Below are 56,483 nucleotides of genomic sequence, written 5' to 3'. Positions count from 1 at the left end.
AGGTCCGTGACCGGTCGACCGACGAGGGCGTTGGCCAACGGGCGGGCCAGGGCGAGGTATTCGGTGTCCCCGTAGGTCTCCCCCAGGCCGGTGGCGCCGCCTTCGGTGACCACCTCGATGATCAGGCGCGGGGTGTACGGCTGGTGCACGCCTTGGGTGTTGAGCAGCGGGGGGTCGGCGATCAGGACCGGGGTGAGGCGGACCTCGGCGACGAGCAGGTCCGCGGGGCAGGGGGCGACCATCGGCGTTCGTCTCCATATGTAGACAACATCCATGGATCGGGATGGAGGCTAAGGAGCGGCCGCGTCCACCGTCAAGAGGCTTGCCGGACAACCCAGTTGGGTACCAGCTTGGACGCTGGACCCCCCACCTCCGATTTATCCGTTAATCTGCGCGCGTAGATGGCCGCGTACCGCCTGCCTCTGCCCCCCTCGCCGGGACCACCCCCGCTTCCTGAAGGAGCCGCGCATGCCCCGCCCCGTCCTCTCCCGCCGCGTCCGCCTGGGCGGCGCGGTGGCCGCCGCCCTCGTCGCCGGGACCGCGGTGTTCGGCGCCGGCCAGGCCACCGCCGAACACTCGGTGCCGCGCACCGACAAGGAGATCCCCAACCTCACGCAGGTCGAGGACAAGATCAAGGCGTACTACGGCGACACGGTGACGGCCGACGGCGAGCACTACGCCTCCCCCACCAGCAACTACGCCCGCCAGATCCGCGGCATCGAGGCCAAGGCGCGCACCTACCTGGCGCACGCGCTGGCCAAGAAGGACACCGGGAAGGCCAAGCCGGCGATCGTCCTGGACATGGACGACACCACGCTGCTGACCTACAACTACGAGCTGAAGGTCGGCTTCAACTTCACGCCCAAGTCCCAGGACGAGTACCTCGAACACACCGACATGGCCGCGGTGTTCGGCATGAACGACCTGGTCACCTGGGCGCACAAGAAGGGCGCCGAGGTCTTCTTCGTCACCGGCCGCAAGGAGGCCCAGCGCGACTGGAGCGTGCGCAACCTCAAGAACGTCGGCTACGACGTCCCGCTGGACCGCGCCCACGTCTACCTGCGGGACAAGGAGCACCCGCCGCCCTACCTGCCGTGCGGCACGACCTGCTCGACCATCGGCTTCAAGTCGGGCACCCGCAAGCACATCGAGTCCCTCGGCTACCGCATCGTCGCCAACTTCGGCGACCAGTACAGCGACCTGCAGGGCGGCGCCGCGCGGCGCACCTTCAAGCTGCCGAACCCGATGTACTACCTGCCGTGAGGTGGGCGGCCCCGGCGCCCGCCCAGGGGCGCCGGGGTCCCGCTCTACGGGCCGCGGGTCAGCGCCTCTTGGGCAGTGGGACCCGCAACAGGTCCCTGGCGACGGTGAGTTCGCCGGCGAAGCCCGCCGCCCGCGCCTGCCGCTCGAAGTCCGCGGGGTCGGCGTAGCGCTGCGAGAAGTGCGTCAGCACCAGGTGCCGCACCCCGGCGTCGACGGCCACCTTCGCCGCCTGCCCGGCCGTCAAGTGTCCGTGGTCCTTGGCCAGTTGGACGTCCTCGTCGAGGAACGTGGACTCGATCACCAGCATGTCCACGCCGTCCGCGAGGGCGTGCACGCCGTCGCACAGGCGGGTGTCCATGACGAAGGCGAAGCTCTGGCCGGGCCGCACCTCGCTGACCTCGTCGAGGGTCACGCCGCCCAGTTCGCCGTCCCGTTGGAGCCGCCCGACGTCCGGTCCGGCGATGCCGTGGGCGGCCAGCCGCTCCGGCAGCATCCGCCGGCCGTCCGGCTCGGTGAGCCGGTAGCCGTACGACTCGACCGGGTGCGAGAGCTTGCGCGCGGTCAGGACGTAGCCCTTGTCGCGGCCCAGTTCACCGTCGGCGGAGACCGGCCGCTGGGCGATCTTGACGGTCTCGCGGTAGGCGGTGGCGTACCGCAGCCGCTCGAAGAACCGCTCGCCGCTGGCCGGGTAGTGGGCCGTCACCGGATGTGGCACCCGGTCGAGGTTGATCCGCTGGATCACCCCGGCCAGGCCCAGCGAGTGGTCGCCGTGGAAGTGGGTGATGCAGATCCGGTTGAGGTCGTGGGCGGCGACGCCGGCCCGCAACATCTGACGCTGGGTGCCCTCGCCCGGGTCGAAGAGCAGCCCCTGGCCGTCCCACCGCAGCAGATAGCCGTTGTGGTTGCGGTGCCGGGTGGGGACCTGGCTGGCGGTCCCGAGGACGACCAGTTCGCGTACCGACATGGCTCGTTATCCGGGAGGCCACTGGAGGCCGCGGCCCCCGAGGACGTGCAGGTGCGCGTGGAAGACGGTCTGGCCGGCGCCGGCGCCGGTGTTGAAGACGACCCGGTAGCCGGTCTCCTCGATCTGGTCCGCGGCAGCGACCTCGCGGGACTCGCGCAGTATGTCGGCGATCACCTCGGGCTCGGCGCCGGCGAGCGACGCCGCGTCCGGGTAGTGCACCTTCGGGATCACCAGGACGTGCGTGGGCGCCTGGGGGTTGATGTCGCGGAAGGCGACGGTGGTCTCCGTCTCACGGACGATCGTCGCCGGTACCTCTCCCGCCACGATCTTGCAGAACAGGCAGTCGGCCTGCGGTTTTCCCGCCACCGGTGGGCTCCTCCCGGGTCGCGCGGCTTGCGCCGTACGCACCGTGCGTACGCCCTCCGGATGCTAGCCGATCACCCCCGGCGGCCCCGCGGGCCGGTCCAGGCGGCCCCGGAGTCGATCCCGCGGATCGTGACCGGTCTGACCCTAAGCTGACCTCTCAGACCGCATTGGCCCCACAAACGGGAGTTATGCACCATGGCAACCACGCGCACCGCCAAGACCCACTGGGAAGGCAACCTCCTCCAGGGCAAGGGCACCGTCGCCCTGGAGTCCTCCAAGGTCGGCACCTACGACGTGAACTGGCCCGCCCGCGCGGAGCAGCCGAACGGCGTCACCAGCCCCGAGGAGCTGATCGCGGCGGCCCACTCCTCCTGCTACTCGATGGCCCTCTCGCACGGCCTGGCCGGCAAGGGCCACACCGTCGAAAGCCTCGACACCCAGGCCGACGTCACCTTCCAGCCCGGCGAGGGCATCACCGCGATCGCCCTCACCGTCAAGGCCCGCGTCCCCGGCCTCTCCGCCCCCGACTTCCAGTCCGCGGCCCAGGACGCCAAGCAGAACTGCCCCGTCAGTCAGGCCCTGGCCGGCGTCAAGAACATCACCCTGACCGCCGAGCTCCTCCCCTGACCAACCCGGGCCCCCAGCCTGGCCATTGGCCTCCGGAGCACCACAACGCCCAACCCCCACCGCCCTTTTCCCCACCCACAACGGGAGGGGACGGGTCGGAGGGGGTGGTGTGTCGGACGTAAAGCGAAGCAGTCCGACACACCACCCCGGAGGCCCGTCACCGCACCCCGACAGCCCCGCGCAGCGGCCCCGCCCCGCGCAGCGGCCCGCGCCGCAGGCGTAAACAGCGAGCCCCACGACGGGGCAGCCGACAACGTGGGGACCAGCCGGCCGCAGGCCCACGGCGGGGCAGCCGACAAGGTGGGCCGAACCTAGCCCCAGCGCCCCGTGCGCCCCAACAACAACGCCACCGCCGCCGTCCCGGCCGTAGACGTCCGCAGCACGCTCGCCCCCAGCCGATACGGCTTGGCCCCCGCCTCGGCGAAGAGCGCCAACTCCTCCGGCGAGACGCCCCCTTCCGGGCCGACGACCAGCACGATCGAGCCCTGGGTGGGGAGTTCGGCGGAGGCGAGCGGGCTGCTGCCCTCCTCGTGGAGGACGGCGGCGAAGTCGGCGTCGGCGAGCAGCTCGGCGACCTTCTTGGTCGACAGCGGGTCGGTGACCTGCGGGAAGGTCAGCCGGCGGGACTGCTTGCCGGCCTCCCGCGCGGTGGCCCGCCACTTGGCGAGCGACTTGGCGGCCCGTTCGCCCTTCCACTGGGTGACGCAACGGGACGCGGGCCACGGCACGATGGCGTCCACCCCGGCCTCCGTCATGGTCTCCACGGCCAGCTCCCCGCGGTCGCCCTTGGGCAGCGCCTGCACGACGGTGAGGGTGGGCGCCGGCGGTTCCTCGGTGCGCAGCGCGGTGACGGCGACGGTGAGCCGGTCCTTGCCCTCGACGGCGGCGACGGTGCCCTCGGCGCCGGTGCCGGCGCCGTCCGTCAGGACGATCTCCTCGCCGACCCGGAGCCGCCGCACCGACACCGCGTGCCGGCCCTCGGGGCCGTCCAGGGTGAGCGTGCCGCCGGCCCGTACACCGGCGAGCGCATCGACGTCGACGAGGAAGACGGGGGCGGTCATGCCGCACCTCCGCTCGTGCCGCAACCGGCGTCGGACGGGCGGCCGTTGGCCAACGCGGCGCGGGCGGCGTCGAGTTCGGCCATTAGGACCTCCACCAACCGCCCGGCGGGTAGCTCCCGCGCCAGCCGATGGCCCTGCCCTGCCCAGAGGTTCATCCCCTGGGCGTCGCCCGCCTTGGCGGCGGCCTTGCGGACCGGGGAGGTGAGGTAGTGCACGGCCGGGTAGGCGGCCGGGGCGTACGGGCCGTGCTCGCGAAGGAAGCGGTTCACCAGTGCGCGGGCCGGCCGCCCGGAGAACGCCCTGGTCAACTCGGTATGCGTGAACAGGGGGTTGATCAGTGCCTGCTTGTGCAGCGGGTGGGCGCCGGACTCGGGGGTGATCAGGAAGGCGGTGCCCAACTGCGCCATCGTGGCACCGGCGGCCAGCACCGCGGCGATCTGGGCGCCGCGCATCAGCCCGCCGGCGGCGATCAGCGGGATCTGCACCGTCTCCCGCACCTGCGCCAGCAGCGCCACCAACCCCAGCCCGGCGCCGGTGCCGTCGGCGTGCGGGTCGTCCCGGTGGGTGCCCTGGTGGCCGCCCGCCTCCACGCCCTGCACGCACACCGCGTCGGCCCCCGACCACTGCGCGGCCTGTGCCTCGGCGGCCGTGGTGACCGTGACGATGGTGTACGTACCGACCTTGGCGAACGCGTCGAGCACCGCCCGCGAGGGGCAGCCGAAGGTGAAGGAGACCACCGGCACCGGGTCGTCGCGGAGGATCGCCAGCTTGGCCTCGTAGCCGTCGTCGGCGGGGGCGTCCGCGTCGCCGAGCTCGGTCTCGTACCAGGTGGCCTCGCCGGCGAGTTGCTCGCGGTAGACCTCGACGGCGGAGGCGTCGGCCAACGGGGGTTGCGGCATGAAGAGGTTGACGCCGAAGGGCCGGCCGGTCAGCCCGCGCAGCTGCTTGATCTCCTGGTACATGCCGTCGGCGGTCTTGTAGCCGGCCGCCAGGAAGCCGAGGCCGCCGGCCTCGCAGACGGCGGCGGCCAACTCGGGTCCGGAGCCACCACCCGCCATCGGGGCCTGCACGATGGGGTGGCGGCAGAGATCGGTGAGCGCGGTGGGCATGCCCACATCGTGTCACGCCCGTCGCCCCGCCCAGAACCGGGGCGACGGCCGCGGGAAACCCCCTGACCGCCGCCCCGACCGGTGCGACTACCGCCCGTTGAACGCGTCCTTCAGGCGCGAGAACAGCCCCTGCTGCCCCGGCTGGAACTGCCCCAGCGGGCGCTCCTCGCCGCGCAGCTTGGCCAGCCGGCGCAGCAGTTCCTCCTGCTCGGGCTCCAGCTTGCTCGGGGTCTGCACCTCGACGTGGACGATCAGATCGCCGCGGCCGTTGCCGCGCAGGTGCGTCACGCCGCGGCCGTGCAGCGGGATCGACTGGCCGGACTGGGTGCCGGGCCGGACGTCGACCTCCTCCATGCCGTCGAGCGTCTCCAGGGGGCACTTGGTGCCCAGCGCCGCCGCGGTCATCGGGATGGTGACCGTGCAGTGCAGATCGTCGCCGCGGCGCTGGAACACCGGGTGGGGCAGCTCGTGGATCTCGACGTAGAGGTCGCCGGCGGGGCCGCCGCCGGGGCCGACCTCGCCCTCGCCGGCCAACTGGATCCGGGTGCCGTTGTCGACACCGGCCGGGATCTTGACCGTGAGGGTGCGGCGGGAGCGGATCCGGCCGTCGCCCGCGCACTCCGGGCACGGGGTCGGGACGACCGTGCCGAAGCCCTGGCACTGGGGGCAGGGGCGGGACGTCATGACCTGGCCCAGGAAGGACCGGGTGACCTGCGAGACCTCGCCGCGGCCGCGGCACATGTCACAGGTCTGCGCCGAGGTGCCCGGCGCCGCGCCCTCGCCGCTGCACGTGGTGCAGACGACGGCGGTGTCGACCTGGATGTCCTTGGTGGTGCCGAACGCGGCCTCGCTCAGCTCGATGTCGAGGCGGATCATCGCGTCCTGGCCGCGGCGGGTCCGCGAGCGCGGGCCGCGCTGCGAGGCCGTGCCGAAGAACGCGTCCATGATGTCGGAGAAGTTCCCGAAGCCCGCGCCGAAGCCGCCCGCGCCACCGGCGCCGCCGGCCTGCGAGAGGGGGTCGCCGCCGAGGTCGTAGACCTGCTTCTTCTGCGGGTCCGACAGGACCTCGTAGGCGGCGTTGATCTCCTTGAACCGCTCCTGGGTCTTGGGATCCGGGTTCACATCCGGGTGGAGCTCGCGCGCCAGCCGCCGGAAAGCCTTCTTGATCTGGTCCTGCGAGGCGTCACGGCTGACGCCGAGGACCGAGTAGTAATCCGTGGCCACTTACGACTCCGCGAGGATCTGTCCGACGTAACGTGCCACTGCGCGTACCGCTCCCATCGTTCCGGGGTAGTCCATGCGGGTCGGTCCGACCACGCCCAATTTCGCGACGGCCTCGTCGCCCGAACCGTATCCGACGGTGACGACCGAGGTGGACGTCAGGCCCTCGTGAGCATTCTCATGCCCGATGCGTACGGTCACGCCCGAGTCGTTGGCCTCCCCGAGCAGCTTGAGCAGCACCACGTGCTCCTCAAGGGCTTCCAGCACCGGCCGGATGGTCAGGGGGAAATCATGCCCGAAGCGCGTCAGATTGGCGGTGCCGCCGATCATCAACCGCTCTTCGGTCTCCTCCACCAGAGTCTCCAGCAACACCGACAGTACTGTCGATACCGTGGCCCGGTCCTCCTGTTCGAAGGATTCCGGGAGATCCTGCACGAGCTGCGGGACGTCGGTGAAACGGCGGCCGACGATCCGGCTGTTGAGCCGGGCGCGCAGGTCCGCCAGGGACGTCTCGCCGAACGGCGTCTGGCAGTCGATGAGCCGCTGCTCGACGCGGCCGGTGTCGGTGATCAGCACCAGCATCAGCCGGGCCGGGGCCAGCGCCAGCAGCTCGACGTGCCGGACGGTGGACCGCGTCAGGGACGGGTACTGCACCACCGCGACCTGTCGGGTGAGCTGCGCCAGCAGCCGCACCGTGCGGCCCACCACGTCGTCGAGGTCGACGGCGCCGTCCAGGAAGTTCTGGATCGCCCGTCGCTCGGGGACGGACAGCGGCTTGACGCCGGCCATCTTGTCGACGAAGAGGCGGTAGCCCTTGTCGGTCGGGATCCGGCCGGCGCTGGTGTGCGGCTGGGCGATGAAGCCCTCGTCCTCCAGGGCCGCCATGTCGTTGCGGACGGTGGCCGGGGAGACGCCCAGCTTGTGGCGCTCGGTGAGGGCCTTGGAGCCGACCGGCTCCTCCGTCCCGACATAGTCCTGGACGATGGCGCGCAGCACTTCAAGCCTGCGTTCACTGAGCATGTCCGCCACCTCCAGTCGGCCGTCCCGCCGGTCGTCTCTCCACTGGCACTCACCTGGCCCGAGTGCCAGACCCGCAGCCAGTGTACGGCCGGGCGGAGCGGATACAGCAAGGGCGGGCGCACTGAGGGCTTACCCACCACCGCCTGATCCGACCCCGGGCCGCCCCGGAGAGTTCCCCGAGCGATCCCCTGGAAATCCCTTGCACGACGCCTCGTTGGCGCCCCGGGACCGCACCGCGGCGCGCCCCACGAGGTGCGCGCGCCCGCCGGCTTTCCGCCGGGTTTCCACCGGGTGCGGGGCAACGCTATCGCGGGGGCGCTAGCGTCCTGCCATGCGCACCACTTGGGAAGAGGCCGGCTGGGAGCGGCTCGGCACCGACGTCGTCCGGCGCCGGATGCCCGGCTGGGACGAGACGATCGGCGTGATCGCCGGCGCCGACGGGGTGTTGCTCGTCGACACCGGTCCGACCCTCGCCGCCGGGGCGGAGCTGCGCCGCACGATCCGCGGCGTGCTGGGCCGCGATGTGACGCATGTCGCGCTCACCCACCCGCACTTCGACCACGTACTGGGCACCGCGGCCTTCGCCGGCGTCGAGGTGTACGGCGCGGCGGGGGTGGCCGGACTGCTCCGGGACGGCGGGGAGACGCTGCGGCAGGACGCGGTCCGGCACGGCGTGGCCCCGCGGGCCGCCGCCGAGGCCGCGGACCACCTGGTCGTCCCCCGCCACCAGGTGGACGACCGAACGACCCTCGACCTCGGGGGCCGGGAGGTGCTGTTGGCCGACGTCGGCCCCGGTCACACCGCCCACGACCTGGCCGTCCTGGTACCGGGCCGGCCCGGCGAACGGGACGTCGTCTTCTGCGGCGATCTGGTGGAGGAGTCCGGCGAGCCCCAGGCGGGTCCGGACGCGCTGCCCCGGCGGTGGCCCGCCGCGCTCGACCGGCTGCTGGCCCTGGGCGGCGAGGACGCCCACTACGTGCCGGGGCACGGCGCGGTGGTGGACGCGGCCTTCGTCCGCGCGCAACGGGACGCCCTGGCCGCCCGCTTCGGCACCGCCAACGCGCCCTGACGCGACCGCGGTTGGCCCGCCCTCCCCGGCGTGCACACCGGTCCGCCGCCCGTAGCACCACTCCTCCCCACCCGACCCACCGACTGTCCGCCCCCGACCCGTAGGGAACCGACCTCCATGCACAGCAGGCACTACAGCCCCGACCTCACTCCCCCCTGGAAGAAGCCGAAGCCGGTGCCCGAGGTGCCGGCCGATCCCGGGCTGGTCGTGGAGGAGGTGGCCACGGGCTACTGCGGCGCGGTCATCCGGTGCGAGAAGACCGCCGAGGGCACGACGGTGACCCTGGAGGACCGCTTCGGCAAGCAGCGGGTGTTCCCGATGGCGCCGCGCGGCTTCCTCCTGGAGGGCAGGACCGTCACCCTCGTCCGGCCGTCGGCCCGCCCGGCGGCGAGCGGGCCGGCGCGCACCGCCTCCGGTTCGCTCGCGGTCCCCGGGGCCCGCGCCCGGGTCGCCCGCGCCGGTCGCATCTACGTGGAGGGCCGGCACGACGCCGAGTTGGTGGAGCGCGTCTGGGGCGACGACCTGCGGATCGAGGGCGTCGTCGTGGAGTACCTGGAGGGCATCGACGGCCTTCCGGCCATCGTGGAGGCGTTCTCCCCCGGCCCGGACGCCCGCCTCGGCGTCCTGGTGGACCACCTCGTCCCCGGTTCCAAGGAGTCCCGGATCGCGGCGTCGGTGACGGACGGGAACGTGCTGGTCGTCGGCCACCCGTACATCGACGTGTGGCAGGCGGTGAAGCCGTCGTCGGTGGGCATCGCGGGCTGGCCGCAGGTCCCCCGGGGTCAGGACTGGAAGACCGGGGTGTGCCGGGCGCTGGGCTGGCCGGAGAACACCGGCGCGGCCTGGCAGCGGATCCTGTCCCGGGTGCGGTCGTACAAGGACCTGGAGCCGGCGCTGCTGGGTCGGGTGGAGGAACTGATCGACTTCGTGACGGCGCCGGAGAGCGCGTGACGGGGCGAAGGGCCTGGTGACCGCGGGCGGAGATCCGTCAGAAGCGCCCTGGGGAGGGCGCGGCGCCGCCCCGGTGCACGTCGTGCGCGGGGGCGGTGGCGAGCGCACGCTGGTAGCAGCGATTCCGGAGGTGACCGCCATGTTGAAGACCGCTGTCGGATGGCATGTCGAGATGGAGTTCGAGGAGGACGTCCACCGCACCCGGGCCGCCGCGATGGTACGGCTGCCGGACGGGACCGAGGTGCGGTCCCATGGTTATGCCAGCCGCCATCCCGCCGACGGGAACCAGCCCCGGGTCGGCGAGGAGGTCGCGGGGGCCAGGGCCCTCAACGACCTGGCGATGCAACTGCTGACCAAGGCCCATGACGAGATCGACTCGGCGTCGGGCCGGTCGTCCCGCCCGTTGACGCATTGATCGAGGAATCGAGAGATCAAGGAATCGAGGGGTTGACGCGCCGGTCGTCGAAGCGTCGACGCCCTAGGTGTGGTGAAGTCCCCGGCTCCTTGGGGGCGTTGGGGACGGGGCGGGGGATTCGAGCGCGAGCGAGGCGGCGACCCGGGTGTCAGTCCACCAGGTCGCGGACGACCGCGTCCGCGAGGAGTCGGCCGCGGAGCGTCAGCACCGCCCGCCCGGCCTCGTACGGGCCGGGCGCCAGGAGGCCGTCGGCCAACGCGCGGGCGGCGGCGCGGGCGCCCGCGGGGGCGAGGAGGTCGAGCGGGCAGCCGGCGGCGAGCCGGAGCTCCAGGAGGATCCGCTCGACGCGGCGGTCCTCGTCGGCCAGCACCTCGCGGCCGGCGCCCGGTGAGCGGCCCTCGGCGAGGGCCTGGGCGTAGGCGGCGGGGTGCTTGACGTTCCACCAGCGGACGCCGCCGACGTGGCTGTGCGCGCCGGGTCCGGCGCCCCACCAGTCGGCGCCGGTCCAGTACAGCTCGTTGTGACGGCAGCGGGCGGCCTCGGTGGTGGCCCAGTTGGAGACCTCGTACCAGGAGAAGCCGGCGGCGGTCAGGCGCTCCTCGGCGATCAGGTAGCGGTCGGCGTGCACGTCGTCGTCGGTCATCGGGACCTCGCCGCGGCGGATCCGGCGGGCGAGTTGGGTGCCCTCCTCGACGATCAGGGCGTAGGCGGAGATGTGGTCCGGGCCGGCGGCGGTGGCGGCGTCCAGGGAGGCGCGCCAGTCGTCGTCGGACTCCCCGGGGGTGCCGTAGATCAGGTCGAGGTTGACGTGCGCGAAGCCGGCCGCGCGGGCCTCGGCGACGCAGGCTTCGGGGCGGCCCGGGGTGTGCGTGCGGTCGAGGATCTTCAGGACGTGCTGGCGGGCGCTCTGCATGCCGAAGGAGACGCGGTTGAAGCCGCCCGCGCGCAGCTCGGCGAGGTAGCGCGGATCGACGGACTCCGGATTGGCCTCGGTGGTGATCTCGGCGTCGGGCGCCAGGCCGAACTCGTCGCGCAGCGCGGCCAGCATCCGGCCGAGGTCGGCGGCGGGCAGCAGGGTCGGGGTGCCACCGCCGACGAAGACCGTCTGTACGGGACGGGGGTCGTCGCCCAGTACCTTGCGGGCCAGCCGGACCTCCTCGACGAGGGTGTCGGCGTAGTTGTCGCGGGAGGCCAGGGCGCCGCCGCGGCCGCGCAGTTCGCTCGCGGTGTAGGTGTTGAAGTCGCAGTAGCCGCAGCGGGTGGCGCAGTACGGCACGTGCAGATAGAAGCCGAGGGGGCGCTCGGCGGCGCCGGTCAGCGCATGGCGGGGCAGCGCCCCGTCCTCGGGCATCGGCTCACCATCTGGCAGTGCGGAAGGCATGGGGTCCATTGTCCGTCATGCCGGAGCCTTCCGGTTCAGGGTCCGGAATACCTCCCCCGCCCGCCCGGTTGTGGCCCCGCAGGGGGCCCTCGCACCCCCTACGGGACCCGTTCGACCGCCCCCTACGGGCGCCCGCCCCCACCCGCCGCCTGGAGCACCATCAAGGCCAGGTCGTCGTCGGGCGGGGTCGGCCCGAAGGCGTGGACGGTGCGGCGGATGTGTTCGGCAATGCCCTCGGCGCTGCGGCCGGCGGTCGCGGCGAGCGCGCCGGCCAGGCCGTCCTCGTCGTCGAAGAGCCGCCGGCCGCAGCGCCGCTCGGTCACCCCGTCGGTGACGCACAGCAGCGTCTCCCCGGGGCACAGGTCGAAGGACTCGCTGACGTAGACCGCCTCCTCGACGACGCCCAGCAGCATCTGCGGCGCCGCGACGACCCGGACCGCGCCGTCGGTGCCGAGCACCAACGGGAGCGGGTGGCCGGCGCTGGCCAGGGTGCAGCGCGCGCCGCCGGTGCCGCCGCCGTACGGGACGATCTCGCCGTAGAGGAGCGAGAGGAAGCGGGCCTGTTCGCCCTCCTCGCGGATCTCCACGGGGGACTCCGCGCCCGCGCCGGCCGCCGCCACCGCCGCCGCGACCGCCGCGACGGAGTCCGAGGCTTCCCGGGCCATGGTCTTGTTGAGCCGGTCGAGGACCTCGGAGACGCCGAAGCCGTCGCGGGCCAGCAGCCGCAGCACGGGGCGGGCGAGCCCGGTGACCGCGGCCGCCTCCGGGCCGCTGCCGCAGACGTCGCCGAGGGCGAAGCACCAGCGGCCGTCGCCGGCGTCGAAGAGGTCCCAGAAGTCCCCGCCGGCCCAGGCGCCTTCGCGCGGCTCGTAGACCACCGCCGACGCCACCCCGGGGACCCGGGCCCGGCCCTGCGGCAGCAGCCGGCGCTGGAGGACCCGGCTGATGCGTTCCTGGCGGCTGTAGGCGCGGGCGGTGGCGACCGCGCGGGCGGCCCGGCGGCACAGGTCCTCGATCAGCGCCACCGCCTCGCCGGGGAACCGCCGCAGCCCGGCCCGGCCGAGCAGTACGGTACCCAGCCGCCGGCCGCCGGTGACCAGCGGGCAGGCCAGCGCCGCGCCGTCGAACTCCCCCTCGCCGACCGGTCCGTCCGACCACGGCCAGGGCACCGGCACCGGCCGGTTGCCGGCGGCGTCGGTCCTCAGGCCGGGCGGCTCCTTCTCCAGCGCGGTGCGCAGCGCGTCGATCCGGCCCTCGTACATGTGCCAGACGCGGGCGAGCCGTGGCGCCTCGCCGGCCTCGGTGAGGCCGCGGCCGGGGGCGCCGCCGTCGCCGTCGTGCAGCCACACCGCGCACCAGTCGGCGAGCCGCGGGACGATCAACTGGGCGGCCAGCGAGGCGACCTGGTCGGCGTCGAGCTGCCCGGAGAGCAGGTCGGACGCCTCCGCGAGGAAGGAGAGCGCGCCGCTGTCGACGCCCCCGCGGCCGGGTGCCGGCCGGTCCTCGGGCGGGGCGGGGCGGCGGGGCACCGGGGCGAGGAGTTCGGAGGTCCGCAGGGCGCGCCGGAACGCCTGGTCGTCGTGGGCGTCCGCGGTGGCGTAGGCGTCGCAGGCGTCGTCGACGGTGTCCGGTTCCGGCCAGCTCGCGTCGGGGCCGCCGACCGGCAGTCGGAACCACACCGTCTTCATCGCCCGCCGGTAGGTGACGCCCCAGGCTTCGGCGACCGCGCTGATCAACCGGAGCCCGTGGCCGCCGCCTTCGAGCGCGCCGGTGTCCTCGCGGGCCCGTACGGGCTGGGTGGGGTGCCGGTCGGAGACCTCGATGACCAGGCCGGGGCGGGGTGGCTCCTCGGAGGCGACGTCCGGAAGGTCGTCGCCCGGGAGGTCGTCGGGGTGCGGCAGCGGCTCCTCGGCGGGGTCGAGCCGGCAGAGGAGTTCGACGGTGGTGCCCGCGTGCACCACCGCGTTGGTCACCAACTCGCTGACCAGCAGCACCGTTTCGTCCGCCAGCCGTTCGGTGAGGCGGTCGGCGCCGGGCAGGCCCCGCGCGCGCCAGTCCGCGAAGGCGGCCCGGACGAACTTCCGCGCGGCCGCCGCGGCCCGCGGGTCCCCGGGCAGCGTGGCACGCAGGGAGCGGGCGGCGGCCCCTGCGATGTCGTTCCGTCCGGCCGTAGTTGTCATCCTCATTGAGCAACTCCCGAGCGGTTCCCCAGCGGCGCCGGATGCGCCTCCCGTCAGGGTGACAGAACGAGCGCGCTCATAAGCGGTGAGTCACGGAAGTGCGTGGTCAGAGGCGGTGACGCGGCTGACGCATGACGTGATCGGCCGCCCGGGACCCCCCTGAGGGCGACGGCGGACGGGGCACGGTGCGGGGCGGCGCGGGCCCGCCGGGGCGTGCGCCCGCACGGCGCCCTCCCGCTCACGCCTCCCGCGCGCCGGCGTACATCTCGTCGAGCAGGTCCTTGAACGCCCGCTCCACGACCGGTCGTTTGATCTTGAGGCTGGGGGTGATCTCCCCGTGCTCGATGTCCAGATCGCGCGGCAGCAGCCGGAACTTGCGGATCTGCTGCCACCTCTGGAGCCCCTCGTTGACGCGCTCCACGTAGCCGTCGATCAGCGCGCGGACCTGGTCGGTGGCGACGACCTCGGCGTAGCTCCTGCCACCCAGGCCGTGCTCCTTGGCCCAGGTGAGGATGGTCGGCTCGTCCAGGGCGATCAGCGCGGTGCAGAAGTTCCGGTTGGCGCCGTGCACCACCACGTTGGAGACGAACGGGCAGACGGCCTTGAACTGGCCCTCCACCTCGGCGGGGGCGATGTACTTGCCGCCGGAGGTCTTGATGAGGTCCTTCTTGCGGTCGGTGATCCGCAGGTAGCCGTCGGCGGACAGCTCGCCGATGTCGCCGGTGTGGAACCAGCCGTCCTCCTCCAGCACTTCGGCGGTCTTGTCGGCCAGGCCGTGGTAGCCCTGCATGATGCCGGGGCCGCGCAGCAGGATCTCGCCGTCCTCGGCGATCCGCACCTCGGTGCCGGGCAGCGGCTTGCCGACGGTGCCGGTGCGGTACGCCTCGCCGGGGTTGACGAAGCTGGCGGCGCTGGACTCCGTCAGGCCGTAGCCCTCCAGGATGTGGATGCCGGCGCCGGCGAAGAAGTAGCCGATGTCCGGGGCGAGGGCGGCGGAGCCGGAGATCGCGGCGCGCAGCCGGCCGCCGAACGCCTCGCGCAGCTTGGTGTAGACGAGGGCGTCGGCGACCTTGTGCTTGGCGGCGAGCGCGAACGGCACCGAGGCGTTGCCGGTGTGCCGGAAGTTCTCCTGGGAGGTCTTGGCGTACTCCCGGGCCACCTCGGCCGCCCACTGGAAGATCTTGTACTTGGCGGCGCCGCCCTCCCGGGCCCTGGCCGCGACGCCGTTGTAGACCTTCTCGAAGATCCGCGGGACGGCGGCCATGTAGGTGGGCCGGACCACCGGCAGGTTCTCGATGATCTTGTCGACTCGGCCGTCCACCGCGATCACGTGGCCGACGGAGATCTGCCCGGCGGTCAGCACCTTCCCGAAGACGTGCGCAAGCGGCAGCCAGAGGTACTGCTCGTCGTCCGCGGTGACCATCCCGGTCGCCTGGATGGCGCGGGCCATGTACGCCCAGCAGTCGTGCACCAGCCGGACGCCCTTGGGGCGGCCGGTGGTGCCGGAGGTGTAGATCAGGGTGGCCAGTTGGTCGGCGCGGAGTGCGGCGACCCGTTCCTTGACGCACTCCGGGTGCTGCTCCAGATAGACGGTGCCGCGCTTCTCCAGTTCGGCGAGGGAGAGCACCCACCCCTCGGGGTCGTCCTCGGCGGGCCGGGCGTCGGCCCCGTCGATGACCACGACGTGGGCCAGCTCGGGGAGTTCGGCGCGTTTCTCGCGGGCCTTGGCGAGCTGCGCGGCGTTCTCCGCGATCAGCACCCGGCTGCCGGAGTCGGCCAGGATGAAGGCGGTCTCGTCGGCGTTGGTGGAGGGGTAGACGGTGGTGGTGGCGGCGCCGGAGCAGAGCACTCCGAGGTCGGCGAGGATCCACTCGACGCGGGTGTTGGCGGCCAGTGCCACCCGCTCCTCGGGGCGGACGCCGAGCGAGATCAGCCCGGCGCTCGTGGCGAGGACCCGCTCGGCGGCCTGGCCCCAGGTCAGCGTCTTCCAGGCGTCCGGACCGGTGCCCGAGGCCGGCGGGACGGGATAGCGGTAGGCCTCGGTATCCGGGGTGGCCGCGACCCGCTCCAGGAAGAGGGTCGCCACCGAAGGCGGCCGGTTGTCGATCAGCGTGTGAGTGTCGGTCACGGCGTCCTCCGGGGCCCGCTTCGTTGCTGGTGACTCGCGAGTAACCTTTGAGCAGTGATCAGAGTAGAGCGCGTGACGCCGCCACGTAAGGGGCTGCACCCGACTGGTTCACGATGTGACCCGCGCGAAAGGTGCACATGACACGCGCTTGACCGGCGGGCTGACCGGGAACGACAACGGGGCGCCGGCTCCCGTCAAGGAACCGACGCCCCGCGAGCGGGCGCAATGGCCACGCACCCAACTACGCCCCGCTTCTTGCCACTTCGTCTTCCCGCTACTCCGCTACTTCTTCTTCGCGTCGCCGTCGGAGTCCGAGGACAGCACCGCGATGAAGGCCTCCTGCGGGACCTCCACGCTGCCGACCATCTTCATCCGCTTCTTGCCTTCCTTCTGCTTCTCCAGCAGCTTCCGCTTACGGGAGATGTCACCGCCGTAGCACTTGGCGAGGACGTCCTTGCGGATGGCGCGGACCGTCTCACGGGCGATGACCCGGCTGCCGATGGCGGCCTGGATCGGCACCTCGAAGCTCTGCCGCGGGATCAGCTCGCGCAGCTTGGCCACCAGCCGCACGCCGTACGCGTACGCCTTGTCCTTGTGCGTGATCGCGGAGAACGCGTCGACCTTGTCGCCGTGCAGCAGGATGTCGACCTTGACCAGGTCGGCGGACTGCTCGCCGGTGGGCTCGTAGTCCAGCGAGGCATAGCCGCGGGTCTTGGACTTGAGCTGGTCGAAGAAGTCGAAGACGACCTCGGCGAGCGGCAGGGTGTAGCGGATCTCGACCCGGTCCTCGGAGAGGTAGTCCATGCCCAGCAACGAGCCGCGGCGGTTCTGGCACAGCTCCATGATCGAGCCGATGAACTCGCTGGGCGCCAGGATCGTGGCCCGGACCACCGGCTCGTGCACCGTGTCGATCTTGCCGACCGGGAACTCGCTGGGGTTGGTGACGGTGTGCTCCGCCCCGTCCTCCATCTGCACCCGGTAGACCACGTTGGGCGCGGTGGCGATCAGGTCGAGCCCGAACTCCCGCTCCAGGCGCTCCCGGATGACCTCCAGGTGCAGCAGGCCCAGGAAGCCGACGCGGAAACCGAAGCCCAGGGCCGCCGACGTCTCCGGCTCGTAGACCAGCGCGGCGTCGTTGAGCTGGAGCTTGTCCAGGGCGTCGCGCAGCTCGGGGTAGTCCGAGCCGTCGAGCGGGTACAGCCCGGAGAACACCATCGGCTTGGGGTCCTTGTAGCCGCCCAGCGGCTCCTGGGCACCCTTGGTGAGCTGGGTGATCGTGTCGCCGACCTTGGACTGCCGGACGTCCTTCACGCCGGTGATCAGGTAGCCGACCTCGCCGACGGACAGGCCGTCGGCCGACTTCATCTCCGGCGAGTTCGTCCCGATCTCCAGCAGCTCGTGCGCGGCGCCGGTGGACATCATCTTGATCCGCTCGCGCTTGCTGAGCGTGCCGTCGACGACCTTCACGTACGTCACGACGCCGCGGTACGCGTCGTAGACCGAGTCGAAGATCATCGCGCGGGCGGGGGCGTCCTTGACGCCGACCGGGGCCGGCACCTCGCGGACGACCCGGTCCAGCAGCTCGGGCACGCCGACGCCGGTCTTGGCGGAGACCTTCAGCACGTCCTCGGGCTCACAGCCGACGAGGTTCGCCAGCTCGGCGGCGAACTTCTCGGGCTGCGCGGCCGGCAGGTCGATCTTGTTGAGGACGGGGATGATCGTGAGGTCGTGCTCCATCGCCAGGTAGAGGTTGGCGAGGGTCTGGGCCTCGATGCCCTGGGCGGCGTCGACGAGGAGGATGCAGCCCTCGCACGCGGCGAGCGACCGGGAGACCTCGTAGGTGAAGTCGACGTGGCCCGGGGTGTCGATCATGTTCAGGATGTGGGTCGCGCCACTTCCCTCTTGGCCCTCGGAGGGCTCCCAGGGCAGCCGGACCGCCTGGGACTTGATCGTGATGCCGCGCTCGCGCTCGATGTCCATGCGGTCGAGGTACTGCGCGCGCATCTGCCGCTGGTCGACGACACCGGTGAGCTGGAGCATCCGGTCGGCGAGCGTCGACTTGCCGTGGTCGATGTGCGCGATGATGCAGAAGTTACGGAGGAGCGCCGGGTCGGTACGGCTCGGCTCCGGCACGTTCGTAGGGGTCGCGGGCACGCAGGGTCCATTCAGTGAACGCGGGTAGGCGGGACTCGGTCTTGTGAGGTCTCCCCCATCGTCCCATGAGCGCCGGGGGTGGGGCGGTTCGGGCATCCGGGACGGGCGGGGCGGGGGCCGTCCCGTAGCCCGGTTTGGGCGCGCGTAAACCCTGCTGGTAGCCTGGTCCACTGCGCTTCGTGCCCTCTCTCGTGCGAGGCGCAACTCGAAACTCCAACGAACCTGAAAAGGCTCTTTCGTGGCGAACATCAAGTCCCAGATGAAGCGGATCAAGACCAACGAGAAGGCTCGTCAGCGCAACAAGGCTGTCAAGTCCTCGCTGAAGACCGCGATCCGTCGCACCCGCGAGGCCATCGAGGCCGGTGACCTGGAGAAGGCCACCGCCGCGCAGGCCCTGGCGGCCCAGAAGCTCGACAAGGCCGTCAGCAAGGGTGTGCTGCACAAGAACAACGCCGCCAACAAGAAGTCGGCGCTGGCCAAGAAGGTCGCCGCCCTCAAGGGCTGACCTCCACCCGACCGCGCCCGTCGCGGTCACCCTGCCGTTCAGGGACCCAGCGGCCCCTCTCACCGCTCCCTGCCGGTGCACCACCGCGCCGCACGCGGCCTGCGTTCGCCACGCGGGTGCGGCGCCCAGGCTCTCCGCGGAATCCAATCCGCAGAGCAGCCGCCCATAACTAGATCCACATGACGCGGAGATCCACGGAGATCCACGTCACGTGGAGGGAAAGACCCCGCCAGTGCCTTCGGGCCGGCGGGGTTTTTCGTTGGGGTGGGCGGGGGTTGAGGGCTGGTGGAGGCCGGGGGGCTGGTTGGTTGTGGGGCTTTCGTTGCTTCGTGGGTTGGTCGCTGCGTAGTGGGATGCTCGTCGTGCGCGGGGGTGCGGGGGCGCGTGGAGGATCCCGGGGCGCTGAGCTGGTGACCGTAGGGCGGGTGGACCGCAACGGGCCGGGTCCGGTGCCGGAGTTGTCCGCTACGCTGCCGCCATGTCCAATACGGGGGACCAGAACGATCCCTTCCCGGCGCCGCAGCCTCCCGCCTACGGCCCGCCGCCCGCACCCCAACCGCCGGTGCCCGCCCAGCAGAATCCCTACGCCCAACCGTTCCCGCAGGGCCTCCAAGGTCCGCGGAATCCACCGGGTCCACACCCGGGAGCACCGTCCGCGCCGCCCCAAGTACCGGGCGGCTACGGCTATCCGACGCCGGGCGCCCCGGGTGTACCGGGTGCGGCCCACGGGGCACCGCCCGGCGGCGGCCGGGGCGTTGACCTCCTCAGCGCCCTGCCCCCGATCGAGACGCCCCGTCGGAGCACCGCTTCCTCCGCCTCCGGGTGGCTGTGGGCCGTCGGCGGCGCGGTGGCCGCCACCGCGATCGGGGCGTCCGTGCTGTTCGCCACCGGCGCGTTCTCCTCGGAGCCCGACCCCGAACTCAAGGGCTACGCCTACCGGTCCGACCTGTGCGCCGCGACCTCCCTCACCCCGTTCGAGAGCGCCGGGTACAAGGCGAAGCCGAGCCCCGGCGGCGGCACCGGCTCGGGTTCGGGCACGCCCGGCGCACCAAGCCCGTCGTCCCCGCCGAACCCGCAGCACAGCGGGACCCGGATGAACTCCATGGACTCGATGTGGTGCAACGTCTCCCTCGCCGCGGACAACGCCGGCCCCACCGCCGGCTACTCCTCGACCTGGGTCTACAGCTCCGCCACCCTGCACAAGAAGGCCGACCCGGCCCCGGAGTTCGCCGACATCTACCGCTCCTACGAGAAGCAGCAGACCTCGCTCACGTACAAGGTCGAGCCCGTGTCCGGCATCGGCGACGAGGCGTATCTCATCACCCGCAACGACGCCCCCAGCAACAACAACTCCTATGTGATCCTCGCCGTCCGCGACGGCTGGATGACGTACCAGTCGACCTGGTCCAGCTATACGTCGAGCAGCAGCGGCACCAAGCCGCCGGCGCCGGCCGAGGTCGCCACGATGCTGGAAACCAGCGCGAAGGAGACCCTTAAGCGGTTGCAACGCTGAACCGCCGGGTTGGGGCGCCGAGGTGGCCAGGAAGGGCCGCCGACGGGTGCGGCGCCGGGTCGAGTACCGAGTCGAGTACCGGCTTGCGGTGTCACTCCTGCCACGCCGAACTGCGGTGCGGGGCGGCGGAGATGGGCCGGGTGAGGGGCTCGGGTGCGGGTGCGCCGCGGTGGCGCTCCGCGCTGAACTCCGGTGTCGTGCCGGGCCTCACTGATCGACTGACCGACCGATCGGCTGCCGTGTGACCGATCGCCTGATGCGTAACCGATCGGCTGCCGCGTGGGTGTGCTGGCTCCGCGGCGCCAGCACACCTCACCGCCATCGCCATCGCCGTCGCCACTGCCGCCGCTGCCCGCGTCACCGCCGGCCGCTCTGCCGGCTCGCCGCCTCCGCCGCCTCGCCGCCGTTCTCTCGCTATCGCCGCGAGCGGGCCGCCCGCGCGATCGCCACCACGGCCTTCTCCAGGGCGTATTCGGGGTCGTCCCCGCCGCCCTTCACCCCCGCGTCGGCCTCGGCCACCGCGCGCAACGCCGCCGCCACGCCCTCCGCCGACCAGCCGCGCATCTGCTGCCGGACCCGGTCGATCTTCCAGGGCGGCATGCCCAGTTCGCGGGCGAGGTCGCCGGGGCGGGCGCCGCGTGGGGCGGAGGCCAGCTTGCCGATGGACCGGACGCCCTGCGCCAACGCGCTGGTGATCATGACGGGGGCGACCCCGGTCGCAATCGCCCAACGCAGCGCCTCCAACGCCTCGGCGGCCCGCCCTTCGACCGCACGGTCGGCGACGGTGAAGCTGGACGCTTCCGCGCGGCCGGTGTAGTAACGCGCGACCACGGCGTCGTCGATCGTGCCCTCGACGTCGGCGGCCAACTGCGCGCACGCCGACGCCAGCTCGCGCAGATCGCTGCCGATGGCGTCCACCAGCGCCTGGCAGGCTTCCGGCGTGGCCGGGCGGCCGGCCGCCCGGAACTCACCGCGGACGAAGGACAGGCGGTCCGCGGGCTTGGTCATCTTGGGGCAGGCCACTTCGCGCGCCCCCGCCTTACGGGCCGCGTCCAACAGACCCTTGCCCTTGGCGCCTCCGGCGTGCAGCAGGACCAGGGTGATCTCCTCGGCGGGCGAGCCGAGGTACGCCTTCACGTCCTTGACGGTGTCCGCCGACAGGTCCTGGGAGGCGCGCACCACCACGACCTTGCGCTCGGCGAAGAGCGAGGGGCTGGTCAGCTCGGCCAGGGTGCCGGGCTGGAGCTGGTCGGGGGTGAGGTCGCGCACATCGGTGTCCGCGTCGGCCGCCCGGGCAGCGGCCACCACCTGCTGCACCGCGCGGTCGAGCAGCAGTTCCTCCTGCCCCACCGCGATCGTGACGGGGGCGAGCGGGTCGTCGTTAGCTGTCATCCTGGCCATCGCGTCCAGCATCCCACGCCCCACTGACAACCCCGCCCGCACCGGGCCCCGAGCGCCCGCCCCGGTGCTCCGCAGCTCGCCCCTGACCGACAATGGACCGGTGAACGACACCCACAACGGACGCCACGTCCTCGTCCTCCCCGACCGCGACGCCGCCGAGGAGGTGGCCGAGGCCCTGACGGAACGCTTCGGCGTCGCCGAGGAACCCCAGCTCGTACGGGACGCCCTGGCCGGCGAGGACGACGCCGAGGACGCGCAGTGGCTGGTCGTGGTCGAGGACCCCGACGCCTCCTACGACGCCGCCGGCCTGGCCGCCCTCGCCGGGGAGTACGACGGCTGGCGCGAGACCGAGTAACGCCGGAGGCGCCAGGACCGAAGGCACCGGAGCCAGAAGCATCAGAGCCGGTGGCGCCAGGACCCGAGGCACCAGCGAGGGTTCAGTCCCTCCGCCCGTCCTCCTCCCCCGCACGCCCCTCCTGGCCGAGGGCCGGTTCCCGGTCCAACACGATGCCGAAATGGGTGCGGTAGGCCGGCAGGACCTCCGCCGCACTCAGCTCGCGCTCCTCGCGGGCGCCCTCGGCACCGGTGAGCACCAACGTGCGCCCGGAGAGCGTCACCCGGCCGGTCTCCGTGAGCCGCGAGCAGACCAGCGACCGCCTGAAATGCGACGTGGGCGACGTCCGCTGCCACCAGCAGCCGGCCTCGAAGTCCGCCAGCTCGCGCGGGCGTTGCTCCAGCCTGTACTGCGGCTCCCCGTCCCGGTAGACGTCAAGGTCCCCCTCCCCCGTCCCCACTATTCGGAAGCGCCCGCCGGGATCCACCTGCTCCGCGTCGCTGTCGAGCCGCAGCGGATGGTGGCTGTGCCGCCCGAAGCCGACGTCCACGAGCCAGGACCCGGTGGGCGTGCGGACCCGCAACGCCAGGTGGTCGTAGGGAATCCCGATCCCCTCGGGCCCGAACACCCGCGCCGAGAGCAGCTCGACCTCGTACCCCAACGCCCGGAGCAGCGCCGCGAACGCACCGTTGAGCTCGTAACAGAACCCACCGCGACGGGCCCCAACGATCTTGTCCAGCAGCGGCTGCTCCGCGAGCGCGATCTCCTCCCCCAGATGAATGGCGAGGTTCTCGAACGGCACGGCCCGCAGATGGCTCAGTTGCAGCGCACGCAGCGCCGCGTCGTCGGGTGCGCCCGGCCGGTCAGCGGATATCCGCCGAAGGTAAGCATCCGTGGTGGCCTCGTCCATCAGATCTGCGTCCTCTCCCTGTGTCGCCTCTCGATCGTCGGTCGTCTCTCGATCGTCGGTCGCCTCTCCATCGTCGCTGGTGCGTCGGTCGGCTCTGCTGCGGCGCCCATCGGCCGCCCCGACGGCTGGACTGGCGTCTGGACCAGCGCCTCGCCCGGTGTCCGGACCGACGTCCATACCGGGATCCAGGTCGACGTCCGGTCCCGGTCCTGACCCCGGCACGCCCCCTGGGCCGGCGTCCGCCGACCACCGCGGACAGCTTGCCCGGGGTGCCGACGACCGCGATGGCGCCGTCGGTGTCGGTGCGCAGCACCAGGGTGCCCCGGGCCCGCAGCGCCGCGATGGTGCGCGGTGCGGGATGCCCGTACGGGTTTCCGGCGCCGCAGGAGACGAGCGCCAGGCGCGGTATCAGGCGCTGCATCAACTCGGGGTCCTGATAGGCGGAACCATGGTGCGCCACCTTCAGGACGTCGACGGCGGCCAGCTCCGGGTGAGCGGCCAACAACGCCTGCTGAGCCGGTGGTTCGAGATCGCCCAGCAGTAGGACGGTCAGCCCGCCCGTCCGGACCAGCAGGGTGACGCTCGCGTCGTTGGGCCCGGAGAACTCGCCGCCATCGGGCAACGACGGTCCCGGCTGGCCCGTACCCGCCTTCGGCGCCAACGGGGCGGTCGGCCAGAGGACCTCCCACGTAAGCGCCCCGAGGTGACGCCGCTCCCCCGGCGCCGCACGGATGACGGGGACCTTGGCCTCGGCCGCGACACCCCGTACGAACTTCGCCTGGCTGTAGGGCTCTTGGAGCGTCGTGGTCTCGATCGCCCCGACCGAACGCCCGCGCAGCACCCCGGGCAGACCGTCCACATGGTCCGCGTGGAAGTGTGTGAGAACGAGCAACGGGATCCGGTGGACGCCCAGCTCGGTCAGACAGTGGTCGATGGCGCGGGGCTCGGGCCCGGCGTCCACCACCAGCGCCGTACCGTCACCGGCCGCCAGCACCAACCCGTCGCCCTGCCCCACATCGCACGCCACCACCCGCCAGTCCGGCGGTGGCCACCCGGTCAGCACCCGGGTCAACGGCGCGGGGCGGAACACCGCCAGGACCACGGCCAGCGCGCACAGCACACTCAGCCAGCGACGGCGCAGCACCCGCCGGCCGACCGCCAGCAGCACCACGGTGACGACGGCGAGCGTCAGCCCGCCCCTCCAGCCGCCCGTCCACTCGACCTCCGCGCCCGGCAGCTCCGCCCCCGTACGGGCGACACCGGCGATCCACTCGGCCGGCCAACCCGCGCACCACGCCAGCAACTTGGCGACCGGCAGGGCCACCGGAGCCACCGCGAGCGCCGCGAAGCCCAGGATCGTCGCGGGCGTCACGGCCAGTTCGGCGAGCAGGTTGCAGGGCACGCCGACCAGTCCCACCCGCGCCGCGATCACCACGATCACCGGCGCGCAGACCGCCTGTGCCGCGGCCGCGGCAGCGATCACCTCGGCGAGGCGGGACGGCACCCGACGACGCTGGAGGGCAGCGCTCCAGCGGGGAGCGAGCAGGAGCAGCGCGCCCGTCGCCAGGACGGAGAGCAGGAAGCCGTAACGCCGGGCCAGCCACGGGTCGTAGAGGATCAGGAGCAGGACGGCGGCGGCCAGCGCGGGAAGCAGCGTGCGCCGGCGGCCGGTGCCGATGGCGAGCAGGGTGATCAGCCCGCAGGCGGCGGCCCGCAGCACGCTGGGGTCCGGGCGGCACACCACGACGAAGCCGAGCGCGAGGGCGCCGCCGACCAGCGCGGTGCCGCGCAGCGAGAGCCTCAACCGGCGCGCCAACCCTCGGCGTTCGGCCTGGCCGGCGAGGTGTGGCGGGCCGATCAGCACGGTGAGCACGATGGTCAGGTTGCTGCCGGAGACGGCGAGCAGATGCGTCAGGTCGGTGGCACGGAAGGCGTCGTCGAGGTCGGCCGGCACCCGTGAGATGTCGCCCACGACGAGGCCGGGCAGCAGTGCGCGGGCGTCCGGGCGCAGCCCGTCGGTCGCCTCGCGCAGCCCGGCGCGCAGTTTCCCGGCCAGTCGTTGGAGGGCGGACGGTGGCGCCACCACGACCGGAGGACCGGCGGCGGTCACCCGCAACACGGCGGCCGTCCGGTCAGCCGCCATCAGCGCCGGCGCGGCACGCGCCGTCACCCGGATACGGGTCGACGGCAGCAACCTCCGCCACTCCGGCGCCAACCCGCCCCCGCCCCCTCCCCCGTCAGCACGCCGCCCCGCCCCCGCTTCCCCTGCTTCCGCTGCCTCTCCCGCACTCTTCACCCCCTTCGCGCCCTTCGTCTGGTGCTGCTGCACGACCGCCAGTACGGGGGTGTGGGCGGCGGTTACCGTCCCGTCCGGGGCCGTGATGCGGACGGCGTCGGCGGTGAACACCAGTGCCGGCGGCGTCCGTTGCGACCCCCGCACCTTGGGCCGGGTCAACCGGGGATCTCCGGTCAACTCCAGCTCCACCGTGAGCTGGGCGTACCGCTGCGCCCAGGTGGGCAGTGGCCCGCGCCGCACGTCCGCGGCATGCAGCGCCGCGGACGCGGCCCCCGCCGCGGCGCACAGCAACACCGCCGCCAACGCCACGAGCGCCCCCGCGGCGCGTCCGCGCCTTGGCCCATGGCCGCGCGCGAACCGTCCGGACACCGGGCCGCCCCGGCCCCCGCCGTCGGCACCTACGGCACGAGAACGGACGGACGTGCCGAGCGCGAACACCGGCAACGCCCCGGCCCTCCAGATCGCGAACACCGCGAGCACCACGGCCACCGTGCACCCCACCGCTACCGCACCACCCGGCGCGCCCAACCCCACCGCTGCCGCCGCCCATGCCGCCAGCGCGGGGCCGACGAGCCGCAGATCAGCGGGCGCGTTCCGTGAGGCGCCCGCCGTGCCCTCCACCGTGGCGCTCCCCACCACGGCGTCCTTCGCCGTCCCACCATCCGTCGACGCCACGGCATTACGGGTCGAGGTGGCGCCCTCCCCTGCCGACGTCATGGCGTGACCAAGGACCGTAGATCGGCAAGCCGCCGCTCGCCGATGCCGGCCACCTGACGGAGCTGGTCCACCGACGTGAACCCGCCGTGCCGGGTGCGGAATTCAATGATGTGGCGGGCCAGGACCGGGCCCACTCCAGGCAAGGCGTCAAGCTGCTGTGCCGTCGCCGAGTTGAGGCTCACCGGCCCACTCGCCAGGCCCGACGCGCCACTCCCCGAACTCCCCGAGTCGCCGCTCCCGGCCGCGCCACCCAGCGCACCGGACCCTGCGCCCGCACCCGCCACCCCGACCGCGATCTGCTCGCCGTCGGTCAGCAGCCGCGCCCGGTTGAGGCCACGGAGGTCCGTCCCGTTCACCACGCCGCCCGCGGCCTCCAGCGCATCGGTCACCCGCGAGCCCGCCGGCAGCCGTTGGATCCCCGGCCGCCGTACCTTCCCCACGACGTCCACGACCAACACCCGGCCGGCCCCGCCCGGCGGCCCACCCGTGGTGGCACCGGAGGACTCGGCATGCGCCGGCGGCCCCGACGGAGCCGACGAGCGACCGCCTCTTCCCGGCACCGCGACCGCACTCTCGGCACTCGGCGCCCGCACCGGCTCCGGACTCGCCGCCCAGAAGTGATGGACGGCGAAACCCACGCCCACCAGGAGCACCAGGACCAGCGCCACCAGCGCCTTCGGGTCCGTGCCGCACCGTAACTGGAGCCACAGCGGCAGCCGTTCACGTACCGCGGGCCACCAACGCTCTGCTCTGGGGGCACCCGGAGGATCGTGCTCACGGGGCGGTGCACGATGCGGATGCGGCACTTCCGCACCCGAGTCGGACCGACCATGGCCACCGCCGGGACCATACGCACCAAGGACGCCCGCCCCCACGCCAGCGCCGGCTCCCGTACCGGCGTCGATCCCCACACCGGCAACGGCTCCTGCATCGGCGTCAGCTCTCGCCTCGGCCTCCGCGCGCCCCGCTCTCCTCAGACCGCTGCCGCTCTCACCCTCCTCGCCACTCCCTGCCAGCGCTCCACCGCCTTGAGGGACGGCGCCGAAGATCACCGCGGCCCGAGCCCGCGTCCGCTCGCGCTTCCACTCCCGAACTCGCTCCCGCTCCCCTCTGCCCCACCGCGCGGACGGCGCGAGGGTGGTCGACGACCCGGAGGCCGACGGGAGAGACGACCCGGCCATGGGCTCAGGTGCGGAGACCGATACCGACACTGACGTTGAATCCGGCAACGAAGCCGTGCGAAAAGCGTTCATGAACCCGACGGTAGGCACTTCGCGCGAATCTCGCCGATCCGCGTCAAATACCGTGGATAAGCGGAGAGTTGTGGATAACTCCGCCACTCACACGGGCACCCCGAGCCAAGAGCCGCCGCACCCCCAACACCGGCCGCACAACCCTCACATCGGCGTTCTGCGGACGTCACGAGACATGGCGTCACATCGGCGTCAGGCAGGCCGCCCCACAACCGACACCCACCGCACCCCGCACCCCCACGCCCCGAAACCCCGACACCCCGATCGCCACCCTCACCTCGGCGAGACCACGACCCCCAGCAGCCCCGGCCCGGTATGCGCGCCGATCACCGCGCCGACCTCGCTCACATGCAACTCGTTCAGCCCCGGCACCCGTTCGCGGAGCCGTTCCGCCAACGCATCGGCCCGCTCCGCCGCCGCGAGGTGATGGACCGCGATGTCCACCTGGCCCTCCCCCGCCCCCTCAACGGCGATCTCCTCCAGGCGCGCGATGGCCTTGGAGGCCGTGCGGACCTTCTCCAGCAGTTCGATGCGCCCGTCGGCGAGTTGCAGGATCGGCTTGACGGCGAGCGCCGAGCCGAGCAGCGCCTGCGCCGCGCCGATCCGACCGCCGCGCCGTAGGTAGTCGAGGGTGTCGACGTAGAAGTAGGCGGAGGTGCCCGAGGCACGTTTCTCGGCGGCGGCCACCGCATCGTCGGCGTCCCCACCGGCCTCCACCGCCTCCGCGGCGGCGAGCGCGCAGAATCCGAGGGCCATCGCCACCATCCCGGTGTCCACGACCCGTACCGGGACCGCGGCGTCCTTCGCCGCCAGCACCGCCGCGTCGTACGTGCCGGAGAACTCCGACGAGAGGTGAAGCGAAACGATGCTGCTCGCTCCGGCCTCGGCGAGGGCTCGATACGTTTCCGCAAACACAGCGGGGCTCGGCCGGGAGGTCGTGACGGGCCGGCGCTTCTGGAGCGCTTGGGCAACGGATCTCGCGGAGATCTCGGTGCCCTCTTCCAGGGCCCGGTCCCCCAGGACGACGGTCAGCGGCACGGCCGTGATGCGGTGGCGTTCAACGGCCGCGCGCGGCAGGTAGGCCGTGGAATCGGTGACGATCGCGACATGGCGGGACATGACTGGGAGGTTATCCGGGGACGCAGGCGCCCGACAGTGCGGGCCCCTACCGAAGATCTTCCCGGTTTCGCCAAGCCTCTGCCAAGTCCGCCCAGGTCACGGCCAGTCGGGGCGGGAGGGGCCGGGCTGCGCCTGCCGTGTGCGGACGCTCTTGGGGCTTCCCTTCCCCAAGCCCACCCACCGCCACCACCACCGCCGTCTCGCCCCGCTCGCCGATCCCCCACTGCCATCTCACACCTCGCGGCGCACATCTCGCATCAGGCTCCGAGGAGGGGGTTCACGGCGAGCGAACGGGACGCGTTTACCCGGTTACCCGGCTATACCGCCGTTGCCTTCCGCCCGGCCGCGGGACGTTTCCCGCTGCGGGGCCTTCTCCCACGAAAACGTCGGCCGAGCACGCGGGTCCCGGGCGGTGATCGCCGGGGTCTCATCCTCCACCGGGCCCCAGGAATAGCCCTCCGCACCCGACGCAGAGGCAGCGCCGACACCGGACCCCGTGCCGGCCCCGGGTCCGGTCGCCGCCGGGCCCGTCGCGGGTCGCGAACCCGCCGCCGGTCGTCCGCCTTCCCCGCCCTGCTGGCCCCCTCCCGCCGCGTCATCCGTCCAGTGCCGCAGGGCCCCCGCCTCCATGTCGATCTGGTCGCTCAACGCGGCCAGGTCGTCCTCGGCGAACTTGCGGGCCCGGTCACGGGCGGCCCAACGCAGCGACTCCGCGGAGTGTGTGATCCGCTCCAGGCGCTCCCGGAGCTCGGGGAGACGGGCCGCGATGGTCGGCTTGCTGGGCTCACGCTCCAGCCGACGAAGGTCCTCGTCCAACTCCCGTCCATGCACCGAGAGTTGCTCGAAGAGCCGGACCGCCTCGGCGAGCGAGGCGTCGTCGGCGGAGCCGACCCGCAGGACCTCCTGGGTGGCCCGCATGGACGTGCGCAACGTGAGCCGCAGTTGGGCCAGTTCGCCGACCACTCCGGGCTGGGTGAACTGCCGGGCCCGCAGCGTGGTGTCCTCGACCGTCCGCCGGGCCTGGGCGACCTTGCGGTCCACCCCGCGCTTCGCCGCCTGCACTGCCTTGACCGTGACGAACACCCCGGCGACCACGAACAGCACGAAGAGCAACCCGAAGATGGCGACGGCAACTTCCATGGACGCTCCCCTGAGGTGTCGGCGGCGCCGGCTCCACGCCGACGCCCGTACCTCCACGGTAAACGCGTCGAGCAGGTCGCGGGTTCCAAACGAACCCCCAACCTGCCCGTAGGGGAAACCACCTATACGCTCGCGGAACACCGCCCGCGCACAGCCCTCACCCTCACAAAAGGCCAGGTCAGACAGGGTGTCATCACACCCCGCCGGCCAGACGACCCGGCCCCGACGACCACCAGCCACTCCACCCCACCTCAGCCCCAACCCACCCGCCCGCACGCGCACTCACGCACCCGCGCACGCGAAGGGAAAGGGCCAGGCGAAGCGAAAGAGCAAGAGAAGGGGGACGCCCCCACCACCCGGCAGGAACGCCCCCATCACGCGAGACCGCAGTTCACCCGCCCCGTCCCGCGGGGTCGACGCTCAGGAGCCCGCCCCGGAGGAGGGCTGCTCCCGAGCCCCGCCCCCGCAGGACCGGCGCCGATCGGCCTCTCACGCAGGCACGATGTTGACCAGCTTCGGGGCGCGGACGATCACCTTCCGGATGCCCGCGCCGTCCAGTGCCGCGACGACCGCCGGCTCGGCCAGCGCCGCCGCCTCCAGGTCCGCGTCGGAGATCGCCGGGGCGACCTCCAGACGGGCCTTGACCTTGCCCTTGATCTGGACGACGCAGGTCACCGTCTCGTCCACGACGTACGCCGGGTCGGCTACCGGGAAGTCGGCGTGCACCACGGACTCGGTGTGCCCCAGCTTGCGCCACAGCTCCTCGGCGATGTGCGGCGCCAGCGGGGCCACCAGCAGCACCAGCCGCTCCGCCACGGTGCGCGAAACCGGGCCGCCGACCTTGGTCAGGTGGTTGTTCAGCTCGGTGATCTTGGCGATGGCGGTGTTGAAGCGCAGGTTCGCCATGTCCTGGGTGACGCCGTCGATCGCCTTGTGCAGGGCCCGCAGGGTGGCCTCGTCCGGCTCGGTGTCGACGACGGTGACCTCGCCGGTCGCCTCGTCCACCACGTTGCGCCACAGCCGCTGCAGCAGGCGGTACTGGCCGACGACGGCGCGGGTGTCCCACGGGCGCGACACGTCCAGCGGACCCATCGCCATCTCGTACAGGCGCAGGGTGTCCGCGCCGTACTCGGCGCAGATCTCGTCCGGCGTGACCGCGTTCTTCAGGGACTTGCCCATCTTGCCCAGCAGCCGGGAGACCTTGCCGCCCTCGTAGTAGAAGACGCCGCCGTCGTGCTCCTCGACCTCCGCCGCCGGGACGGCGATGCCGCGGGTGTCCCGGTAGACGTACGCCTGGATCATGCCCTGGTTGTACAGCTTGTGGAACGGCTCGACGGAGGAGACGTGCCCCAGGTCGTGCAGCACCTTGGACCAGAAGCGGGCGTACAGCAGGTGCAGCACCGCGTGCTCGGCGCCGCCCACGTACAGGTCGACGCCACCGTGCGGCTGGCCGTCACGCGGGCCCATCCAGTACTGCTCGACGGCCGGGTCGACCAGCGCGTCGTCGTTCTTCGGGTCCAGGTAGCGCAGCTCGTACCAGCACGAACCGGCCCAGTTGGGCATGGTGTTGGTCTCGCGCCGGAAGCGCCGCACCCCGCGCCCGTCGCCCAGGTCCAGCTCGACGTTGACCCACTCGTCATTACGGGACAGCGGGGTCTCGGGCTTTGTGTCGGCGTCGTCCGGGTCGAAGGTGCGCGGCGAGTAGTCGTCGACCTCGGGCAGTTCCAGCGGCAGCATCGACTCGGGCAGCGAGTGCGCCACGCCGTCCTCGTCGTAGACGATCGGGAACGGCTCGCCCCAGTAGCGCTGGCGGCTGAACAGCCAGTCGCGCAGCCGGTAGTTGACGGTGCCCTCGCCGATGCCGTTGGCGGCCAGCCATTCGGTGATCTTCGCCTTGGCCTCGGTGACGCCCAGGCCGTCCAGCGAGACGGTGTCGCCGGACGAGTTGACCAGCTTCGCGTCGTAGGCGGCGAACGCGTCGTCCCAGGTGGCCGGGTCGGTGCTGCGGCCGTCGGTCGGCTCGACGACGCAGCGCATGGTCAGCTCGAAGGCGCGGGCGAAGGCGAAGTCGCGGCTGTCGTGCGCCGGGACGGCCATGATGGCGCCGGTGCCGTAGCCCATCAGCACGTAGTCGGCGATGAAGACCGGGACCTGCTCGCCGCTGACCGGGTTGGTGGCGTAGACACCGGTGAAGACGCCGGTCTTGTCCTTGGCCTCGGCCTGCCGCTCGACGTCGGACTTGGCGGCGGCCTGCTTGCGGTAGGCGGCGACAGCCTCGGCGGGGGTGGCGTGGCCGCCGGTCCACACGTCGTGGGTGCCCTCGGGCCAGGCGTCGGGGACCATCGAGTCGCTGCCGTTGCCGGCGATCAGCGGGTGCTCGGGGGCCAGGACCATGTAGGTCGCGCCGAACAGGGTGTCCTGGCGGGTGGTGAAGACCGTGATCTTGTGGGCGTCGCCGACCGGGAAGTCGACGCGGGCGCCCTCGGAGCGGCCGATCCAGTTGCGCTGCTGCAGCTTGATGGCCTCCGGCCAGTCCAGCGCGTCCAGGTCGCGCAGCAGCCGGTCCGCGTAGGCGGTGATGCGCATGTTCCACTGGCGCAGCTTGGCCTTGAAGACCGGGTAGTTGCCGCGCTCGGAGCGGCCCTCGGCGGTGACCTCCTCGTTGGCCAGCACCGTGCCCAGTCCGGGGCACCAGTTGACCGGGGCGTCCGAGGCGTAGGCCAGGCGGTACTCGCCCAGGACCTCGGCCCGCTCCAGGGCGCTCAGCGCGCTCCAGGGCCGCCCGTCGGGGGTGGGCCGGGTGCCGGCCTCGAACTGGGCGACCAGGGTGTCGATCGGCCGCGCCGTGTCGGCCTCCGGGTCGTACCAGGAGTTGAAGATCTGCAGGAAGATCCACTGGGTCCACTTGTAGTACGCCGGGTCGATGGTCTCGATCGACCGGCGCTGGTCGTGGCCCAGGCCCAGGCGGCGCAGCTGGCGCCGCATGTTGACGATGTTGGCCTCGGTGGAGACCCGCGGGTGGGTGCCGGTCTGCACGGCGTACTGCTCGGCGGGCAGGCCGAAGGCGTCGAAGCCTAGGGTGTGCAGGACGTTGTGGCCCGTCATGCGGTGGTATCGGGCGTAGACGTCGGTGGCGATGAAGCCCAGGGGGTGGCCGACGTGCAGCCCCGCACCGGAGGGGTACGGGAACATGTCCATGATGAACTTCTTGGGACGGGCCACCGCCTCGGCGTCGCCGGCCAGTTCTCCGACCGGGTTCGGGGCCTCGTAGGTCCCCTCCGCCTCCCAGAAGTCCTGCCAGCGTGCCTCGATGTTGGCGGCCAGCGCGGCCGTGTAGCGGTGCGGCGCTGCCACCTCGGCAGCGGTAGTCGTCTCGCTCATCGTCCTCAAAGCTCCATCGATCGTCTCTGCCTGCGGCTGCTGCGGACACGGTTTCTGCGGAAACAAAAATGCCCCTCGCTCAGGAGGGGACGCCGCGCCGATTCCGACCCGGGCGGCCACAGCGAAGGGCCCGGTCGGGACTGATCAGCGCGGCCCGCTAAGCAGAAGGCGTACGGCACACATGGCGTCAGGGTACCGCAGGGCACACGGGGCCCGCTGCCGGGATTCCCCCCGGCAGCGGGCCCCGCCCGTCACTTCCGGCCTACCGCGGCGCCCGTGTGCTCACGGGCCCGTTGCGGACGGCGCGGATGCGGCACCCCTGCGTCAGGGGCGGTAGGAGCTCACGTAGCCGGCGGCGGGGCTGCCGACGCCGGTGACGTCGTCGTAGCCGACGGTGGTGTGCAGCGAGCTGTCCTTGCCCAGGCTGCGCAGCGAGACGATGGTGCCCTTGCTGGCGTCGATGCCGTTGGTGAAGTCGACCCGGACGACCGCCAGGTCACGGCCGGCACCCAGCGGGTGGTCGGTGACATCGTGCAGGGCGGAGGTGCCGTAGCGCTGGTAGATGGCGGGGTTGGCGAAGCCGAGGGCGATGCCGTGCCGGGCCTGCTGGGCCAGCGCCTGGACGCCGGCGATCACCGGCGCGGCCAGGGAGGTGCCGCCGATGCGGTACTCCTCGTAGCCCAGCTTGCCGTTGGGCAGGGTCTGGGTCTGGCCGACCAGGAAGCCGGTGTTGGGGTCGGCGACAGCCGAGATGTCCGGGACGGTGCGCTTGGCGTCGCCGCCGTTGGCCTTGGACAGCGCGTCCGGGACGACGCCCCGCTGGTAGAAGGGCTGCGCGACGGTCTTGCTGGTGCCGCCGCCCGCGCCCCCGTTGAAGGCGCCGGGGAAGTCGGTCCAGTCGTTGCCGTCCTTGGAGAGCACGGCCTTCTGGGTGCCCCAGCCGGTCTCCCACTGGTAGGTGTTGCCCTTGCCGACGGCCAGGGAGGTGCCGCCGACCGCGGTCACCCAGGCGGAGTTGGCGGGGGTGTCCACCTGCTTGGTGCCGGTGTTGGCGACCTCGTCACCGTTGTCGCCGGAGGAGAAGTAGAAGCCGATGCCCTCGACCGCGCCCTGTTGGAAGAGCTGGTCGTAGGCGGCGGCGACGTCCGGGGTCTCGTTGGCCTCGACGTCGCCCCAGGAGTTGGAGACGATGTCGGCCAGGCGCCCGTCGACGACCCTGCCGAGCGAGTCCAGCAGGTCGTCGTCCTGGCAGGAGGCGGCGCCGACGTAGACGATGTCCGCGGCGGGGGCGACCGCGTGGACGGCCTCGACGTCGAGGGTCTCCTCCCCGTACCAGCCGGCCGCGCCGCAGTCCTTGATGTGCGTGTAGTCCTTCGGCAGGACCTGGGAGAGCTGGCCCTTGCGGTAACGGGCGTCGCCGTTGCGGCCGGCGTAGGTGTCCGCGTCCTTGGCGATGGTCGGCGAGGCGTAGGCGTCGGTGATCGCGACGGTGACGCCCTTGCCGGTCCAGTTCTTCGCCCCGTAGGCGGCGCGCAGTTGCTTGCCCGTGTAGCCCTTGATCGCGTACGGCGCCTTGGTCCCGTAGGCCGACGGCAGGTTCTTGTCCGTACGGGAGCCGTAGTACGTGGAGAACGGCCCGGAGTTGCGGAAGACCGGGGAGGGCGGCGGCAGTTCGGTGGAGTGGTGCCGCGCGAACCGGGGCGCGTTGTCCAGGCCGGTGACCGTCAGGACCGCGTCGGCCACGGAGGCGGGCGCGGAGGCGGTGGCGGACGGCGCGTGGTAAGTGTGGCCGCCCTTGCGGTAGTTGTGCAGGCCGGTGGCGAAGGCCCGCTCGGCGGCGGTCGCGTCGCCGGTGACCGTCACGTACCGGTCGGTGGTGCCGGTGACCGTCAGGCCGGACTTCTTCAGCCAGCCGGTCACCCTGGCTATCTGGTCCGGCGTGGCGCCGTAACGGGCGCGCACCTGGGCGGGGCTCAGGTACTTCCCGTACGCGGCGGAGTGCGGGTCGGAGACGGCCTTGGCGTAGTCCGCGAGGCCCTTGGCGTCGCTACCGGCCAGGTAGACCCGGGCGGTGACCCCGGCGGAGCCGGCGGTGGCCCCCTGGTCGGCCCGCTCGGTGGCCCACTGCGGCTTGGTGCCCAGAAGCGCGTGCCGACCCCCGTCGTGGCCCGCGGCGTCGGCGGCCGGGGCGCCGAGCGCGAGCGCTCCGGCGACCATCGGCAGTGCCGCTGCCAGGGCCAGACCGGCGCGGACGCGCGGAGATCTGGTGCGGCTTGCTCTCATGTAACCCCCTGCTGTGGCGATGCGGTGCGCTGCGTGGTGTCGCCGCGCCGGTGCGCCGGTGCGCGCCACCCATCAGCCGTGAATGCGTCGGATGTGACGCTCACGCGGTTCGCCACTCTTTCGGTGAACGGTTCATGTCAGGGTTATGCGATCACCAAGAAGAGCCCAAGGAGGGCGACATGCGGGCCGAAATGGTCGCCGGAGATCGCTCAACTCGCCGTAGCGAGCGCATTGTTGACCGAATATCAGGGCAACTCGGGATGATCGCCGCACCAGTTGGCACACCCGTTGCCGCCCCTGGCCACCTTGGTCTGCGAGCGCATCCCCTGAACGCACGACAGAGCGGGTCGTCCGTGACGGACGACCCGCTCTGTCTTCTGTGGAGCTAAGGAGAATTGAACTCCTGACCTCCTGCATGCCATGCAGGCGCTCTACCAACTGAGCTATAGCCCCAGGTCTTACTGGTCTTGCTCCGCTGCGGTTTTCCTTCCGGCCCCCCGCTGCGGCATCGCCTACATTACACGGACCCCCCGGGCTTCTGCCAAATCGCCCTCCGGTCGCCCGCCCACCGCCCCGGGACGAGGCCCTCCGGGCCACAGCGCCCAGGGCCCTTCGACGGGACCCGAGGTACTGTCGGCGAGCCGTGCCCGATTCGTCCAGGGGAGCCGTACGCCGTGACCGTGCTGGATCCGGACCAGCCCGCCGACCTCCACGGCCCGCGCCCCCGCGCGGGCGTGATCCGCCGCCACCCCGTGGCCGCGGCGGCGCTGGCCTGCCTGATCTCCTTCACCGCCTTCTGGATCGCGCAGCGGCTGGCGCACGTCTCGATGGTGGACCTCATGGTCTACCGCGCCGAGGGCGAGACCGCCCGCGACGGCAAGGACCTCTACGACATGGTGGCCACCTCCGCACGGCTGCCCAACACCTATCCGCCGTTCGCCGCGCTGCTGTTCATCCCGCTCACCTTCTTCGGCGTCCCGGTGATGCGCACCCTGGCCACGGCCGGGAACCTCGTGCTGCTCGTCGCCGTCGTCCACCTCTCCCTCCGTCTGGTCGGCCGGCCCCGGCGGCTCCCCCCGCTCGCCGCGACGCTGGCGCTGTCCGCGCTGCTGGTGTGGTGCGAGCCGGTCTGGACGACGCTGCGCTACGGCCAGATCAACCTGCTGCTCGCCGTGCTGGTGCTGTGGGACCTGACCCGCCGGGACACCAACCGGTGGGCCGGCATCGGTATCGGCATCGCGGCCGGCATCAAGCTGACCCCGGCGCTGTTCGCCGTCTTCCTCGCCCTGGCCGGCGCGGTCCGCGCCGTACGGATGCTGCGCTCGGGCGCCGGGTGGCGCGCCGCCTGGAACCCCTGGCTGCGACAGGCCGCCGTCGCCACCGGAACGTTCTGTGCCACCGCTCTCCTCTCCGCCGTCGCGCTGCCGCGCGACTCGCACCGCTTCTGGACCGAGATCGTGTTCGCCGCCGACCGGGTCGGCGAGGTGGAGATCACCGCGAACCAGTCGCTGCGCGGCGTCCTGGCCCGGCTGCTGCACACCCACGACCCCGGCGCCGCCTGGCTCGTCCTGGCCGCGCTGGCGGCCGTCGCCGGGCTGGCGTTGGCCGCCGCGGCGCTGCTCCGCGGCGAACGCGCCTGGGCGACCCTCACCTGTGCCGCCACCGCCCTGCTGATCAGCCCGATCTCCTGGTCGCACCACTGGGTGTGGAGCGTGCCGATGCTGATCCTGCTGGGCTCCGAGGCGCTGCAGCGCGCCGGTGCCGCGGCCCGCCGCTGGTGGGCCGCGACCGTGGCGGTGGGTCTGCTGTTCTGCTCGTTCGCGCTGTGGTGGGTGCCGCACCGCTGGCACCAGCACGAGGAACTCCACCAGAACGCCGGCCAGATGCTGCTCTCCGCGGTATACCCGTTGGCCGGTGTCATCCTGCTGGTGCTGGCCGCGGCCCGGCTCAGGCGACCGGTCGCCGCTCCCCCGATATCCGCTCCCGAAGCCCCGTCCGCGTCCACATCCGCGTCCACATCTGCGTCCGGTTCTCCTGGTCGGTGACGCCTCCCGAGCGCACCCCTACGCTGCCGACTGCCGTCATCTCCACCCCCGTACGAGCCCCCTTGCCGGGCGGAACCTGTCGGGCCCGCCGCTGCTGACGCTCCCGCCGCCGGCGATGGCCCGCAGCGGGTTCTGATGGCGTCAACGCCCCGCCGCGCCGCGGAAGTTCCACATCAGCACATTCGATCGAAAGTGATCGAATGTGCCTCATGCGATACGGAAGCGGTACGGAAGTTGACCGCTCGATGGCGGGCCGGATCGCTGCACCCGGCCAGCCGGAGGCCCCAACTCAGGCCGTGGCGAAGGAATAGAACCGTTTCAGCGTGCAGTGCTCCTCCAGCAGCCGACCATAGATCGGCTCCCCGTCGAGCTCCCGATAGGTCTCGATGGGATCGCCCTTTATGACCAGGGCGCGCGCGCACTCCTCGCACCAGTACTGGTAATCGGCGTTGACCGGTTCCATGTCGCGGACGATCGGCGTGCCGCTGCCGCACCAGTCGCACTTCCTGCTGTGGGCGCCCATCGATCAGCTCCAACTGCGGCCGCAGGCCGTACAGACGAAGGAAACACCGCCGTTGTCGCCCAGCACCTGCGCGACGTGGGACGAACCGCACGAGGGGCACTGGAGAGCCGCGCCCGCCATGGCGCGCGCGGCGGGCGGTCCGGACAGGTCGCCGACCCGCCCATGGATGCTCATGGGCATCGCGATCTCTCCTCCCCTGGCTGCGCCGTCCGATTCTGCCACGGACCGCCCACCGGGTCAGGTCCGCCTGCGGAGCACCCCGGCCATGGCACCGAGCGCCGCCGCGCCGGTCAGCGCGAGAACGCTCCCCCACACGGCTCTTGAGGCACCTCCCGCCCCTCCCGTCGCCACGCCGTTCAGGAAGAGCGCACCGAAGAGCGAGGTCCCCAGCAGCAGCCCGACCTGGTTGACGGTCACCACCAGCCCGCTCGCGTCCGCCGCGTCCTCCTTGTGGACGGACGCCAACGCGGCGGCCAGATTGACGCTGTGGGCACAGCCGAATCCGGCGCCCAGCCCGGCGGACGCCAGGAGCACCCGGCCGCCGGCGTCCCCGCCGTCCTTGAGCGCCAACCCGATCCCCAGCAGCGCCGCGCAGATCAGCACGAACCCGCCCGGGACCAGCAACGGGTGCATCCGCCGGGGCAGATGCCGCCACCACAGCCCCACGGCCCCGTAGGCCAGCGCCGTCGGCACGAACGTCAGCCCGGTGCGCAGCGCGCCGTAGTGGAGCGTGTTCTGGAGGTACAGCGTCAGCACGAACAGGTAGCCCGCGTTGACGGCCATGACCAGGGCGATCCGCACCAACTTCACCGGCATTCCGGGCGCGCCCGCCACCCTGGGCGAGATCAGCGGCGCCCCGCCCCGGCGTGCCCGGGCCGTCTCGTGGACCGCGAACGCCCCCAACAGGAGCCCGCCGCCACCCAGCGCCCACCAGGACCACGGCGGCCACCCGGCCCCCTGGCCGAGCACCAGCACCACCGTCACCAGCCCCAACGCCCCGGCCAGCAGCACCAGTCCGGGCAGGTCCAGTCCGCGGGCCGCGGTGGCCGGCCGGTCCCGGTGGATCAGCCGCGGCCCGGCCGCCAACAGCATCGCGCCGATCGGCACGTTCACCAGGAACACCGTCCGCCAGCCCGCGCCGAAGAGGTCCGCACCGACCAGCACCCCGCCGGCGATCTGCCCGCAGACCGCCCCCACCGCCATCACCGCGGTGTACGCCCCGATGGCCCGGGTCCGCGCGGCACCGGTGAACGTCCGCTGGATCAGCCCCAGCACCTGGGGCAGCATCACCGCGGCGCCGGCCCCTTGGGCGACGCGGAAGGCGATCAACTGCCCGGCGTCCGCGGCCAGTCCGCAGGCCAGTGAGGCACCGGTGAAGACCGCGAGCCCGGCCAGGAACGTCCGCCGCGGGCCCAGCAGTTCACCGAGCCGGGCCCCGGTGACGAGCAGCACCGCGTACGCGATGGTGTAACCGGCGACGACGAGTTGCAGGGCGGCCCCCGAGGCGTGCAGGCCGGTGCCGATAGAGGGGGCGGCGACATTGACGATGAAGGTGTCCAGTACCGCCATGAACTGCCCGGCGAGGACGATCATCAGCATCCACGCCGGGCCCGCGGTCCGGCCGCTCGCGGCGGCCTTGTCAGTGCCTGCGGCTTTAATGGCAGGTGGAGTTGACGCAGCGTCGGCACGCGTCGCCGGCGTCCTTGGGGAGAGGGCACGCGGGCGGCGCCGGGGGCGGTGTCCGGTCGGGTCCGCGGTCAGGTCGTTCGTCATGACGGGGAGCCTGACGCCGGACGGACACCGGTCACGAGTGCCTGCCGATGCTGGTACCGACAGCACCTGGCAGGCTCCCGGGCCTGCCCCGACGATGGGGGTGTGAGCGCCATGACGACCTCGGTCCGAGCGGACGGGCGTCGGCGGCCCGAACTGGCGGCCTTCCTGCGCAGCCGACGGGCCCGGGTGACGCCGCAGGACGTCGGCATGCCGCCCGGGCTGCGGCGCCGCACGCCCGGCCTGCGCCGCGAGGAGGTCGCCCAACTCTCGGGCGTCGGCGTGACCTGGTACACATGGTTGGAGCAGGGACGCCCGATCAACGCCAGCGGCCAGGTGCTGGACGCGGTGGCCCGTACGCTCCGGCTGGACGACGCCGAGCGCGAGCACCTCTACCACCTCGCCGAGGTGCCCTACGCCCCCGCCAGGGAGGCCGACGCGCGCTCCGTGGGCCCGGAGGTGCACGGCATCATCGACGCCCTGGTGCCCCTCCCCGCGGTGGTCTACAACGCCCGTTACGACGTCCTCGCCGCCAACTCCGCCTACCAGGGCGTCTTCCCGGCCGTCGCGCTCGCCCGCGGCCCGGCGCGCAACGCCCTGTGGCAGCTGTTCACGATGCCCCCGTGCTGCTCGACGGTCCGCAACCGCGACGAGGAGTTCCCGGCACTGGTGGCCCAACTCCGCGGCGCCTACGGGCGGCACGTCGGCGAGCCCGCCTGGGAGGCCCTGATATCCCGCCTGTCCGGGGCCAGTACGGAATTCGCGCGCCTGTGGGCGACCGGCGACGTCGCCCCGCACGGCCGGCGCGTGAAGGTGGTCCAGCACGCCTCGGTCGGCGAGATACGGCTGGTCTCCTCGTCCCTGGCGGTCGACGGCGCCCCCGAGACGCGGATCGTGGTCTACACCCCGGCCGACGAGGAGAGCCGACGGCTAACGACGGTGCTGCGCACGGTCCACGACCCGCTCCTCGGCTGCCCCGACCATCTGCGGCCCGCCTCCGAGATCCGCGCGAGCCTGGAACGGACGTGGGAGCGCGGCGCCAACGCCCCGGAGGAGCCGCCCCCGAGGCGCAGTGAGGCACCCCACAGCCCCTGAGGCAACTGCCTCTGTCTCCCTGCCCGACGGCACCGCCGGGCGCGCGCAGAGCGCCCGTCACGCTGCCGTCCCTCCGGAAGCCCGGAGGGACGGGGAACGCACGGGAGCACACAGGACTGCGCGACAACGCAGAAGATCCCGCCTCCGATGAGGAGACGGGATCTTCCGGGCTGTGGAGCTAAGGAGAATTGAACTCCTGACCTCCTGCATGCCATGCAGGCGCTCTACCAACTGAGCTATAGCCCCGGGTCTTGTTCCGTTCCCCCGGGGTTTCCCCCGGCGGCGCCGTGAACAAGAAGAACTCTAGCCTGCGACCTGCCCAGATGTGAAATCCGGCCCGGTCGCCCCCGCTCCGGGGGCTCAGTCGTCGTCGCCGAGCACCGGCTCCGGCAGGGTGCCGGCGTTGTGCTCCAGCAGCCGCCAGCCGCGGGCGCCCTCGCCGAGGATGGACCAGCAGCAGTTCGACAGCCCGCCCAGCCCCTCCCAGTGGTGGGACTCCAGGCCGAGCAGCCGCCCGATGGTGGTGCGGATGGTGCCGCCGTGGCTGACGACGACGAGGGTGCCCTCGTCGGGCAGCTTCTCGGCGTGCCGCAGGACGATCGGGGCGGCCCGGTCGGCGACCTCGGTCTCCAGTTCGCCGCCACCGCGGCGCACCGGCTCACCGCGCTTCCAGGCGGTGTACTCCGCGCCGAACTGAGCCAGGATCTCGTCGTGCGTCAGACCCTGCCAGGCGCCCGCGTAGGTCTCCCGGAGCCCGGCGTCGTAGGTGACGTCCAGCCGCGTCAGGGCGGCCAGCTCGCCCGCCGTCGCCATGGCGCGGCTCAGGTCGGACGCGATGATGGCGTCCGGCCGGAGGGCGGCCAGCAGCCGGGCGGCGCGGCGGGCCTGACCGACACCGGTGTCGGTCAGTTCGATGTCGGTCGAGCCCTGGAAGCGGCGCTCCAGGTTCCAGGCCGTCTGGCCGTGGCGCCACAGGACGAGGCGGCGGCCCCGGCCGCCCTTGGTGCCGTTCAGCGCAGCTCTCCGTCCTCTTCACCCGCGGTGGTCTTGGCGTGCTCCGCCGCCTTGCCGCGGGTGGCCTTGGCCTCCTCCGGGAGGTCGATCTCCGGGCAGTCCTTCCACAGGCGCTCCAGGGCGTAGAACACCCGCTCCTCGCTGTGCTGGACGTGGACGACGATGTCGACGTAGTCGAGCAGGACCCAGCGGGCCTCGCGGTCGCCCTCGCGGCGGACCGGCTTGGCGCCGAGGTCCTTGTTGAGGCGTTCCTCGATCTCGTCGACGATCGCCTTGACCTGGCGGTCGCTGGGCGCGGAGGCCAGCAGGAAGGCGTCGGTGATCGAGAGGACGTCGCTGACGTCGTACGCGATGATGTCGTGCGCGAGCTTGTCGGCGGCCGCCAGGGCGGCGGCGTTGATGAGCTCGATGGAGCGGTCCGTGGCGGTCACAAGCGGCTTTCCGGGTCGAGGGGCCCACCACTCCGGCGGGACGCGGGACGCGCCGGCGGAGCATGCCGCACCGGCGGTCCTGGGCGGCCGGATCGGCGGTCAGGTACCTCTTTAGGGTCTCACGGACCGCCGACACTCCCGGCGGGGATTTCCACCCCACCGGGAGCAGCCGGCATCCTGCCTGGTCAGCCCGGGCGCCGCGGTCCGCGGCCGCCCCGGTGTCAGCCCTTGTAGTCCTGGCCCAGGACCACCGCGATGTCCGCGTTCTCGGGGACCTTGCCCTGCTGGACGGCGCCGGCCGGCAGGCCGAGGGTCTTGGCGACCTCGGCGGCCTTGGCCCGCTGCGAGGCGTCCCCGTACGTCACCTTGGACGCGGCCGCGGTGCTGCCGCTGCCGGCGTCGACGAAGGTGTAGCCGCCGTTGAGGAGCGCGATCTGGGCCTTGCCGGTGCCGGCCTTGTCACCGGTGGCGTTGCTGACCGCGACCCGCGGTGTCACACCCGGTGAGGTCTTCTTGACCGTGCCGCCCAGGACGTCCTTGATCACGCCGGCCGCGGTGCCCTGACTGATCGTCCCGTCGGCCTGCACCGGCAGCAGCTCGGTGTCGTACTTGCCGGTCTTCGCGAGCTCCGCCCGCTGCGCCAGCGAGCTGCCCAACTGGGCCTCGGTGAGCGGCGGATCGAGGATCTGGAGCAGCGACTTGACGGTGGCGGTGGCGCCGTCCGCGTCGGAGGAGACCTTCTTGAGGGTGGCCTGCATGACCTGCCCGAACCGCTGCAACTGCTTGGTCTGGGAGTCCCCGGGCCCCTGGTAGGTGGCGTAGGCGACGGCCGCCTGCCCGTTGAGGAGCTGGCCGGCGCCCTGTTTGACGACCGGGGGGGCGTCCTTCTTGGCACCGGGGACGGCGGCGTCGGTGTCGACGGTGATCCCGCCGACCGTCTCGACGAGGTTCTCCAGATACGGGGTGTCCAGCCGCCAACTGGCCTTGAGGTCGGCGCCGAGCAGGGTGCCCAGGGATTCCCGGGTCGCGTCGGTGCCGTCGTCCTTGACGGTCTTGCCGAGCGTCGTGGTGGTGCCGTCGTCCTTGGTGACGATGAGGCTGTTGGGCAGCAGGAGGGTCGTGCCCTTGTGGGTGGTCTCGTTGTCCACCAGGAGCGCGGTGGAGCTGTTCCCGCTCTTGGTGTCGCGCAGGTTCACCACGAGGACGTCCCGCTTCTGCCCGCCGGCGGCGGCTCCGGCGCCGCTGCCCGCGCCGGACAGCCCCGGCAGCTTGCCCGCCCACCAGAGATAGCCGACGCCGCCGGCTACCAGGAGGGCCAGCACGACGGAGAGCGCGATGAGCCGGCTGCGGCCGCGCCGCTTGGCCTCCTCGCGCCGCTCGGTGCGGCTCTCGGTGAACTTCAGCCAGTCGATGACGTCTTCGGAGTCACCGTCCGGATCCTCGACGAACGCGAACTGCTCGGTGTGGTACTCCTCACCGGCGCCCGTGGGGCCCGTGGGGCCCTTGGAACCGGTGGGCTCCGGCGGCTCCTCCGGGGCGGCCGCCGGCGGCGCACCGGGCCGCTCGTGGCCCGGTTGCGCGGGCGGGGACGGCTCGTGCCCCTGGGGCCCGGCGGCCGGCTGCGGCTCCTGGTAGGAGGGCTGCTCGTACGGCGACTGCTGGACCTGCTGCGGAATCCAGTCCGCGGCAGGGGGCGGACCCTGGTGTGGGGGGGCCTGTTGGGGCTGGGTGTACGGGTCGTACTGCTGGGGATAGCCGGTCTGTTGGCCCTGCTGGCTGCCGTAGCCGTCGTAGCCGTACTCCTGCTGCCCCGGGTAGGACTGCGGGGCCGGCGGCGCCTGGCCGGCCTGGGTCCCGTAGGGGTCGTAGGAGCCGTACGGGGCGGGGGTGCCGGGCGCGGCCGGCTGCTGCCCGTAGGGGTCGTAGCCCTGCTGCCCGTACGGCGCCTGCGCCTCGTACTGCTGTGGCGCCTCCGGGTGCACCGGCCGCCCGTACTGGTCGTAGGCGTAGCCCTGGCCCGGTTGCCCGTGCTGCTGGGCGTACGGGTCCTGGGCATATGGGTCCTGCGGCCCGTACGGATCGTGTCGGTCGCTCACCGGTGCCCCTTTCCATCTGCCCCGTCAGCGGTCGTCGCGGTACAGCTGCTTTTTGTCGATGTAGCGCACCACACCGTCCGGTACGAGGTACCAGACCGGATCCCCCTGGGCGACGCGCGCCCGGCAGTCGGTCGAGGAGATGGCCAGCGCGGGCACCTCGACCAGGGACACCGCCCCCTCGGGCAGCCCGGGGTCCGCGAGGACGTGGCCGGGCCGGGTCACCCCGATGAAGTGGGCGAGCGAGACCAGCTCCGCCGCGTCGTGCCAGGTGAGGATCTGGCTGAGCGCGTCGGCGCCGGTGATGAAGAAGAGGTCCGCGTCCTCGTGCTCCGCCCGTAGATCACGCAGCGTGTCTATCGTGTACGTCTTGCCGCCGCGGTCGATGTCGATGCGGCTGACGGAGAACTGCGGGTTGGACGCGGTCGCGATGACCGTCATCAGATAGCGGTCCTCGGCGGGGGTCACCCTCTTGTGACTCTTCTGCCACGGGTGCCCCGTGGGCACAAAGACGACCTCATCGAGGTGGAACTGGCTGGCCACCTCGCTGGCGGCGACCAGGTGTCCGTGATGGATCGGGTCGAACGTCCCGCCCATCACGCCGAGCCGCCGCTTCACGGGCCCTGTGTGCTCTCCCATGCGTGCAGACCCTACTTGGCGGGACGCGGTGCCGGGGGCCGGGTGTACGGGCTTAACGGTCGCGGTTGAAGCGCGTGGTGATCCAGAGCAGGAGAAGCAGGATGAAAAGGGCGCTGCCGCCGGTGAGGAAGGGGCTCAGGCTCTCGTGCTGGCCCCCGTGCCCGGCTTCTTCGGCGAGGGAGACCAGGGACTGTGCGGTGGAGTGCAGGCTCATCGTTGGCTGGACCAATCCGGGCGGGTGTCGGACAGAGGCTTCCGCCACATCGTAAGCGCCACGTCACCGGGGGCTCACGCCGACTCCGCCCGAAGGCGCCCCGCCCCGTTCACCGACGGGCCCCGGCCGTGCCCGAAGTCGGGGCCCGCGGGCGGCAGTCCCGGTGGGTCGGCCCTGGTCGGTCGGCCCGTTGGCCGGTCGGCTGCGGTCAGTCCTGGTTGCCGTAGCCGCGCAGCAGGAACCAGGCGAGCAGACCCGCCCCCACCACGCCCACGACGATCACGGTGCGCAGGAGCCAGCCGGGGCCACCGCCCCGGGAGGTCTCCTCGGCGGCGGCGAGAAGCAGGCTCGGATGCGGCATGGCAGTGGCTCCCTTTTGTGCGGGCCTGGGTGGGCAGTGGTGCGCCCGCCAGCGTACGCCCGGGCATCCATTCCGCTGTCAGTGGCGTCCTCTAGGCTGAATCACACGCAGTCGAACAGGGGAGGCCCCAATGACGGAGAGCCCAGACGGCGGCGCGAAGGTACCGAGCAGGAACCGCAGGCGGTTCCCCGGCATCTCGTCGCGGTCCTACGAGCACCCGGCGGACCGCTCGGCGCTGGTCGCGCTGCGCAAGCTGAGCGGGTTCGACACCGTCTTCAAGACGCTGAGCGGGCTGCTGCCCGAGCGCAGCCTGCGGCTGCTCTTCCTGTCGGACTCGGTCCGCGTCAGCGACCAGCAGTTCGCGCACCTCAACGCGATGCTGCGGGACGCCTGCTACATCCTGGACCTGGAGAAGGTCCCCCCGATGTACGTCAACCAGGACCCGCAGCCCAACGCCATGTGCATCGGCCTGGACGAGCCGATCATCGTGGTGACGACCGGCCTGGTCGAGCTGCTGGACGAGGAGGAGATGCGGGCCGTCATCGGCCACGAGGTGGGCCACGCCCTCTCCGGGCACGCGGTGTACCGCACGATCCTGCTGTTCCTGACCAACCTCGCCACCAAGGTCGCCTGGATCCCGCTCGGCAATGTCGCGGTGATGGCGATCGTGACGGCGCTGCGCGAGTGGTTCCGCAAGTCGGAGCTGTCGGCCGACCGGGCCGGCCTGCTGGTCGGGCAGGACCTCCAGGCGTCGATGCGCGGCCTGATGAAGCTGGCCGGCGGCAACCACCTGCACGAGATGAACGTCGACGCGTTCCTCAAGCAGGCCGAGGAGTACGAGTCCGGCGGCGACCTGCGGGACTCCGTGCTGAAGATCCTCAACCTCCTGCCGCGCAGCCACCCGTTCACCACGGTCCGCGCCGCCGAGCTGAAGAAGTGGGCCGAGAGCCGCGACTACCAGCGCATCATGGACGGCCACTACCCGCGCCGCGAGGAGGACAAGGACACCTCGGTCTCCGACTCCTTCAAGGACTCCGCGGCGCACTACGCCGAGTCGGTGCGCACCAGCAAGGACCCGCTGATGGGCCTGGTGCGCGATCTGGCCGGCGGCGCCGGGGACTTGGGCGGCAAGCTGCGCGACACGGTCTTCGGCACCCGTCCCAACGGCACCGGTGGCCAGGGCGGCACTAACGGACCGGATGACTCGGCTTCGGCTGGGAAGTAGCCGAAAGCTCGCCGCAGAGCGAGGCGTTGGCCCGGCCCCGGGCGTAGGGGTCGGTGCCGGCGGGCCGGTCGGTGCCGGCGTGCTGCCCGGCGAGCAGCGGGCGCAGCGCATCGGCCGGCTGTGAGGAGCAGGACAGCGGGCCGGCCTGGAGGTCGCTCTGCGCGACGGCTAGTCGGTGGTCGGCGAGGTCGTCCCGGTTGATCCGGAAGTGCAGTTCGCGGCGCACGGTGACGAGCGAGGCGGCGCCCGGCGTCGGCCGGCCGGTGTGCTGCCCGGCGCCGTCCGCGGGGGCGCCGGGGGCCGGCTGCACGGCGTAGACGAAGGTGTAGTCGGCGGCGATGTCGAGGGTGTCCGCGCTCGACTCCGTGGCCTTCAGCGTGCCGTTGACGCGGACGTTGTGGTCGGCGAGCCGGACCAGCTTGGGGTCGAAGCGCACCAGCCAACCGGTGGCCGCGTCCTGGCCGTTGTCGTCGGGGTGCGCCACGCTCCGGTCGAACTGGTCGAGTTGGCCGGTGTCCAGCAGCAGCCGGACGGGGCGCACCGAGCCGCCGGTGAGGGTGGCCGGGTCCACCGACGAGCGCACGAGGTACTCCTTGGCGATGGTCAGCGCGGTCACGATCTGGTCGTCGGAGAAGTGCGTACTGCGCTGCACGGTGGGGAGGTTGATGCCGGCGGCGCCGATCCGGTAGTCGGCCGCCGGGCTGTGCGCGAAGAGGTCCGCCGGGGTCGCGCCCGGTACGGTGCCGGGCGGCGCGAGCGGCACCACCGCGGACTGCAGCGGCTGCGCGCGGGCCGGTTCGGGCGCCTTGTAGGGGTGCCGGATGCCCATGTAAACGGCCGTGCCGAAGGCCAGCACGATCAGCAGCACCAGCAGGAACGCCTGCCGGGACCCGCCCGGCCGCAGCCATGTGTGGCGGGTCTTCACCGCCGGTGCGTGGTGCTCGCCCAAACGCTCGTCGGCGGAGAACTCCTGCAATCGCGCCGCGCGTACGAACCGCTCGTCGAAGACCACGGATCGGTACTCGTCCTCACCGCCTCCCGGGGCGCCGTCGGGCATCCCCTCGGGAGGGTCACCAGGCCCGGTCATACAACAAGGGTAGGTCTGACGGGGCCGAGGTAAACGCGGGGAGGCGGTACAACTTCGGGTCAGCGCGGCCCGGAGCCCGCCGAGAACGACGGACGCGGCGGTTCCGCGGAGCCGACCGTGGGTACACCGGGGCGCGGCGAGGTGAGCGGGTCCGCGCCGGTCTTCGGGGAGGCGCCGGTGGACGGGGCGTCGACGCCGGTGGAACTGGCCGGCGGGGCGGGGCTCTGGCCGCGCCCGGAGGCGCCCCGGTAGACGGCGCTGAAGGCCAGCGCCACCAGCCCGACACCCATCACCACGGCCAGCACCCAGGCCATGGGGCGGTGCCAGCGGGCGGTGCCGCGGTAGGGGCGCAGCGCGCCGCCGTACGGGCCGTAGGGGCCCTCCGGGGCGTGGTCGTCGGGATCCTCCGGCCGGGCGCCTATCCCGTCGCGGTCGTAGTCGTCGTCCGGGCCCAGGCCCGCGCCCAGCCGGGCGGCCGCCTCGGCCTCCGCGCGCGCCTCGGCGGCGGCCAGCATCCGCTCGACCGCCGAGGGCTCGTGGATCGTCGCGGCTCGTACGAATTCCTCGTCGAAGACCACGGATGCGAACTCCCCGTCCGCGCGTCCGTGGCTTCCGTGGTGGTGCTCGTCGGGCTCTTCGCCGTCCGGGAACGGCATGCCCCCCACGTCGTCCGGCACCCGTCCAGGGTAGCCCCGGCCGGACCTTTTGGGCAGGGAGAAGAGGGGGGCGGATACGGGCGGAACGGGGCCGTCCGCCCGGGGTTCTCAGCGGGTGTGGCCGTCGCCCGTGACGATGTACTTGGTGGAGGTCAGCTCGGGCAGACCCATGGGGCCGCGGGCGTGCAGCTTCTGGGTGGAGATGCCGATCTCGGCGCCGAAGCCGAACTGGCCGCCGTCGGTGAACCGCGTCGAGGCGTTGACCGCGACGGTGGTGGAATCCACCAACTGGGTGAACCGGCGGGCGGCGGCCTGGGAGCCGGTGACGATGGCCTCGGTGTGGCCGGAGGTCCAGCGCCGGATGTGGGCGACCGCGGCGTCCAGGTCGGGCACGACGGCGGCGGCGATGTCGTAGGAGAGGTACTCGGTGGCCCAGTCCTCGTCGGTGGCGGGGGCGACCAGGCCGGGGCCGGCCTGCTGCCAGGCGGCGTCGCCGTGCACCACCACGCCGGCCTGGGTCAGCGCCTCCAGGGCGCGCGGCAGGAACTTCTGCGCGATGCCGGCGTGCACCAGCACGGTCTCGGCGGCGTTGCAGACGCTGGGGCGCTGGGCCTTGGAGTTGACCAGGATGTCGAGGGCCATGTCGAGGTCGGCGGCCTCGTCGACGTAGACGTGGCAGTTGCCGGTGCCGGTCTCGATGACCGGGACGGTGGACTCCTCGACGACGGTGCGGATCAGGGCGGCGCCGCCGCGCGGGATCAGCACGTCGACCAGGCCGCGGGCGCGCATCAACTCGCGCACCGAGTCGCGGCTCTCCCCCGGCACCAACTGGACGGCGTCGGCCGGCAGTCCGGCGCTCTGCACGGCGCCGCGCAGGACGTCCACCAGGGCGCTGTTGGAGGCGTAGGCGGAGGACGAGCCGCGCAGCAGCACGGCGTTGCCGGACTTCAGGCAGAGCGCGGCGGCGTCGACCGTGACGTTGGGGCGGGCCTCGTAGATGATGCCGATCACGCCGAGCGGGACCCGGACCTGGCGCAGGTCGAGGCCGTTGGGCAGGGTCGAACCGCGGACCACCTCGCCGACCGGGTCGGGCAGCGCGACGACCTTGCGGACGTCGTCGGCGATGGCGGCGATCCGCTCGGGGGTGAGGGTGAGCCGGTCCACGATCGACTCGGAGGTGCCGGCGGCGCGGGCCTTGTCGATGTCCTCGGCGTTGGCCGCGACCAGGGTGGCGGTCTGCGCCACCAGGGCGTCGGCGATGGCGAGCAGCGCCCCGTCGCGGGCCGTGCGCGGCAGCGGGGCCAGGACGGCGGCCGCCTCCTTGGCGCGGCGGGCGGTGTCGAGGACGGGCGAGGACGGGGAAGCGCTGCTGGTCATGGCGGCAGCCTAACGCCGCGCCGGCCGACGGCCGCGACGGATCCCACAGAGCGGGACGCCGGTCACACCGGCACCGGGGTCTGTGGACGACGCCGCGGACCGCCGGGGTACGGCGACGGTGGGCGAGCGACCGTTGGTGGGCCCGCCCTGGCGGGCCGCGGGTCCGGCCGTGCTCCGTCAGAAGCGCCCTAGTAGGGATGGACCCCCACCGGCGAGGCCGGTGGCGGCCCGTAGCCCTCCGCGACGCGCTGGTGGTAGGTCTCCCGGTCGATGACCTCCAGGCCGACGATCTCCCAGGGCGGCAGCTTGGCCGTCGAGCGGTGCTCGCCCCACAACCGGAGCGCGACCGCGGCCGCGTCGTGCAGGTCCCGGGCCTCTTCCCAGTAGCGGATCTCGGCGTGGTCGTTGGCGTAGCGGCTGGTCAACAGGAACGGGTGGTCGTGCGCGAGCTGTTCCAGCGCCCGCCGGACCTCCTTCAGCGGGGCCTCGGCGCCCGAGACGCTGAGGGTGACGTGCCAGAGTCGGGACACCTCCCGGCGCTCCTCCTCCCGCGCCCGCGGCGCCGTCCGGTCCCGCTCCGCCCGCCGATCGCCCTCCGGCCGGGCGGCGCCGCCGGCGCTCCCGGTGGACCCGACGCTGGTCAGTGTGCGCTCCGCCGTCCCTCGGGCCGGAGCTCCTGGGCGCCCTCGTGTCACCGGCGGCCTCCTGTGATGCGAATCGCTCCGCCCCCTTGAGGTGCGGAGCCGACTGGTGCGGTCGTCCTTCGGCGTGACGCGCTCGCGCGCTGCGGGCGCCGCTCCCCTACGGCGCCCCCGCAACAAAGTTGACCAGCCCGCGGCCGCTCGCGGGGCGGTTTTACCGAAGGTCCCCAATGAAAGGCTGACGGAGGGCCGGTCCCGTACGGACCGCGCCGCGGTCCCGTGGGGCGGGGCGTCAGCGGTGAAGCAGCACCAGGTCGTCGCGGTGCACGACCTCCCGCTCATACGCCGGTCCGAGCTCGCGGGCCAGGTCCCTGGTCGAACGACCAATCAATCGGGGGATTTCCCGGGCGTCGAAGTTGACCAACCCACGGGCGACGGCGTGACCGTCGGCGTCCCGCAGCTCGACCGGGTCGCCGGCGGAGAACTCGCCCTCGACGCCGGAGATCCCGGCCGGCAGCAGCGAGGAGTTCCGCTCGACGACGGCCCGCACCGCCCCGTCGTCCAGCACGAGGGCGCCCCGCGGCGTCGAGGCGTGCGCCAGCCACAGCAGCCGGTCGGCGGAGCGGCGGCCGGTGCGCAGGAAGTGGGTGCCGGTGTCGGCGCCGGCCAGGGCGTCGCCGGCGTGCACGGCGGAGGTGAGCACGACGGGGACGCCGGCCGCGGCCGCGATCCGGGCCGCCTCGACCTTGGTGACCATGCCGCCGGTCCCGACGCCGGACTTCCCGGCGCTCCCGATGGAGATGCCGGTCAGGTCCTCGGGCCCGGCGACCACGTCTATCCGGGACGTGCCGGGGATGGCCGGGTCGCCGTCGTAGAGGCCGTCCACGTCGGAGAGGAGGACCAGCAGGTCGGCGCGGACGAGGTGGGCGACGAGGGCGGCCAGCCGGTCGTTGTCGCCGAAGCGGATCTCGTCGGTGGCGACGGTGTCGTTCTCGTTGACGATCGGCACCGCCCCCATGGCCAGCAGTTGGTCCAGGGTGCGGCAGGCGTTGCGGTAGTGGGCCCGCCGGCTGGTGTCGTCGGAGGTCAGCAGCACCTGGCCGACCCGGCGGCCGTAGCGGGCGAACGAGGCGGTGTAGCGGGCGACCAGCAGGCCCTGGCCGACACTGGCGGCGGCCTGCTGCCGGGCCAGGTCGCGGGGGCGGCGGTCGAGCCCCAGAGGGGCGAGGCCGGCGGCGATGGCCCCGGAGGAGACCAGCACGATCTCCTTGTCCTGGTGCTTGGCGAGCACGTCCACCAGGGCGTCGACGCGGTCCGCGTCCAGGCCCCCGGCGGCCGTGGTCAGCGAGGAGGAGCCGACCTTCACCACGATCCGGCGGGCGTCCGTCACGTCCTGGCGGCCCGGGTCGCCGCCGGCCGGCGCCTCCGGTGCGCCACCGCCCTCGGCGAAGGCCCCGAGGGCCGCTCCTTCGTCGTGCCTTGCCCCTGCCACCTGCATACCCCTGTGCTCGCGGTCCCTGAAGACGTACGGAAGCCGTACAGCCGCAATCTACGGCAGCGGCCCCGGCGGACGCCTCGTCATATCGCCTGGCGGACGCCCCCGCGGACACCGGGAACGCGGCGACGGGGCACCCAAGTAAATAAAGTAAGACGGAAAATGCCACCCGCAGGTTGCGTTCGATTGGTCCGTTTCGCGGTGAAGAGCGCCACAGCAGATTGTCACCAAGGCCAACAAGGTCATACGGTCGGGTGTCAATCGGTCCCGTTTCGCCGCCTCGGCGGCGTCGCAGCGCGGAACCCGGTCGCCGTCCCCGGCCTCCCCCTCGAACTTTCTGCTGCCAGGAGCCCTCCCCGTGCCTTCCGCCGGAATCGCCCCCAGACGAGCCGTCCAGCTCGCGGCGCTCTTCGCGATGATGTTCGCGTTCACCGCCCAGTTGCTCGGCGCGCTGCTGCCCGTCATTCCGCTGTTCATCGCAGCGTCCGTGGTCAACCTGGCTCTTGACCTGGTCCTCCAGCATCTGCAACCGGGCCTGCTCTCCCTCCTCGGCCGGATCCGGTTCGACGTGACGGTGCGTCAACTGTTGCGGGACATGTCGATGCTGGTCGGCCTCCTGCACATCGACGGCATCAACCCCCTGGAGGAGCAGGCCCCGCTCACCATCACCCTGCTCGCCTTCTACGGCACCCACTTCGTGTGCCAGACCATCGCCGTCCTGGTCCGCCGGTCCCGCAGCCTGCCGTTCGTCACCCGCAACATCGACGCCGGCGCGCTGGGCCTCACCGACGCCCCGCCGCGGCTGCTCTACCGCCAGACCGGCCGCCGCCTGCTGCGCTTCTCGGTGCCCACCACGGCGGGCCTGATGGTCACGGCCGTCACCGGCAACGTCCTGTGGGGCGGCCTCGGCCTCACCGTCGCACTGCTGCTCTCCGCCGGCGGCACCCTCTACCTGAGCACCTGGCTGCTGCCCGGGAAGGGCGTCATCGACGAACAGCGCGCCCTGGCCTGGCTGGACGCCTGGCTGGCCGACTACCGCCCCACGGTCGGCATGTACTTCTCCGGCGGCGCCACCTCCGCCTACCAGGCCAACATGTGGCTCGACACCCTGGCCGACCTGGACGGGAAGCCGATCATCGTGCTCCGCGAGCGGTTCATGGTGCAGAAGATCGAGGCCACCGACATCCCGATCGTCTGCATCCCCAAGGTCGCCCACCTGATGCGCCTGGAGCACTCCGCCCTCAAGGTGCTGCTGCACCCGGCGAACTCCGGCAAGACCTCGCAGATCCTGCGGATCCCCTCCATCAAGCACGCCTTCATCAACCACGGCGAGAGCGACAAGCTCTCCTCCTGCAACCCGTACGCCAAGGCGTACGACGAGGTGTGGGTGGCCGGTCCGGCGGCCCGGGACCGCTACCAGCTCGCCGACATCGGCGTCGAGGACAAGGACGTCGTCGAGGTCGGCCGCCCCCAACTGGCGCCGATCCGCCCCTACGAGGGCGCCCCGCTCGCCCGGTACACCACCGTGCTCTACGCCCCCACCTGGGAGGGCTGGGACGGCAACCCGGGCAACACCTCGGTGATCCTGGCCGGCGAGAACCTCGTCCGCGCCCTGCTCGCCGACCCCGCGGTCCGGCTGCTCTACAAGCCGCACCCGATGACCGGCTCGGTGGAACCGCGGGCCGGCGCCGCCGACGCCCGCATCCAGGCGATGATCACGGAGGCCAACGCCCGGCGCGGCGGCGCCCTGCCCGGCCCGGAGGCCGCATCCGAACTGGCCCGCCGCACCGCCGAGTTGGACCGGCTGACCACCGCCGCCTTCCGCAAGAACGCCGACGAGTTGGAGCGGATGCGGCTCCAGGGCACCCCCGAGGAGGGCCGCGCGGCCGCCGTCGAGGCCGCGGTCACCGCCTGGGAGGGGGCGTACTGGGACTCCTTCCCCGAGTGGGAGCACCGGGTCATCACCACCGCGCGCCCCGGCATCTTCGCCTGCTTCAACCAGGCGGACCTGCTGATCAGCGACGTCTCCAGCGTGGTCTCGGACTACCTGACCAGCGAGAAGCCGTACGCCGTCGCCAACACCTCCGGGATGGCCGAGGACGACTTCCGGGCGGCCTTCCCGACCGTCCGGGCGGCCACCATCCTCACGCCCGACGCGTCCGGCGTGCCCGCGCTCCTCGACGCGGTGCGCACCCCGGAGCTCGACGGTCTGGCCGCGGCCCGCGCCGAGCTCAAGGAGTACCTGCTCGGCCCGTCCGACCCGCCCTCGACGGTCCGCTTCAACCGGGCCGCGGTGGAGCTGTGCGGCAGGGCCGACGAGCGTCGGCGGCGGATGGAGAGCCGGCTCTCCGGCATCCCCGTCCAGCGCTCCCAGCAGGGCGTGACCACCGTGGAGAGGCCCCCCAACGGCACCGGCGGCGCCTCGGACACGACCGCCACCGTCTAGCCGTCCGGCGGGCCGCTCGCGTGGGTCCCGTCAGAACGACCGCAGGCCCGGGAGGAGCGCTCCTCCCGGGCCTGCGGTCGTCGTGCGGGACGTTCGTCGAGCGGCCGCCGGGCCGCCGCGAACTCCGCGGCTAGAACGGCGAGAAGCCGTCGTAGTCGCTCTGCGCCTCGTCGCGCTCCGCGTCGCGGTCACGGCGGCGCTGGGCGGCCGGGCGCGGGGCCTCGAAGCGGTGGTCCTCACCGCGCCGGCCCAGCATCTCCGCGCCGGCCGACATCGACGGCTCCCAGTCGAAGACCACCGCGTCGTCCTCGGAGCCGATCGCCACGCCGTCCATGGCGCGGGCGCCCGCCTTGAGCAACGCGTCCTCGACGCCGAGGCGGTTGAGCCGGTCGGCGAGGTAGCCGACGGCCTCGTCGTTGTTGAAGTCGGTCTGGCGGACCCAGCGTTCGGGCTTCTCGCCGCGGACGCGGAAGAGGCCGTCGGCCTCCTTGGTGACCGTGAAGCCCGCGTCGTCGACCGCCTTGGGGCGGATCACGATCCGGGTGGTCTCCTGCGGCGGCTTGGCGGCGCGCGCCGCGGCGACGATCTCCGCCAGGGCGAAGGACAGCTCCTTCAGGCCCTGCCGGGCCACCGCGGAGACCTCGAAGACGCGGTAGCCGCGCGCCTCCAGGTCCGGGCGGATCATATCGGCGAGGTCCTGGCCGTCCGGGATGTCGACCTTGTTGAGGACGACCACCCGCGGCCGGTCGCCGAGGCCGCCGTACTGGGCCAGCTCCTCCTCGATGATGTCGAGGTCGGAGACCGGGTCACGGTCCGACTCCAGGGTGGCGGTGTCCAGGACGTGGACGAGCACCTCGCAGCGCTCGACGTGCCGCAGGAACTCCAGGCCCAGGCCCTTGCCCTGGCTGGCGCCGGGGATCAGGCCGGGGACGTCGGCGATGGTGTAGACCGTCGCGCCGGCGGTCACCACGCCGAGGTTGGGCACCAGCGTCGTGAACGGGTAGTCGGCGATCTTCGGCTTGGCCGCCGAGAGCACCGAGATCAGCGAGGACTTGCCGGCGCTCGGGTAGCCGACCAGCGCGACGTCCGCGACGGTCTTGAGCTCCAGCACGATGTCCCGGGCCCCGCCGGGCTCGCCGAGCAGCGCGAAGCCGGGGGCCTTGCGGCGGGCGGAGGCCAGCGCGGCGTTGCCGAGGCCGCCGCGGCCGCCCTGTCCGGCGACGAACTGGGTGCCCTGGCCCACCATGTCGGCCAGCACCTCGCCGTTCCCGTCCAGGACGACGGTGCCGTCGGGCACCGGCAGGATCAGGTCCTTGCCGTTCTTGCCCTCGCGGTTGTCGCCCGCGCCCGGCTGGCCGTTGGTGGCCTTGCGGTGCGGGTGGTGGTGGTAGTCCAGGAGCGTGGTGACGTCCTGGTCGACGACGAGGATCACGTCGCCGCCGCGGCCACCGTTGCCGCCGTCCGGACCGCCGAGCGGCTTGAACTTCTCCCGATGGACGGAGGCACAGCCGTGGCCTCCGTTACCCGCGGCGACGTGCAGCTCGACGCGGTCCACGAAGGTGGTCATGGTGGGGGTGCCTCCAGATCAGCGGGGTCTTCTACGTACTGAGCGGGTGTCCGCGCGACACCCGGCCCGCCGCGCGCACGGCGGGTTGTCTTCTTCTCAACGCGCCAAGGGCGGACCGGTCTTCCCGCTTGACGCGGGAAGAGGCGGTCCGCCCCTGACAACGTGCTTCGACGTGCGTCCTGGCCCGAATTACTGGGCGGGGACGATGTTCACGACCTTGCGGCCGCGGAAGGTGCCGAACTGCACCGCACCGGGCTGCAGGGCGAACAGGGTGTCGTCGCCACCGCGACCGACGCCCGTGCCCGGGTGGAAGTGGGTGCCACGCTGGCGGACCAGGATCTCACCGGCGAGAACGGTCTGACCGCCGAAGCGCTTCACACCGAGCCGCTGAGCGTTGGAATCGCGACCGTTCCGAGTGGACGATGCGCCCTTCTTGTGTGCCATGTCTCCTCAGTCCCTTACTTCGCCGGAGCGTCGATGCCGGTGATCTTCAGCGCCGTGTGGAGCTGGCGGTGGCCGATCCGCTTCTTGTAACCGGTCTTGTTCTTGTACTTCTGGATCCGGATCTTGTCGCCCTTGTGGTGGTCGACGACCTCGGCCTGGACCTTCACGCCCGCCAGGACCCACGGGTCGCTGGTGACCGCGTCGCCGTCGACGACCAGCAGCGTGGAGAGCTCGACGGTGTCGCCGACCTTGCTGGTGGAAATGCGGTCAACCTCGATGACGTCGCCAACAGCAACCTTCTGCTGGCGCCCGCCGGTGCGCACGATCGCGTACACGCGGAACTCTCTCTCGCTAGGTTTCGATCCTCTGATGCCAGCCGCCCTCACGGGCTCAGGGACGTCCCGTGGAATCCGACCCGTGGATGACGGGTGGACGAGCGGCCTCCCTCGGCGGAGCCGAGAGGTGTGTGCTCAGAAGTGGTGGTGTCCACAGACACCGACGGTCAAGGTTACGGGGCCTCGACCAGGGGGTCAAACCGGCCCCGGACCGCCTTTTCGACGGCCCGGGGCCGGGCACTGCTCTAGTCCTCCGCGGAGGCG

Annotated in this window: 49 protein-coding genes and 2 tRNA genes (2 of these 51 cut by a window edge); 12 read left to right on the top strand and 39 right to left on the bottom strand. The window is 72.4% G+C overall.

Going from position 1 to position 56,483, the window contains the following annotated elements; all coding sequences use genetic code 11:
- Nucleotides 1-242: the 5' portion of an enolase C-terminal domain-like protein gene (locus tag ACIQU6_RS13575; protein ID WP_403481770.1), read on the bottom strand. The gene continues 1,090 nt to the left of window position 1, outside the view; only the first 242 of its 1,332 coding nucleotides appear in the window; its start codon is at nt 240-242; its stop codon lies beyond the left edge, outside the window.
- A 226-nt stretch (nt 243-468) separates the two neighbouring features.
- Here ACIQU6_RS13575 and ACIQU6_RS13570 point away from each other — a divergent pair, with 226 nt between their 5' ends.
- Entirely contained in the window at nt 469-1,263 is a 795-nt protein-coding gene (locus ACIQU6_RS13570) for an HAD family acid phosphatase (protein WP_403481769.1), read from the top strand.
- 58 nt (nt 1,264-1,321) lie between these two features.
- Here ACIQU6_RS13570 and ACIQU6_RS13565 read toward each other — a convergent pair whose 3' ends face one another.
- Entirely contained in the window at nt 1,322-2,227 is a 906-nt protein-coding gene (locus tag ACIQU6_RS13565; protein ID WP_403481768.1) for a ribonuclease Z, read from the bottom strand.
- A gap of 6 nt (nt 2,228-2,233) precedes the next feature.
- Complete coding sequence (locus ACIQU6_RS13560; protein ID WP_403481767.1) at nt 2,234-2,593, bottom strand: histidine triad nucleotide-binding protein; 360 nt, start codon at nt 2,591-2,593, stop codon at nt 2,234-2,236.
- A gap of 195 nt (nt 2,594-2,788) precedes the next feature.
- Between ACIQU6_RS13560 and ACIQU6_RS13555 the strand changes: the two genes are divergently transcribed.
- Nucleotides 2,789-3,220, top strand: coding sequence for an OsmC family protein (locus tag ACIQU6_RS13555; RefSeq protein WP_403481766.1), 432 nt, complete (start codon nt 2,789-2,791; stop codon nt 3,218-3,220).
- Between the two features lie 311 nt (nt 3,221-3,531).
- Here ACIQU6_RS13555 and ACIQU6_RS13550 read toward each other — a convergent pair whose 3' ends face one another.
- From ACIQU6_RS13550 to hrcA, 4 genes are all read right to left on the bottom strand, one after another.
- The gene (locus ACIQU6_RS13550; RefSeq protein ID WP_403481765.1) at nt 3,532-4,281 is read right to left on the bottom strand and encodes a 16S rRNA (uracil(1498)-N(3))-methyltransferase; all 750 of its coding nucleotides are present in this window, start codon (nt 4,279-4,281) and stop codon (nt 3,532-3,534) included.
- On the bottom strand, nt 4,278-5,390 hold the full coding sequence (locus ACIQU6_RS13545) for a nitronate monooxygenase (protein ID WP_403481764.1): 1,113 nt from the start codon (nt 5,388-5,390) through the stop codon (nt 4,278-4,280). The genes ACIQU6_RS13550 and ACIQU6_RS13545 overlap by 4 nt, the downstream gene beginning before the upstream one ends.
- Before the next feature lie 87 nt (nt 5,391-5,477).
- On the bottom strand, nt 5,478-6,614 hold the full coding sequence (gene dnaJ, locus ACIQU6_RS13540; protein ID WP_403481763.1) for a molecular chaperone DnaJ: 1,137 nt from the start codon (nt 6,612-6,614) through the stop codon (nt 5,478-5,480).
- Nucleotides 6,615-7,631, bottom strand: coding sequence for a heat-inducible transcriptional repressor HrcA (hrcA, locus tag ACIQU6_RS13535; RefSeq protein WP_403481762.1), 1,017 nt, complete (start codon nt 7,629-7,631; stop codon nt 6,615-6,617). It lies immediately after the preceding gene.
- 331 nt (nt 7,632-7,962) lie between these two features.
- Between hrcA and ACIQU6_RS13530 the strand changes: the two genes are divergently transcribed.
- The 3 genes from ACIQU6_RS13530 to ACIQU6_RS13520 all read left to right on the top strand — a co-directional run bounded on the left by ACIQU6_RS13530 (nt 7,963) and on the right by ACIQU6_RS13520 (nt 10,066).
- Nucleotides 7,963-8,700, top strand: coding sequence for an MBL fold metallo-hydrolase (locus tag ACIQU6_RS13530; protein ID WP_403481761.1), 738 nt, complete (start codon nt 7,963-7,965; stop codon nt 8,698-8,700).
- A gap of 117 nt (nt 8,701-8,817) precedes the next feature.
- Nucleotides 8,818-9,651 (top strand): DUF3097 domain-containing protein, encoded by an 834-nt coding sequence (locus ACIQU6_RS13525; RefSeq protein WP_403481760.1) that lies wholly within the window; start codon nt 8,818-8,820, stop codon nt 9,649-9,651.
- Nucleotides 9,652-9,790: 139 nt separating this feature from the next.
- Complete coding sequence (locus tag ACIQU6_RS13520; RefSeq protein WP_274915757.1) at nt 9,791-10,066, top strand: DUF1876 domain-containing protein; 276 nt, start codon at nt 9,791-9,793, stop codon at nt 10,064-10,066.
- 148 nt (nt 10,067-10,214) lie between these two features.
- Here ACIQU6_RS13520 and hemW read toward each other — a convergent pair whose 3' ends face one another.
- The 4 genes from hemW to lepA form a co-directional block, all read right to left on the bottom strand.
- A complete protein-coding gene (hemW, locus tag ACIQU6_RS13515; RefSeq protein ID WP_376565599.1) occupies nt 10,215-11,447 on the bottom strand; it encodes a radical SAM family heme chaperone HemW in 1,233 nt (410 codons plus the stop codon).
- 122 nt (nt 11,448-11,569) lie between these two features.
- Nucleotides 11,570-13,627: a SpoIIE family protein phosphatase gene (locus ACIQU6_RS13510; RefSeq protein WP_403481803.1), complete on the bottom strand. Its 2,058-nt coding sequence runs from the start codon at nt 13,625-13,627 to the stop codon at nt 11,570-11,572.
- A 238-nt stretch (nt 13,628-13,865) separates the two neighbouring features.
- On the bottom strand, nt 13,866-15,755 hold the full coding sequence (locus ACIQU6_RS13505) for an AMP-dependent synthetase/ligase (protein ID WP_403481759.1): 1,890 nt from the start codon (nt 15,753-15,755) through the stop codon (nt 13,866-13,868).
- A 282-nt stretch (nt 15,756-16,037) separates the two neighbouring features.
- The gene (gene lepA / locus ACIQU6_RS13500; RefSeq protein ID WP_403481758.1) at nt 16,038-17,909 is read right to left on the bottom strand and encodes a translation elongation factor 4; all 1,872 of its coding nucleotides are present in this window, start codon (nt 17,907-17,909) and stop codon (nt 16,038-16,040) included.
- A gap of 238 nt (nt 17,910-18,147) precedes the next feature.
- Between lepA and rpsT the strand changes: the two genes are divergently transcribed.
- Nucleotides 18,148-18,414, top strand: coding sequence for a 30S ribosomal protein S20 (gene rpsT / locus ACIQU6_RS13495; protein WP_274915753.1), 267 nt, complete (start codon nt 18,148-18,150; stop codon nt 18,412-18,414).
- Nucleotides 18,415-18,892: 478 nt separating this feature from the next.
- A complete protein-coding gene (locus ACIQU6_RS13490; RefSeq protein ID WP_403481757.1) occupies nt 18,893-19,927 on the top strand; it encodes a hypothetical protein in 1,035 nt (344 codons plus the stop codon).
- Between the two features lie 414 nt (nt 19,928-20,341).
- On the opposite strand, the gene holA is transcribed toward ACIQU6_RS13490, so the two are convergent.
- Nucleotides 20,342-21,328 carry a DNA polymerase III subunit delta gene (holA, locus tag ACIQU6_RS13485; protein ID WP_403481756.1) on the bottom strand — a complete coding sequence of 329 codons (987 nt, stop codon included), beginning with the start codon at nt 21,326-21,328 and terminating at the stop codon, nt 20,342-20,344.
- Nucleotides 21,329-21,428: 100 nt separating this feature from the next.
- On the opposite strand from holA, the gene ACIQU6_RS13480 reads away from it, so the two are divergent.
- The gene (locus ACIQU6_RS13480; RefSeq protein WP_403481755.1) at nt 21,429-21,683 is read left to right on the top strand and encodes a hypothetical protein; all 255 of its coding nucleotides are present in this window, start codon (nt 21,429-21,431) and stop codon (nt 21,681-21,683) included.
- Between the two features lie 82 nt (nt 21,684-21,765).
- On the opposite strand, the gene ACIQU6_RS13475 is transcribed toward ACIQU6_RS13480, so the two are convergent.
- From ACIQU6_RS13475 to ACIQU6_RS13440, 8 genes are all read right to left on the bottom strand, one after another.
- The gene (locus ACIQU6_RS13475) at nt 21,766-22,572 is read right to left on the bottom strand and encodes an arylamine N-acetyltransferase (RefSeq protein ID WP_403481754.1); all 807 of its coding nucleotides are present in this window, start codon (nt 22,570-22,572) and stop codon (nt 21,766-21,768) included.
- Nucleotides 22,526-25,585: a ComEC/Rec2 family competence protein gene (locus tag ACIQU6_RS13470; RefSeq protein WP_403481753.1), complete on the bottom strand. Its 3,060-nt coding sequence runs from the start codon at nt 25,583-25,585 to the stop codon at nt 22,526-22,528. The genes ACIQU6_RS13475 and ACIQU6_RS13470 overlap by 47 nt, the downstream gene beginning before the upstream one ends.
- Nucleotides 25,582-26,253, bottom strand: a complete 672-nt coding sequence (locus ACIQU6_RS13465; RefSeq protein ID WP_403481752.1) for a helix-hairpin-helix domain-containing protein — start codon at nt 26,251-26,253, stop codon at nt 25,582-25,584. Before ACIQU6_RS13465 ends, ACIQU6_RS13470 begins: the two co-directional genes overlap by 4 nt.
- Before the next feature lie 858 nt (nt 26,254-27,111).
- Nucleotides 27,112-27,957, bottom strand: coding sequence for a DegV family protein (locus tag ACIQU6_RS13460; RefSeq protein WP_403481751.1), 846 nt, complete (start codon nt 27,955-27,957; stop codon nt 27,112-27,114).
- Between the two features lie 309 nt (nt 27,958-28,266).
- On the bottom strand, nt 28,267-29,097 hold the full coding sequence (locus tag ACIQU6_RS13455) for a hypothetical protein (RefSeq protein ID WP_403481750.1): 831 nt from the start codon (nt 29,095-29,097) through the stop codon (nt 28,267-28,269).
- A gap of 489 nt (nt 29,098-29,586) precedes the next feature.
- The gene (locus tag ACIQU6_RS13450; protein WP_403481749.1) at nt 29,587-32,478 is read right to left on the bottom strand and encodes a leucine--tRNA ligase; all 2,892 of its coding nucleotides are present in this window, start codon (nt 32,476-32,478) and stop codon (nt 29,587-29,589) included.
- A 324-nt stretch (nt 32,479-32,802) separates the two neighbouring features.
- A complete protein-coding gene (locus tag ACIQU6_RS13445; RefSeq protein ID WP_403481748.1) occupies nt 32,803-34,761 on the bottom strand; it encodes a protease pro-enzyme activation domain-containing protein in 1,959 nt (652 codons plus the stop codon).
- 380 nt (nt 34,762-35,141) lie between these two features.
- Nucleotides 35,142-35,214 (bottom strand) — tRNA-Ala (locus tag ACIQU6_RS13440).
- A 221-nt stretch (nt 35,215-35,435) separates the two neighbouring features.
- Between ACIQU6_RS13440 and ACIQU6_RS13435 the strand changes: the two genes are divergently transcribed.
- Nucleotides 35,436-36,806: a glycosyltransferase 87 family protein gene (locus tag ACIQU6_RS13435; RefSeq protein WP_403481747.1), complete on the top strand. Its 1,371-nt coding sequence runs from the start codon at nt 35,436-35,438 to the stop codon at nt 36,804-36,806.
- Nucleotides 36,807-37,095: 289 nt separating this feature from the next.
- On the opposite strand, the gene ACIQU6_RS13430 is transcribed toward ACIQU6_RS13435, so the two are convergent.
- The 3 genes from ACIQU6_RS13430 to ACIQU6_RS13420 are packed head-to-tail and all read right to left on the bottom strand — an operon-like array spanning nt 37,096 to nt 38,922.
- A complete protein-coding gene (locus ACIQU6_RS13430; RefSeq protein WP_147245244.1) occupies nt 37,096-37,329 on the bottom strand; it encodes a hypothetical protein in 234 nt (77 codons plus the stop codon).
- Between the two features lie 3 nt (nt 37,330-37,332).
- Complete coding sequence (locus tag ACIQU6_RS13425; protein ID WP_403481746.1) at nt 37,333-37,509, bottom strand: hypothetical protein; 177 nt, start codon at nt 37,507-37,509, stop codon at nt 37,333-37,335.
- A gap of 57 nt (nt 37,510-37,566) precedes the next feature.
- Complete coding sequence (locus tag ACIQU6_RS13420) at nt 37,567-38,922, bottom strand: MFS transporter (RefSeq protein WP_403481745.1); 1,356 nt, start codon at nt 38,920-38,922, stop codon at nt 37,567-37,569.
- A gap of 291 nt (nt 38,923-39,213) precedes the next feature.
- Between ACIQU6_RS13420 and ACIQU6_RS13415 the strand changes: the two genes are divergently transcribed.
- Nucleotides 39,214-40,194 carry a helix-turn-helix transcriptional regulator gene (locus ACIQU6_RS13415; RefSeq protein ID WP_403481802.1) on the top strand — a complete coding sequence of 327 codons (981 nt, stop codon included), beginning with the start codon at nt 39,214-39,216 and terminating at the stop codon, nt 40,192-40,194.
- Nucleotides 40,195-40,367: 173 nt separating this feature from the next.
- Here the strand turns inward: ACIQU6_RS13415 and ACIQU6_RS13410 are convergent.
- From ACIQU6_RS13410 to ACIQU6_RS13380, 7 genes are all read right to left on the bottom strand, one after another.
- A tRNA-Ala gene (locus ACIQU6_RS13410) sits at nt 40,368-40,440 on the bottom strand.
- A 114-nt stretch (nt 40,441-40,554) separates the two neighbouring features.
- Nucleotides 40,555-41,208: a histidine phosphatase family protein gene (locus ACIQU6_RS13405; RefSeq protein ID WP_403481801.1), complete on the bottom strand. Its 654-nt coding sequence runs from the start codon at nt 41,206-41,208 to the stop codon at nt 40,555-40,557.
- Entirely contained in the window at nt 41,205-41,639 is a 435-nt protein-coding gene (gene rsfS, locus ACIQU6_RS13400) for a ribosome silencing factor (RefSeq protein WP_403481744.1), read from the bottom strand. The genes ACIQU6_RS13405 and rsfS overlap by 4 nt, the downstream gene beginning before the upstream one ends.
- Nucleotides 41,640-41,860: 221 nt before the next feature.
- Nucleotides 41,861-43,735, bottom strand: a complete 1,875-nt coding sequence (locus tag ACIQU6_RS13395) for a LytR C-terminal domain-containing protein (RefSeq protein WP_403481743.1) — start codon at nt 43,733-43,735, stop codon at nt 41,861-41,863.
- A 24-nt stretch (nt 43,736-43,759) separates the two neighbouring features.
- Entirely contained in the window at nt 43,760-44,371 is a 612-nt protein-coding gene (gene nadD, locus ACIQU6_RS13390; RefSeq protein ID WP_383420207.1) for a nicotinate-nucleotide adenylyltransferase, read from the bottom strand.
- Between the two features lie 52 nt (nt 44,372-44,423).
- A complete protein-coding gene (locus tag ACIQU6_RS13385; protein WP_383420205.1) occupies nt 44,424-44,585 on the bottom strand; it encodes a hypothetical protein in 162 nt (53 codons plus the stop codon).
- Between the two features lie 208 nt (nt 44,586-44,793).
- Nucleotides 44,794-44,946, bottom strand: a complete 153-nt coding sequence (locus ACIQU6_RS13380) for a hypothetical protein (protein ID WP_274915735.1) — start codon at nt 44,944-44,946, stop codon at nt 44,794-44,796.
- 130 nt (nt 44,947-45,076) lie between these two features.
- On the opposite strand from ACIQU6_RS13380, the gene ACIQU6_RS13375 reads away from it, so the two are divergent.
- Nucleotides 45,077-46,171 (top strand): M48 family metallopeptidase, encoded by a 1,095-nt coding sequence (locus ACIQU6_RS13375; protein ID WP_403481742.1) that lies wholly within the window; start codon nt 45,077-45,079, stop codon nt 46,169-46,171.
- Here the strand turns inward: ACIQU6_RS13375 and ACIQU6_RS13370 are convergent.
- The 5 genes from ACIQU6_RS13370 to proB form a co-directional block, all read right to left on the bottom strand.
- Nucleotides 46,134-47,258 (bottom strand): hypothetical protein, encoded by a 1,125-nt coding sequence (locus tag ACIQU6_RS13370; RefSeq protein ID WP_403481741.1) that lies wholly within the window; start codon nt 47,256-47,258, stop codon nt 46,134-46,136. The genes ACIQU6_RS13375 and ACIQU6_RS13370 overlap by 38 nt on opposite strands.
- A gap of 59 nt (nt 47,259-47,317) precedes the next feature.
- Nucleotides 47,318-47,935: a hypothetical protein gene (locus ACIQU6_RS13365; RefSeq protein ID WP_403481740.1), complete on the bottom strand. Its 618-nt coding sequence runs from the start codon at nt 47,933-47,935 to the stop codon at nt 47,318-47,320.
- A gap of 87 nt (nt 47,936-48,022) precedes the next feature.
- Entirely contained in the window at nt 48,023-49,291 is a 1,269-nt protein-coding gene (locus ACIQU6_RS13360; protein WP_403481739.1) for a glutamate-5-semialdehyde dehydrogenase, read from the bottom strand.
- A 188-nt stretch (nt 49,292-49,479) separates the two neighbouring features.
- Nucleotides 49,480-49,986 (bottom strand): hypothetical protein, encoded by a 507-nt coding sequence (locus ACIQU6_RS13355; RefSeq protein ID WP_274915730.1) that lies wholly within the window; start codon nt 49,984-49,986, stop codon nt 49,480-49,482.
- Nucleotides 49,987-50,224: 238 nt separating this feature from the next.
- Nucleotides 50,225-51,322: a glutamate 5-kinase gene (proB, locus tag ACIQU6_RS13350; RefSeq protein ID WP_403481800.1), complete on the bottom strand. Its 1,098-nt coding sequence runs from the start codon at nt 51,320-51,322 to the stop codon at nt 50,225-50,227.
- A 463-nt stretch (nt 51,323-51,785) separates the two neighbouring features.
- On the opposite strand from proB, the gene ACIQU6_RS13345 reads away from it, so the two are divergent.
- Nucleotides 51,786-53,873, top strand: a complete 2,088-nt coding sequence (locus ACIQU6_RS13345) for a hypothetical protein (protein ID WP_403481738.1) — start codon at nt 51,786-51,788, stop codon at nt 53,871-53,873.
- Between the two features lie 130 nt (nt 53,874-54,003).
- Here the strand turns inward: ACIQU6_RS13345 and obgE are convergent, their stop codons facing one another.
- The 4 genes from obgE to ACIQU6_RS13325 all read right to left on the bottom strand — a co-directional run.
- A complete protein-coding gene (obgE, locus tag ACIQU6_RS13340; RefSeq protein ID WP_403481737.1) occupies nt 54,004-55,440 on the bottom strand; it encodes a GTPase ObgE in 1,437 nt (478 codons plus the stop codon).
- 189 nt (nt 55,441-55,629) lie between these two features.
- Nucleotides 55,630-55,884, bottom strand: coding sequence for a 50S ribosomal protein L27 (rpmA, locus tag ACIQU6_RS13335; RefSeq protein WP_274915727.1), 255 nt, complete (start codon nt 55,882-55,884; stop codon nt 55,630-55,632).
- A 14-nt stretch (nt 55,885-55,898) separates the two neighbouring features.
- Entirely contained in the window at nt 55,899-56,219 is a 321-nt protein-coding gene (rplU, locus tag ACIQU6_RS13330) for a 50S ribosomal protein L21 (RefSeq protein ID WP_018538042.1), read from the bottom strand.
- A 245-nt stretch (nt 56,220-56,464) separates the two neighbouring features.
- Nucleotides 56,465-56,483: the 3' end of a ribonuclease E/G gene (locus ACIQU6_RS13325; RefSeq protein ID WP_403481736.1), read on the bottom strand. Its footprint extends 3,707 nt past the window's final position; only the last 19 of its 3,726 coding nucleotides appear in the window; its start codon lies beyond the right edge, outside the window; its stop codon occupies nt 56,465-56,467.

The organism is Streptomyces sp. NPDC090442 (genome assembly GCF_044769405.1).
GTDB lineage: Bacteria > Actinomycetota > Actinomycetes > Streptomycetales > Streptomycetaceae > Streptomyces.
This window is presented reverse-complemented; position numbering and strand designations above follow the sequence as displayed.

Bases quoted from the DNA above. Each gene is read 5' to 3' on its own strand.
- holA (WP_403481756.1), bottom strand. From the start codon at position 21,328: ATGGCCAGGATGACAGCTAACGACGACCCGCTCGCCCCCGTCACGATC.
- hrcA (WP_403481762.1), bottom strand. From the start codon at position 7,631: ATGCTCAGTGAACGCAGGCTTGAAGTGCTGCGCGCCATCGTCCAGGAC.
- ACIQU6_RS13455 (WP_403481750.1), bottom strand. From the start codon at position 29,097: ATGGAAGTTGCCGTCGCCATCTTCGGGTTGCTCTTCGTGCTGTTCGTG.
- ACIQU6_RS13420 (WP_403481745.1), bottom strand. From the start codon at position 38,922: ATGATCGTCCTCGCCGGGCAGTTCATGGCGGTACTGGACACCTTCATC.
- ACIQU6_RS13450 (WP_403481749.1), bottom strand. From the start codon at position 32,478: ATGAGCGAGACGACTACCGCTGCCGAGGTGGCAGCGCCGCACCGCTAC.
- ACIQU6_RS13510 (WP_403481803.1), bottom strand. From the start codon at position 13,627: ATGACAACTACGGCCGGACGGAACGACATCGCAGGGGCCGCCGCCCGC.
- ACIQU6_RS13565 (WP_403481768.1), bottom strand. From the start codon at position 2,227: ATGTCGGTACGCGAACTGGTCGTCCTCGGGACCGCCAGCCAGGTCCCC.
- ACIQU6_RS13360 (WP_403481739.1), bottom strand. From the start codon at position 49,291: ATGACCAGCAGCGCTTCCCCGTCCTCGCCCGTCCTCGACACCGCCCGC.
- ACIQU6_RS13415 (WP_403481802.1), top strand. From the start codon at position 39,214: ATGACGACCTCGGTCCGAGCGGACGGGCGTCGGCGGCCCGAACTGGCG.
- hemW (WP_376565599.1), bottom strand. From the start codon at position 11,447: ATGCCTTCCGCACTGCCAGATGGTGAGCCGATGCCCGAGGACGGGGCG.
- nadD (WP_383420207.1), bottom strand. From the start codon at position 44,371: ATGGGAGAGCACACAGGGCCCGTGAAGCGGCGGCTCGGCGTGATGGGC.
- ACIQU6_RS13430 (WP_147245244.1), bottom strand. From the start codon at position 37,329: ATGGGCGCCCACAGCAGGAAGTGCGACTGGTGCGGCAGCGGCACGCCG.
- ACIQU6_RS13385 (WP_383420205.1), bottom strand. From the start codon at position 44,585: ATGAGCCTGCACTCCACCGCACAGTCCCTGGTCTCCCTCGCCGAAGAA.
- ACIQU6_RS13460 (WP_403481751.1), bottom strand. From the start codon at position 27,957: ATGTCCCGCCATGTCGCGATCGTCACCGATTCCACGGCCTACCTGCCG.
- ACIQU6_RS13445 (WP_403481748.1), bottom strand. From the start codon at position 34,761: ATGAGAGCAAGCCGCACCAGATCTCCGCGCGTCCGCGCCGGTCTGGCC.
- ACIQU6_RS13530 (WP_403481761.1), top strand. From the start codon at position 7,963: ATGCGCACCACTTGGGAAGAGGCCGGCTGGGAGCGGCTCGGCACCGAC.
- obgE (WP_403481737.1), bottom strand. From the start codon at position 55,440: ATGACCACCTTCGTGGACCGCGTCGAGCTGCACGTCGCCGCGGGTAAC.
- ACIQU6_RS13380 (WP_274915735.1), bottom strand. From the start codon at position 44,946: ATGCCGCATCCGAGCCTGCTTCTCGCCGCCGCCGAGGAGACCTCCCGG.
- ACIQU6_RS13375 (WP_403481742.1), top strand. From the start codon at position 45,077: ATGACGGAGAGCCCAGACGGCGGCGCGAAGGTACCGAGCAGGAACCGC.
- ACIQU6_RS13525 (WP_403481760.1), top strand. From the start codon at position 8,818: ATGCACAGCAGGCACTACAGCCCCGACCTCACTCCCCCCTGGAAGAAG.
- ACIQU6_RS13545 (WP_403481764.1), bottom strand. From the start codon at position 5,390: ATGCCCACCGCGCTCACCGATCTCTGCCGCCACCCCATCGTGCAGGCC.
- ACIQU6_RS13370 (WP_403481741.1), bottom strand. From the start codon at position 47,258: ATGACCGGGCCTGGTGACCCTCCCGAGGGGATGCCCGACGGCGCCCCG.
- ACIQU6_RS13470 (WP_403481753.1), bottom strand. From the start codon at position 25,585: ATGACGTCGGCAGGGGAGGGCGCCACCTCGACCCGTAATGCCGTGGCG.
- ACIQU6_RS13570 (WP_403481769.1), top strand. From the start codon at position 469: ATGCCCCGCCCCGTCCTCTCCCGCCGCGTCCGCCTGGGCGGCGCGGTG.
- ACIQU6_RS13555 (WP_403481766.1), top strand. From the start codon at position 2,789: ATGGCAACCACGCGCACCGCCAAGACCCACTGGGAAGGCAACCTCCTC.
- ACIQU6_RS13520 (WP_274915757.1), top strand. From the start codon at position 9,791: ATGTTGAAGACCGCTGTCGGATGGCATGTCGAGATGGAGTTCGAGGAG.
- ACIQU6_RS13475 (WP_403481754.1), bottom strand. From the start codon at position 22,572: ATGGACGAGGCCACCACGGATGCTTACCTTCGGCGGATATCCGCTGAC.
- ACIQU6_RS13490 (WP_403481757.1), top strand. From the start codon at position 18,893: ATGTCCAATACGGGGGACCAGAACGATCCCTTCCCGGCGCCGCAGCCT.
- ACIQU6_RS13550 (WP_403481765.1), bottom strand. From the start codon at position 4,281: ATGACCGCCCCCGTCTTCCTCGTCGACGTCGATGCGCTCGCCGGTGTA.
- rpmA (WP_274915727.1), bottom strand. From the start codon at position 55,884: ATGGCACACAAGAAGGGCGCATCGTCCACTCGGAACGGTCGCGATTCC.
- ACIQU6_RS13425 (WP_403481746.1), bottom strand. From the start codon at position 37,509: ATGCCCATGAGCATCCATGGGCGGGTCGGCGACCTGTCCGGACCGCCC.